Origin of the sequence: Klebsiella oxytoca NBRC 105695 (assembly GCF_001598695.1) — a bacterium.
Lineage (GTDB): Bacteria > Pseudomonadota > Gammaproteobacteria > Enterobacterales > Enterobacteriaceae > Klebsiella > Klebsiella oxytoca.
Window position 1 is genome coordinate 1 of sequence record NZ_BCZK01000007.1, and the last position, 55881, is coordinate 55881.

At 56.4% G+C, this 55881-nt stretch carries 54 protein-coding genes, 1 tRNA gene, 1 pseudogene and 1 riboswitch (1 of these 57 only partly in view); of the genes and pseudogenes, 21 read left to right on the top strand and 35 right to left on the bottom strand.

What is annotated here, in order from left to right:
- Window positions 1–66: 66 nt before the first annotated feature.
- Entirely contained in the window at window positions 67–1050 is a 984-nt protein-coding gene (gene ebgR / locus KO1_RS13405) for a transcriptional regulator EbgR (protein WP_024274743.1), read from the bottom strand.
- A gap of 219 nt (window positions 1051–1269) precedes the next feature.
- Here ebgR and KO1_RS13410 point away from each other — a divergent pair, with 219 nt between their 5' ends.
- The gene (locus KO1_RS13410; RefSeq protein WP_004105930.1) at window positions 1270–1602 is read left to right on the top strand and encodes a tRNA-binding protein; all 333 of its coding nucleotides are present in this window, start codon (window positions 1270–1272) and stop codon (window positions 1600–1602) included.
- 36 nt (window positions 1603–1638) lie between these two features.
- Here the strand turns inward: KO1_RS13410 and ygjG are convergent, their stop codons facing one another.
- Together ygjG and KO1_RS13420 are read right to left on the bottom strand one after the other, a co-directional pair.
- Window positions 1639–3018, bottom strand: coding sequence for a putrescine aminotransferase (gene ygjG, locus KO1_RS13415; RefSeq protein ID WP_004105929.1), 1380 nt, complete (start codon window positions 3016–3018; stop codon window positions 1639–1641).
- Window positions 3019–3258: 240 nt separating this feature from the next.
- Entirely contained in the window at window positions 3259–3813 is a 555-nt protein-coding gene (locus tag KO1_RS13420; RefSeq protein WP_024274742.1) for a PadR family transcriptional regulator, read from the bottom strand.
- Between the two features lie 240 nt (window positions 3814–4053).
- Here KO1_RS13420 and KO1_RS13425 point away from each other — a divergent pair, with 240 nt between their 5' ends.
- Window positions 4054–4827, top strand: a complete 774-nt coding sequence (locus tag KO1_RS13425) for a siderophore-interacting protein (protein WP_024274741.1) — start codon at window positions 4054–4056, stop codon at window positions 4825–4827.
- Window positions 4828–4979: 152 nt separating this feature from the next.
- Here the strand turns inward: KO1_RS13425 and KO1_RS13430 are convergent, their stop codons facing one another.
- The 4 genes from KO1_RS13430 to dhaK all read right to left on the bottom strand — a co-directional run bounded on the left by KO1_RS13430 (window position 4980) and on the right by dhaK (window position 9842).
- Window positions 4980–6629, bottom strand: a complete 1650-nt coding sequence (locus tag KO1_RS13430) for a glycerone kinase (RefSeq protein ID WP_024274740.1) — start codon at window positions 6627–6629, stop codon at window positions 4980–4982.
- Window positions 6630–6696: 67 nt separating this feature from the next.
- Window positions 6697–8118 (bottom strand): dihydroxyacetone kinase phosphoryl donor subunit DhaM, encoded by a 1422-nt coding sequence (gene dhaM, locus KO1_RS13435; RefSeq protein ID WP_024274739.1) that lies wholly within the window; start codon window positions 8116–8118, stop codon window positions 6697–6699.
- 10 nt (window positions 8119–8128) lie between these two features.
- The gene (gene dhaL / locus KO1_RS13440; protein ID WP_004115682.1) at window positions 8129–8761 is read right to left on the bottom strand and encodes a dihydroxyacetone kinase subunit DhaL; all 633 of its coding nucleotides are present in this window, start codon (window positions 8759–8761) and stop codon (window positions 8129–8131) included.
- A gap of 10 nt (window positions 8762–8771) precedes the next feature.
- Complete coding sequence (gene dhaK, locus KO1_RS13445) at window positions 8772–9842, bottom strand: dihydroxyacetone kinase subunit DhaK (protein ID WP_004115680.1); 1071 nt, start codon at window positions 9840–9842, stop codon at window positions 8772–8774.
- Between the two features lie 595 nt (window positions 9843–10437).
- Here dhaK and KO1_RS13450 point away from each other — a divergent pair.
- A complete protein-coding gene (locus tag KO1_RS13450; RefSeq protein ID WP_024274738.1) occupies window positions 10438–11535 on the top strand; it encodes a glycerol dehydrogenase in 1098 nt (365 codons plus the stop codon).
- 104 nt (window positions 11536–11639) lie between these two features.
- Window positions 11640–13553 carry a dihydroxyacetone kinase operon transcriptional regulator DhaR gene (gene dhaR / locus KO1_RS13455; RefSeq protein WP_004115675.1) on the top strand — a complete coding sequence of 638 codons (1914 nt, stop codon included), beginning with the start codon at window positions 11640–11642 and terminating at the stop codon, window positions 13551–13553.
- A 58-nt stretch (window positions 13554–13611) separates the two neighbouring features.
- On the opposite strand, the gene dhaT is transcribed toward dhaR, so the two are convergent.
- Complete coding sequence (gene dhaT / locus KO1_RS13460) at window positions 13612–14775, bottom strand: 1,3-propanediol dehydrogenase (RefSeq protein ID WP_064406941.1); 1164 nt, start codon at window positions 14773–14775, stop codon at window positions 13612–13614.
- A gap of 24 nt (window positions 14776–14799) precedes the next feature.
- A complete protein-coding gene (locus KO1_RS13465; RefSeq protein ID WP_004105919.1) occupies window positions 14800–15225 on the bottom strand; it encodes a GlcG/HbpS family heme-binding protein in 426 nt (141 codons plus the stop codon).
- 543 nt (window positions 15226–15768) lie between these two features.
- Here KO1_RS13465 and KO1_RS13470 point away from each other — a divergent pair.
- On the top strand, window positions 15769–16092 hold the full coding sequence (locus KO1_RS13470) for a DUF1889 family protein (RefSeq protein WP_071530277.1): 324 nt from the start codon (window positions 15769–15771) through the stop codon (window positions 16090–16092).
- A gap of 96 nt (window positions 16093–16188) precedes the next feature.
- Here the strand turns inward: KO1_RS13470 and KO1_RS13475 are convergent.
- Window positions 16189–16264, bottom strand: a tRNA-Ile gene (locus KO1_RS13475).
- Window positions 16265–16388: 124 nt separating this feature from the next.
- Here KO1_RS13475 and mug point away from each other — a divergent pair.
- A complete protein-coding gene (gene mug, locus KO1_RS13480; RefSeq protein WP_004105914.1) occupies window positions 16389–16895 on the top strand; it encodes a G/U mismatch-specific DNA glycosylase in 507 nt (168 codons plus the stop codon).
- On the opposite strand, the gene KO1_RS13485 is transcribed toward mug, so the two are convergent.
- From KO1_RS13485 to rpsU, 5 genes are all read right to left on the bottom strand, one after another.
- Window positions 16892–18019 carry an Acg family FMN-binding oxidoreductase gene (locus tag KO1_RS13485; RefSeq protein WP_047720666.1) on the bottom strand — a complete coding sequence of 376 codons (1128 nt, stop codon included), beginning with the start codon at window positions 18017–18019 and terminating at the stop codon, window positions 16892–16894. The genes mug and KO1_RS13485 overlap by 4 nt on opposite strands.
- Window positions 18016–18660, bottom strand: coding sequence for a TetR/AcrR family transcriptional regulator (locus KO1_RS13490; protein WP_064406942.1), 645 nt, complete (start codon window positions 18658–18660; stop codon window positions 18016–18018). The genes KO1_RS13485 and KO1_RS13490 overlap by 4 nt, the downstream gene beginning before the upstream one ends.
- Window positions 18661–18900: 240 nt before the next feature.
- Window positions 18901–20745 carry an RNA polymerase sigma factor RpoD gene (rpoD, locus tag KO1_RS13495; RefSeq protein ID WP_004105908.1) on the bottom strand — a complete coding sequence of 615 codons (1845 nt, stop codon included), beginning with the start codon at window positions 20743–20745 and terminating at the stop codon, window positions 18901–18903.
- Window positions 20746–20894: 149 nt separating this feature from the next.
- Window positions 20895–22637 carry a DNA primase gene (gene dnaG, locus KO1_RS13500; RefSeq protein ID WP_016808010.1) on the bottom strand — a complete coding sequence of 581 codons (1743 nt, stop codon included), beginning with the start codon at window positions 22635–22637 and terminating at the stop codon, window positions 20895–20897.
- 233 nt (window positions 22638–22870) lie between these two features.
- The gene (rpsU, locus tag KO1_RS13505; protein ID WP_001144069.1) at window positions 22871–23086 is read right to left on the bottom strand and encodes a 30S ribosomal protein S21; all 216 of its coding nucleotides are present in this window, start codon (window positions 23084–23086) and stop codon (window positions 22871–22873) included.
- Between the two features lie 237 nt (window positions 23087–23323).
- Between rpsU and tsaD the strand changes: the two genes are divergently transcribed.
- Window positions 23324–24337: a tRNA (adenosine(37)-N6)-threonylcarbamoyltransferase complex transferase subunit TsaD gene (tsaD, locus tag KO1_RS13510; RefSeq protein ID WP_032729227.1), complete on the top strand. Its 1014-nt coding sequence runs from the start codon at window positions 23324–23326 to the stop codon at window positions 24335–24337.
- A 47-nt stretch (window positions 24338–24384) separates the two neighbouring features.
- Here tsaD and KO1_RS13515 read toward each other — a convergent pair whose 3' ends face one another.
- The 8 genes from KO1_RS13515 to KO1_RS13550 form a co-directional block, all read right to left on the bottom strand.
- A complete protein-coding gene (locus KO1_RS13515; protein WP_032729228.1) occupies window positions 24385–25992 on the bottom strand; it encodes a purine-cytosine permease family protein in 1608 nt (535 codons plus the stop codon).
- Between the two features lie 151 nt (window positions 25993–26143).
- Window positions 26144–26761, bottom strand: coding sequence for an urease accessory protein UreG (gene ureG, locus KO1_RS13520; RefSeq protein ID WP_032729229.1), 618 nt, complete (start codon window positions 26759–26761; stop codon window positions 26144–26146).
- Window positions 26762–26769: 8 nt separating this feature from the next.
- The gene (locus KO1_RS13525) at window positions 26770–27444 is read right to left on the bottom strand and encodes an urease accessory protein UreF (RefSeq protein WP_032729230.1); all 675 of its coding nucleotides are present in this window, start codon (window positions 27442–27444) and stop codon (window positions 26770–26772) included.
- Complete coding sequence (ureE, locus tag KO1_RS13530; protein WP_004105893.1) at window positions 27445–27915, bottom strand: urease accessory protein UreE; 471 nt, start codon at window positions 27913–27915, stop codon at window positions 27445–27447.
- 9 nt (window positions 27916–27924) lie between these two features.
- Window positions 27925–29628, bottom strand: coding sequence for an urease subunit alpha (ureC, locus tag KO1_RS13535; RefSeq protein WP_016808009.1), 1704 nt, complete (start codon window positions 29626–29628; stop codon window positions 27925–27927).
- A complete protein-coding gene (locus tag KO1_RS13540; protein ID WP_004105889.1) occupies window positions 29621–29941 on the bottom strand; it encodes an urease subunit beta in 321 nt (106 codons plus the stop codon). The genes ureC and KO1_RS13540 overlap by 8 nt, the downstream gene beginning before the upstream one ends.
- A 9-nt stretch (window positions 29942–29950) precedes the next feature.
- Window positions 29951–30253, bottom strand: a complete 303-nt coding sequence (locus KO1_RS13545) for an urease subunit gamma (protein ID WP_004105887.1) — start codon at window positions 30251–30253, stop codon at window positions 29951–29953.
- Between the two features lie 9 nt (window positions 30254–30262).
- Window positions 30263–31087 (bottom strand): urease accessory protein UreD, encoded by an 825-nt coding sequence (locus KO1_RS13550; protein ID WP_004115638.1) that lies wholly within the window; start codon window positions 31085–31087, stop codon window positions 30263–30265.
- Between KO1_RS13550 and KO1_RS28725 the strand changes: the two are divergent.
- Window positions 31077–31160 (top strand): annotated as a pseudogene (locus KO1_RS28725) (short-chain dehydrogenase); the annotation flags it as partial. The gene KO1_RS13550 and the pseudogene KO1_RS28725 sit on opposite strands and share 11 nt — an antisense overlap.
- Window positions 31161–31367: 207 nt before the next feature.
- Here the strand turns inward: KO1_RS28725 and plsY are convergent.
- On the bottom strand, window positions 31368–31988 hold the full coding sequence (gene plsY, locus KO1_RS13555; protein ID WP_004105883.1) for a glycerol-3-phosphate 1-O-acyltransferase PlsY: 621 nt from the start codon (window positions 31986–31988) through the stop codon (window positions 31368–31370).
- Window positions 31989–32209: 221 nt separating this feature from the next.
- On the opposite strand from plsY, the gene folB reads away from it, so the two are divergent.
- Both folB and bacA read left to right on the top strand, forming a co-directional pair.
- Window positions 32210–32593, top strand: coding sequence for a bifunctional dihydroneopterin aldolase/7,8-dihydroneopterin epimerase (folB, locus tag KO1_RS13560; RefSeq protein ID WP_004105881.1), 384 nt, complete (start codon window positions 32210–32212; stop codon window positions 32591–32593).
- 201 nt (window positions 32594–32794) lie between these two features.
- A complete protein-coding gene (gene bacA / locus KO1_RS13565) occupies window positions 32795–33616 on the top strand; it encodes an undecaprenyl-diphosphate phosphatase (protein ID WP_004105879.1) in 822 nt (273 codons plus the stop codon).
- A gap of 10 nt (window positions 33617–33626) precedes the next feature.
- Here bacA and KO1_RS13570 read toward each other — a convergent pair whose 3' ends face one another.
- Together KO1_RS13570 and KO1_RS13575 are read right to left on the bottom strand one after the other, a co-directional pair.
- On the bottom strand, window positions 33627–34868 hold the full coding sequence (locus KO1_RS13570; protein ID WP_004105877.1) for a multifunctional CCA addition/repair protein: 1242 nt from the start codon (window positions 34866–34868) through the stop codon (window positions 33627–33629).
- Between the two features lie 60 nt (window positions 34869–34928).
- Window positions 34929–35549, bottom strand: coding sequence for a TIGR04211 family SH3 domain-containing protein (locus KO1_RS13575; RefSeq protein ID WP_004105876.1), 621 nt, complete (start codon window positions 35547–35549; stop codon window positions 34929–34931).
- A 214-nt stretch (window positions 35550–35763) separates the two neighbouring features.
- On the opposite strand from KO1_RS13575, the gene KO1_RS13580 reads away from it, so the two are divergent.
- The 4 genes from KO1_RS13580 (at window position 35764) to glgS (ending at window position 41895) form a co-directional block, all read left to right on the top strand.
- Window positions 35764–37062, top strand: a complete 1299-nt coding sequence (locus KO1_RS13580) for a CYTH domain-containing protein (protein ID WP_049593629.1) — start codon at window positions 35764–35766, stop codon at window positions 37060–37062.
- A gap of 23 nt (window positions 37063–37085) precedes the next feature.
- Window positions 37086–39920, top strand: coding sequence for a bifunctional [glutamate--ammonia ligase]-adenylyl-L-tyrosine phosphorylase/[glutamate--ammonia-ligase] adenylyltransferase (gene glnE, locus KO1_RS13585; protein ID WP_064406943.1), 2835 nt, complete (start codon window positions 37086–37088; stop codon window positions 39918–39920).
- 58 nt (window positions 39921–39978) lie between these two features.
- Window positions 39979–41412, top strand: coding sequence for a bifunctional D-glycero-beta-D-manno-heptose-7-phosphate kinase/D-glycero-beta-D-manno-heptose 1-phosphate adenylyltransferase HldE (hldE, locus tag KO1_RS13590; RefSeq protein ID WP_004115631.1), 1434 nt, complete (start codon window positions 39979–39981; stop codon window positions 41410–41412).
- A gap of 273 nt (window positions 41413–41685) precedes the next feature.
- The gene (gene glgS, locus KO1_RS13595; protein WP_004115630.1) at window positions 41686–41895 is read left to right on the top strand and encodes a cell surface composition regulator GlgS; all 210 of its coding nucleotides are present in this window, start codon (window positions 41686–41688) and stop codon (window positions 41893–41895) included.
- A 53-nt stretch (window positions 41896–41948) separates the two neighbouring features.
- Here the strand turns inward: glgS and ubiK are convergent, their stop codons facing one another.
- On the bottom strand, window positions 41949–42230 hold the full coding sequence (ubiK, locus tag KO1_RS13600) for a ubiquinone biosynthesis accessory factor UbiK (protein ID WP_017145410.1): 282 nt from the start codon (window positions 42228–42230) through the stop codon (window positions 41949–41951).
- 120 nt (window positions 42231–42350) lie between these two features.
- Window positions 42351–42502, top strand: a riboswitch (FMN riboswitch).
- A 105-nt stretch (window positions 42503–42607) separates the two neighbouring features.
- Between ubiK and ribB the strand changes: the two genes are divergently transcribed.
- The gene (gene ribB, locus KO1_RS13605) at window positions 42608–43261 is read left to right on the top strand and encodes a 3,4-dihydroxy-2-butanone-4-phosphate synthase (RefSeq protein WP_004105870.1); all 654 of its coding nucleotides are present in this window, start codon (window positions 42608–42610) and stop codon (window positions 43259–43261) included.
- Window positions 43262–43322: 61 nt separating this feature from the next.
- On the opposite strand, the gene zupT is transcribed toward ribB, so the two are convergent.
- Window positions 43323–44093: a zinc transporter ZupT gene (gene zupT / locus KO1_RS13610; RefSeq protein WP_024274733.1), complete on the bottom strand. Its 771-nt coding sequence runs from the start codon at window positions 44091–44093 to the stop codon at window positions 43323–43325.
- 195 nt (window positions 44094–44288) lie between these two features.
- Between zupT and ygiD the strand changes: the two genes are divergently transcribed.
- Window positions 44289–45080 (top strand): 4,5-DOPA-extradiol-dioxygenase, encoded by a 792-nt coding sequence (gene ygiD / locus KO1_RS13615; RefSeq protein WP_004105868.1) that lies wholly within the window; start codon window positions 44289–44291, stop codon window positions 45078–45080.
- 45 nt (window positions 45081–45125) lie between these two features.
- Here ygiD and KO1_RS13620 read toward each other — a convergent pair whose 3' ends face one another.
- The 3 genes from KO1_RS13620 to tolC all read right to left on the bottom strand — a co-directional run bounded on the left by KO1_RS13620 (window position 45126) and on the right by tolC (window position 48578).
- The gene (locus KO1_RS13620; protein WP_017145412.1) at window positions 45126–46286 is read right to left on the bottom strand and encodes a glutathionylspermidine synthase family protein; all 1161 of its coding nucleotides are present in this window, start codon (window positions 46284–46286) and stop codon (window positions 45126–45128) included.
- Between the two features lie 5 nt (window positions 46287–46291).
- Window positions 46292–46960, bottom strand: coding sequence for a DUF1190 family protein (locus KO1_RS13625; RefSeq protein ID WP_004105863.1), 669 nt, complete (start codon window positions 46958–46960; stop codon window positions 46292–46294).
- Between the two features lie 169 nt (window positions 46961–47129).
- Window positions 47130–48578, bottom strand: coding sequence for an outer membrane channel protein TolC (tolC, locus tag KO1_RS13630; protein ID WP_004105860.1), 1449 nt, complete (start codon window positions 48576–48578; stop codon window positions 47130–47132).
- A 195-nt stretch (window positions 48579–48773) separates the two neighbouring features.
- On the opposite strand from tolC, the gene nudF reads away from it, so the two are divergent.
- From nudF to parE, 5 genes are read left to right on the top strand one after another with little or no spacing between them, the layout of a single operon-like run.
- On the top strand, window positions 48774–49406 hold the full coding sequence (gene nudF, locus KO1_RS13635) for an ADP-ribose diphosphatase (protein ID WP_004105859.1): 633 nt from the start codon (window positions 48774–48776) through the stop codon (window positions 49404–49406).
- A complete protein-coding gene (locus KO1_RS13640; RefSeq protein ID WP_004105856.1) occupies window positions 49403–49825 on the top strand; it encodes a DUF1249 family protein in 423 nt (140 codons plus the stop codon). Before nudF ends, KO1_RS13640 begins: the two co-directional genes overlap by 4 nt.
- Window positions 49826–49849: 24 nt before the next feature.
- The gene (gene cpdA / locus KO1_RS13645) at window positions 49850–50677 is read left to right on the top strand and encodes a 3',5'-cyclic-AMP phosphodiesterase (RefSeq protein WP_004105854.1); all 828 of its coding nucleotides are present in this window, start codon (window positions 49850–49852) and stop codon (window positions 50675–50677) included.
- Window positions 50677–51252 (top strand): esterase YqiA, encoded by a 576-nt coding sequence (gene yqiA, locus KO1_RS13650; RefSeq protein WP_004105852.1) that lies wholly within the window; start codon window positions 50677–50679, stop codon window positions 51250–51252. The genes cpdA and yqiA overlap by 1 nt, the downstream gene beginning before the upstream one ends.
- A 30-nt stretch (window positions 51253–51282) precedes the next feature.
- Complete coding sequence (parE, locus tag KO1_RS13655) at window positions 51283–53178, top strand: DNA topoisomerase IV subunit B (protein ID WP_004105850.1); 1896 nt, start codon at window positions 51283–51285, stop codon at window positions 53176–53178.
- Between the two features lie 42 nt (window positions 53179–53220).
- Here parE and KO1_RS13660 read toward each other — a convergent pair whose 3' ends face one another.
- The 4 genes from KO1_RS13660 to qseB all read right to left on the bottom strand — a co-directional run.
- On the bottom strand, window positions 53221–53535 hold the full coding sequence (locus tag KO1_RS13660; RefSeq protein WP_004105848.1) for a putative quinol monooxygenase: 315 nt from the start codon (window positions 53533–53535) through the stop codon (window positions 53221–53223).
- A 90-nt stretch (window positions 53536–53625) separates the two neighbouring features.
- On the bottom strand, window positions 53626–54207 hold the full coding sequence (locus KO1_RS13665; RefSeq protein ID WP_004105846.1) for an NAD(P)H-dependent oxidoreductase: 582 nt from the start codon (window positions 54205–54207) through the stop codon (window positions 53626–53628).
- Between the two features lie 106 nt (window positions 54208–54313).
- The gene (gene qseC, locus KO1_RS13670) at window positions 54314–55663 is read right to left on the bottom strand and encodes a quorum sensing histidine kinase QseC (protein ID WP_017145413.1); all 1350 of its coding nucleotides are present in this window, start codon (window positions 55661–55663) and stop codon (window positions 54314–54316) included.
- On the bottom strand, window positions 55660–55881 hold the end of the coding sequence (qseB, locus tag KO1_RS13675; protein ID WP_004105839.1) for a quorum sensing response regulator transcription factor QseB. The gene runs 438 nt beyond the window's last position; the window shows 222 of its 660 coding nt (coding positions 439–660); its start codon lies off the right edge, out of view; its stop codon occupies window positions 55660–55662. The genes qseC and qseB overlap by 4 nt, the downstream gene beginning before the upstream one ends.

Here is a 55881-nt window from a genome sequence, read left to right on the forward strand (position 1 = left end):
GGGCAAGGCGCGATAAGCGCCGCCCCCGGGAGACAGGCGCAGAGGATTTAGCGTCAGAACGGGGGATTAGCGGGTGGTGCCGCGCAGCTTCAGCACGCTGGGGACAAAGACGTTTAGCGGCAGCGCACGGCCATCGCGGGCTTTTTCAACCAGCAGATTAACGCCCTGGCTGCCCATCATTTCTGAATGAATGCGCACCGTGGAGAGCGGCGGAAAAGTAAAACGCGCGGTGGGGATATCGTTAACGCTAATGAGCGAGATATCTTCCGGGATCGCGAGGCCGCGTTCATGAATGGCCCGCAGCACGCCGATGGCGATAGAGTCTGACGCGACGAACAGCGCAGCGGGGAAATCCGCCCTGGCCAGCATCGTTTTTGCCAGCTCATAGCCGGAGGAGCTGGAAAACCCGCCGCGCCAGATATCTTCTTCCGAAACCACCCCCTTCAGGCGGCCATATTCGACGAAGGCCACTTCGCGAATGTCGGCTTTACCCGGCTCATCCTGGCCACCAATAAAGCCGATGCGCCGCGCGCCCTGGGCGATAAAAAAGTCGATAACTTCTTTGGCGATACGCACCAGATCGATATCGACGGCGTCGTAGCCGCTGCCTGGCTCATGGAAATCAATAAAGCAGACGTTGTCGGTTAACGCCGTGGCTGCATCGCGAATCGCCCGTGAAGGCTGGCCGACAATCAGAACGCCGGTCACTTTTTTCAGCTCGGGTAGCGCGTTGTTAAAGTAGCAGTTGGTCAGCTCGATACCGAGCTTTTCGCACTGCGTTTCGATACCGTGGCGGATCGCCAGATAGTAAGGATCGTTGATTTCCAGATCCTGCTGGTAGCTGTAGATAGCCAGAATATGATGGTGGCCGACGGTATGAACCTGAGTCTTACGCGAGCTGGTGCTTTTATATTCCAGCTTTTCCGCCACCTCAAGAATGCGGTGCTTTGTCTCTTCTTTCACGTTCAGAGTGGGGTCGTCGTTTAATACCCGGGAAACCGTCGCCAGTGAAACGCCTGCTTCGGTCGCGATATCTTTTAGTGTGGCCATTGTTTTCCTTATCTGACGTTGCACCATCGACGCAAACCATTGTAAAGCAAGCGCGGGCCGCTGCATCTCTTTTCAGTAAATTTCCCCCGTATTATTCATCAGCATCGGGAAGTTTATAGCGAACTAAAAAGTGATGGATCTAACATTCCTTACTCTATTATGCGGAAACCTCGCCGACTTTTGTTATCTTTTACTAAATTTTTACTTGAGGGGTGCAAGATGGAAACGGTGCTTTATGATGATTTTGCCAGACTGGAAATGCGTACGGGAAAAATTGTAGCTGTAAAACGACATGAGAATGCCGATAAGCTTTATATCGCGCGGATTGACGTTGGCGAGCGCACCTTGCAGACGGTGACCAGCCTGGTGCCCTATTACCGAGAAGAAGAGTTGCTGGGAAAAACGGTCGTGGTCCTGTGCAATCTGGCGAAAGCCAAAATGCGCGGTGAAACGTCGGAGTGCATGCTGTTATGCGCCGAAACCGACGATGGCGGCGAAAGCGTACTGCTTACGCCGGAAAGAGCGATGCCTGCGGGCGTGCGCGTCGTATAGCAAACGCCCTCTCCCGGAGCGGGAGAGGGCAAGCCATTACGCCTCTTCCACCGAAACCCGCAGCGCCGCCAGCGCCAGGCGGGCCGCTTTTAGCACCTGTTCACACTGCTCAGGGGTCAGCGTCAGCGGCGGCTCAACGCGAATCGTTCTTGCGTTGTTGAGCGTTCCGGCCACCAGCACGCGCTGGCGAAACATTTCGCTGGCAAAGTCATAGCCGATTTCGTTATCAATAAACTCAATCGCCATCAGCATACCTTTGCCGCGCACGTCATTCACCAGATCCGGATATTCGCGGGCCAGCTGACGGAAGCCGTCCAGCAGCATATCGCCTTTCTGCTCCGCCTGCGCGGGCAGGTTTTGCGTCAGCAGTACGTTAATGGTCGCCAGCGCCGCCGCGCAGGCCAGCGGGTTGCCGCCAAACGTGGTGGTATGCAGGAACGGGTTATCGAACAGTACCGAGAACACCTCTTCGGTGGCGACCGTGGCGCCAATGGGCATGACGCCGCCACCCAGCGCTTTGGCAAGGCACAGGATATCCGGCTGAACGTTTTCGTGCTCGCAGGCGAACATCTTGCCGGTGCGCCCCATGCCGGTTTGGACTTCATCGAGGATCAGCAGCGCGCCAAACTCGTCGCACAGCTTGCGTACCGCGGGCAGATAGCCCGGCGGCGGCAGAATCACCCCGCCTTCGCCCTGAATAGGCTCAAGGATCACCGCCGCGACGTCATCGCCGGTCTTTTGGCACTCGCTCAGCAGCGTGCGCATCGCATTGATATCGCCAAAAGGTACATGACGGAATCCCGGCAGCAGGGGCATAAAGGGCTTACGGAAAGTGGATTTCGCAGTGGCTGAAAGCGCGCCCAGCGACTTACCGTGAAACGCGCCGCTGGTGGCGACGAAGGTAAACTTGCCGCGCGGAGACTGGTAGGCCTTCGCCAGCTTTAACGCCGCTTCGACCGACTCGGTACCGCTGTTGCTAAAGAAGCTGTATTTCAGTTTGCCCGGCGTTAAGGCCGCCAGGGTTTTAGCCAGCATGGCCCGCAGCGGGTCCAGCAGTTCCTGACTATGAAGGGGTTGTTTAGCGAGCTGATTTTCGACGGCGGAAACGACAACTGGATTACGGTGCCCTACATTAAAAATCCCAAACCCACCCAGGCAGTCAATAAACTCCTGTCCCTGAGTGTCGACAAGCGTATTTAATCCTCCCGCTTGCCACTCTACGGCTCCGTAATCCCCGCCAGCAGTGACCGATTTTCGATACGCTAAAAACCCCGGATTCACATGCTCTTTAAAGTATTCCCTGACCTCCTGGTTAAGTGATTTCATCTCTTCATGATCGAGCGTTCGCTTCTCAATAAGATTCAGTGCGTGTGCGCTGCAGGCCAGAGCCGATGCGCTTGAAGGTAACCTGTTCAAAATATGCTCCTGGGCGGGGCGTATCACATGATACTGAATTAAGTATTGCAGGGATTACGCCACTTCGGCGCGGGCCAGGAAAAACGGGATAAACGCAACGTGAAATCGCAATTGAGCAAAATTTAATCTTATCGCGAAATTATTGGCATGTTTTACTCCTGAAGGCGTAAAACGATGCGCTGAAGGGCTACCGCCGCGTGCTTCGCGGCGGTGCAGGCTGCCCGATAATGAGGCAAAGGATTAGTCGAGCTGGGAGATCTCCATCGCCGCGCGGTCAATCACGCCGACAATCTGCTTTAGCTGCGCTTCGGTTATTTCCTGCTGGTTAACTTTTAAATCCAGTACCGCCTTAAAATTCTCCAGCGCGCGCTTCATCTGCGGGTTTTTACGTAGCTCACAACCCACCATTCGCGCCTGCAGTCTGGCCTGAATCTGCTCCAGCGGCTGCTGGTTTTCCGCGTGCAGCTGGCTGCCTTCGGCGGTGATGGCGATTTTTTTGCGACCGTTTTCGTCAGCCACGCTGATTAATCCCTGATCCTGGAGTAAATCGAGCGTCGGGTAGATGACGCCGGGGCTGGGACTGTAGTTGCCCTGGGTCATGGTTTCGATCTCTTTAATCAGTTCGTAACCGTGGCTGGCATTACGGGTGAGGATGTCCAGAATGACCAGGCGCAGCTCGCCATGGCCAAAGAAGCGCTGCCGGCGTCCGCCGCCTCTGCGACCGTGTTCACCATGTTCACCATGTTCGCCGTGGCGTCCGCGTGGCCCACGGCCTTCTTCGTGATGGTCTCTCATAATTTTTTCCTTTGAGTTTTTTTGATATATCTAATTTATATCTAAAAACACTCAAGTCGCAACCTTGTGGCAGATTTATTTTTTATATAATTGATAATTAGAGATTTAATTCTATTTTTTGACTTTTGTGGCGTTTTACTATGGCTATATCAAAAAGTGCTTGCATTCTTTTTTAATGGCAATCATTATCATTTGCAATATTTTTAGATATATCTATTCCGTTCACCAAGGCGATGAAAGATGACAACGAGCAGGAATCTTAAATACCCGCAGCGCGTGCGTAATGAGCTGCGTTTCCGTGAGTTAACCGTATTGCGCGTCGAGCGTATCGGCAGCGCATTCCAGCGTATCGTGCTGGGCGGAGAGGCGCTGGAAGGCTTTGTCTCCCAGGGTTTCGACGACCATACCAAGCTTTTTTTCCCCACTGCGGGTGCTGCGTTTACGCCGCCGGAGGTGACGGATGAAGGCATTAACTGGGGCGAAGGCGTACGTCCGGCGACCCGCGATTATACGCCGCTTTACGACGCCGACCGTCATGAGCTGGCGTACGACTTCTTTATTCACGATGGCGGTATAGCCAGCAGCTGGGCGCTGGCGGCGAAACCGGGCGATAAGCTGGTCATCGGCGGCCCGCGCGGTTCGCTGGTGGTGCCGGAAGATTACGCCTGGCAGCTGTATGTGACTGATGAGTCAGGTATGCCCGCGCTGCGCCGCCGACTGCTGGGATTGCGGCAGCTTCCGACGCGCCCGCAGGTCACGGCGATCGTCACCATTGGCGATGAGTCTTATCAAGATTACCTGGCCGATCTCGATGGTTTTCATATCGAGTGGGTGGTGGGACATCACTCCTCTGCCGTGGCCGAGCGTCTGGCGCAGGTTGTGGTTCCAACCGAAGATTATTTTATCTGGGTGACCGGGGAAGGCGCGGTGGTGAAATCACTGCTGGCGCGTTTTGAAGGTCCGGAGATTGACCCGCAGCTGGTGCGTTCGCAGGCCTACTGGCACAGCAAGTAAGCGCGGGAGAAAACCCGGGTTGCGGCTGGCGCCTGACCCGGGCGCAGACGGCGGTGAACCATGGGGCGACCGGCCCGCAGACGGCGGTGAACCTGTAGCCCGGCAAGGCGCGTTAAGCGCCGCCCCCGGGAGCAGGGGCGGTGCCAGAGAGACTATTTCTGCGCCAGCGCTTTAAACACCATGGCCACCGCGTGGGCTCCTGGGTCCATATTGCCGCGCAGACTATCGCTGTTCAGGTACGATGCGCGTCCTGCACCTGCTTTGCTGGCGTGAAGCGTACGATCCGCGCCCACCTGCGCCGCCGCGAAAGCGGCCTGCAGATTTTCCGGTTCGGCCAGCAGCGCCGCCAGCGCCGGTTGCAGGGCGTCAATCATGGTTCGGTCGCCTTCGTCGGCACCGCCGTAAAACTTCATCTGCGCCAGACCGGCGTTTAGCGCTTCGGCGACGCTTGTCCCCTGTTCCAGCTTCTGCCCGGCGGCGGTAAAGAAAATCGACATCAGCACGCCGCTGGAACCGCCCATCACAACCGTCAGACGCTCGCCAATCAGGGCGAACAGCGTGGCGACGTTAGCCAGCGGCAGCTGACGGCGCTGAAGTAAGTCGGCGATATCGCGTGCGCCAGCGGCAAAAGTGGAGCCAGTATCGCCGTCGCCAACCTTCGCATCCAGCGCATTGAGGTCCGCTTCCAGATCGGATAGCGTACCGGTCACCCGCTCTACGTAGCCTGCAACCTCGCTATTCTCCGAGGGCGTAAACTCCACCCGCGTACTGCGCAGCGACGAGGGCATCACGCTGATTGCGCGCGGCTGCACTGGCGTCTGCCAGCCGGCGGTTTCGACCGCGGAGAGCAGCGCTTTCTCAATGCTCTCTTCCAGCACGATGGCGGTGAGGGAAAAGCCTTTCATATCCAGCGCGGTAACCAGCGACGCCGGGCCTATCAGCCAGTCGATTCGCTGATGCAGCGGGGTATTGGCCAGCTCGCGGGTCAAAATTGCCATTTCGGCAATCGATACGCCGCCGAGATTATTGATCATCACCGCCAGGCGGCCGGTTTCCGGCAGGGCGGCGCTGAGCTTCTCTACCATCAGCGTAACGATTTCCGCACTGTTCTGCGTGGCGATAACCGAAGCGCCCGGTTCGCCGTGGATCCCCATCCCCAGTTCGGCCTGATCCGGATGATGGCGCGGAGTCGTTTCCGCATCCTGCGGCAGGTGACAGCTGGAAAGGGCCAGACCGAGGCTGAAGGTGTGTCTGGCGGCATACTGCGCTTCGCGCAGCACGGTCGCCAGATTGTGGCCGCGTTCGGCGAAGTAGCCGGCCACTTTATGCACCAGAATCGTCCCGGCAATACCGCGCGGGTGTTTGTTATCCGGCAGCGAAATATCATCGCCAACGATCAGCATTTCGACGTTATAGCCCATGCGGCGCGCTTTCTCCGCGGCGAGGCCGAAGTTCAGACGATCGCCGGTGTAGTTCTTGACGATCAGCAGGCAACCGGCATCGCCGGTCACGGCCTGGATGGCGGTCAGCACCGCATCGACGCTCGGCGAGGCAAAAAGATCGCCGCAGACGGCGGCGGTCAGCATGCCTTTACCGACAAAGCCCGCGTGGGCCGGTTCGTGACCGGAACCGCCGCCGGAGATCACCGCCACGTTGTTTTTGTCGAGATCGCGACGCACCACCACGCGAATGGCGGGATCGCTTTCCAGCCGCGCCAGGTTATTCCACGGGCTGGCGATAATGGTTCCTTCAATCACTTCATTGACGAGGTTGGCGCGCTGATTAAAAAAGAATTGAGACATAACGGATCCTGAAAGTTAAGCGAGTTCCCGGAGGGGACAGCCTCCGGGGCGAGAAGGTTAGAGCAGGCTAGGCGCGAATCACGCGCTTGCCGGGAATATCAAGGATGACGGTCTCCCCCTTTTGTAGCGTGGTCAGGACATCGCTCTGCTGGCAAAGCATCGCGATACCCGCCTGACGGGCGATAATGGCGCCGTGAGAGAGTTCACTGCCGGCCTGCAGACAGATCCCCTTCACCCGATCCGCATCGAGCTGCAGGACGGTAGAAGGAAAAATATCGTCGGCCACGAGGATCGAGGGGCCGTCAAACTGCGGTAGTACTTCGTTGCTCCCGTTAAGGTGACGCAGCGTGCGGTGCAAAATATCTTCAATATCAATATAGCGCGCCTGTAGGTAAGGATCGTCGAGATGACGATATTGTTGGCTTAAATCGCTCAGCACCTGATGCCACGCCCACTCCGCGCTGCATTGCTCGTCGCGCACCCTATCGCAGGCGGCGGCGTATAAATCAGGGTCATCGAGCAGGGTATGATGCCCGGAGAAGATGGCCGCGATGTCGGCGGAAAACTTCGCCTCCGCCAGGGTCGTCAGCGCGCTAAGCTCTTCCAGCGTCCGATCGATGGCCCGTTTTAGCCGCAGCTGCTGCTGACCGATGGCGACGCCTTTTTCCCGTGAGACCTTCTCCTGCGGCTGGGAATAGAGTACGACCTTACCCTGTACGCGATCGGCGCAGGCGGGCTGAGTCGCAGGCGCCGCCTCCGTTTGCTCGCCGAAATTCTCCGCCGCCAGCGCCTGGAACGCTGCCAGCGCGGCATCGGCATCCGGCCCGCGGGCAAGCAGCCTTAAGGTATCGTTACGGCGCACCTGAAGCAGGGCGATTTGGTTGAGGCTGTCGGGCGTGACGCACTTACCTCCTTTCTCCAGCACCAGGTCGGCGTTGAATCCCGCCAGCGCGGCGACCAGCTTTGACGCCGGGCGAACATGCAGGCCGTTGTGGTTTTGAATCACCACGGAAACCGAGCGCGCATCGCGGTCGTCGATCGGCGCGGCGGTCAACGCCGCGTGTTGCGGTTGCGATGGCAATCCCAGCTGTACGCGTTTTGCCTCCAGCGCGTTCATGGCATCTTCGATGACCTTGTCGATGCCGGCCCCGGCGGCGGCGCTCACCGTCGCCGCCAGCGTTCCTTCCACCAGCGGTGCCGCGCACAGGCGAACCTTCGCCGCAATGGCCGGATCGAGGAGATCCAGCGCGGTTTCGGCGCTCAGCAGGGCGCTGCCAATATCCATCATCACCAGGATATGATCGGCGTCGGCTACGGACTCGATGGCTTCCATAACCTTAATGGGATCGGTGCCGATCGGGCTGGTGGGATCGTCAATTCCGGCGGCGATCGCCAGCTTACAGCCATCGTTCATTAACATCTGCCGGGCCAGTTCTCCGACACCTTCGCCCAGACGAGCGCTATGCGAAACAATCACCAGGTTTACCATCGCGTTTTCCTTACTCTTTGGCCGCTGCGGCCAGCATCTGAACCATCAACATTACCGAGGTCGCGCCCGGATCCTGGTGCCCGATGCTGCGTTCGCCCAGGTAGCTGGCCCGCCCTTTGCGAGCCTGCATGGCGATGGTGGCCTGGACGGCGGCTTGCGCCTGTTCGCAGGCAGCATCAAGGGCGCTTTGGATTGACAGGTGCTGTTCGCTGGACTGACGCAGCGATTCCACTACCGGCAGCCAGACGTCGCACATGGTTTTATCGCCCGGCTCGGCTTTGCCGCGATTCACCACGCCTTCCGCGCCTTCGCGGATGGCTTGATAAAGCTCGTCCAGGGTCAGACTCTGATGGGCCTGGGTCACCTGAGCGGCGCGGATAAAGAAGGTGCCGAACAGCGGGCCGCTGGCCCCACCGACGTTGGACAGCAGCGTCATGCCGGTATTTTTAAGAATGAAACCAATGTCTTTATCGGCAATCGAAGGCAGCTTTTCCACCACCTTGCTAAACCCACGATGCATATTCAGGCCGTGGTCGGCATCGCCGATCTCCCGGTCCAGACCGGTCAAAAAATCGCTCTCTTTGGTAAAGATATCGCCGCAGCGATAGAGCCAGTCTACGATTTGCGTTCTGCTTAATGACATGTCGTGCTCCTTATTTTCCCCAGTTCAGCGCCGGGGTGTGAACCGGGGCGTCCCATAATGCCAGCGTCTCGTCATCGGCTTTTAACAGGGTGATGGAAAAACCGACCATATCCAGAGAGGTACAGTAGCTGCCGATAAGATTGCGCTCGATCGCGATGCCGGTTTCCTCGCAGCGCTGCGTCAGACGGTTATAGACGCCGTAGAGTTCGGACAGCGGCGTGGCGCCGAGGTTGTTGACCAGCGCGATAACCCGATCGCCTTTTTGCAGCGCCTGCTTGGTCTGCGTTACCTCCTGCCACGCGCCTTTCACGTTGTCCCAGTGGCGCAGCGTGCGGCTATAGGCGCCGTTTTCCAGCAGAGTATCGAACATTTCGTCAACGGTGCGATCGAGGGAGGTGAAGCGGCGGCGGTCGATGCCCGGTTCGCCGTGAATGCCGACGCCGAACTCCATCTCATCGTCCTGCAGTTCGAATGAGGGCTGGCCGGCGGCCGGAACGGTGCAGGCGCCCAGGGCGATGCCGATAGAGTGGCCGAGGTTGTTAAGCTTGCGCCCCAGTTCAGCGCATGCTGCCAGCGAGTCGCCGCGCTCGGCGGCCGCGCCCACCAGTTTTTCAATCAGCACGGTATTGGCCACGCCGCGCCGTCCGGCGGTATAGAGGCTGTCTTTTACCGCCACATCGTCATCGACTACCACGGTGGTGACCTTGATGCCGCTTTCGTGCAGCAGCTCGGTGGCGGTTTCAAAGTTAAGAATATCGCCAGTGTAGTTTTTAATAATCAGCAGCACGCCTTCGCCGCCGTCGATGTTCATGGCGCACTCAAACATTTTATCCGGCGTCGGGGAGGTGAAAATTTCCCCCGGACAGGCCCCGGAAAGCATGCCCAGGCCAATATATCCGCAGTGCATCGGCTCATGACCGCTGCCGCCGCCGGAAAGCAGCGCTACTTTCCCGGCCACCGGTGCATCGGCGCGGGTGACGTAGACCGGATCATGATGCAGCGTTAGTTCAGGGTGCGCTTTTGCCAGGCCCGCCAGTTGTTCACTCAGGACATCTTCGACACGGTTAATCAGTTTTTTCATTGTTTATTCTCCATCGGAGTTTCGATGCGGCCTCTCTGCTGACGGAAGCGGTCATCGTGTAGGGGTATCGCCTGTCGATATGCGATATCGGGCGATGTATTGATTCTGGCTGAGTTAACGGGAAAAAAAATCGCCATAAAATGAGTTTCATTACGAAACGCGCACGGTAGATTTTGTTCCGTTATGAAACGCTTTTGCCGGGAGAAATCGAAAAATGCGAGCCAGGGCGACTATTTCATCTCACTTCACATACTTGCCAGACGCGGGGGGAGAAAAAATTTTACCTCTCCAGGCGCCAGTAGCGGCGAAAAACGCCATACTTCATCCACTTTTTCCGCTTGTTTTGCGCTCAACGAGCGGATCGAGATCGCAATCCCGTCGTTTCATATGAATTCATGTTTCAATATGAAACGATAAAATGTGCACCCTGTTTCATATCGGGACAAAAAGGGGAAACATTTTTTTGCCTGCGGCTCGCCCTACAGTGATGACATCGCTCAGGTAGCGCTTTTGTTCCCGCTTTTAATACCAGGCCGGACGAGGAAATACCGGGGCACATCGTGTCAAAACATGCACTTATTTGAGGGTGAACGGAATGCTAAAAGTTATTCAATCTCCAGCCAAATATCTCCAGGGACCGGATGCATCCACGTTGTTTGGCGAATACGCTAAAAACCTGGCGGACAGCTTTTTCGTGATTGCCGATGACTTCGTGATGAAGCTGGCGGGTGAGAAAGTGTTGAACGGTTTGCATAGCCACAATATCAGCTGCCATGCGGAGCGCTTCAACGGCGAGTGCAGCCACGTTGAGATCAATCGCCTGATCGCCATTCTGAAGCAGCACGGCTGCCGCGGCGTGGTGGGCATCGGCGGCGGCAAGACGCTCGATACGGCGAAAGCGATAGGCTATTACCAGAAGCTGCCGGTGGTGGTGATCCCGACGATTGCCTCCACCGATGCGCCAACCAGCGCGTTGTCGGTTATTTATACCGAAGCCGGTGAATTTGAAGAGTATCTCATTTACCCGAAAAATCCGGACATGGTGGTGATGGATACGGCGATTATCGCTAAAGCCCCGGTACGCCTGCTGGTGGCCGGGATGGGCGATGCGCTTTCAACCTGGTTTGAAGCCAGGGCCTGCTATGACGCCAGAGCCACCAGCATGGCCGGCGGCCAGTCGACGGCGGCGGCGCTGAGCCTGGCGCGCCTGTGCTATGATACGCTGCTGGCGGAAGGCGAAAAGGCCCGCCTTGCCGCTCAGGCCGGAGTGGTGACCGATGCGCTCGAACGCATCGTTGAAGCGAATACCTACCTTAGCGGAATTGGCTTTGAAAGCAGCGGCCTGGCCGCCGCGCACGCCATTCACAATGGTTTCACCATCCTCGAAGAGTGCCACCACCTGTACCATGGCGAGAAAGTCGCGTTTGGTACCCTGGCGCAGCTGGTGCTGCAAAATAGCCCGATGGAAGAGATCGAAACGGTGCTGAACTTCTGCCATACCGTCGGCCTGCCGGTCACGCTGGCGCAAATGGGCGTTAAAGAGGGCATCGACGAGAAAATTCAGGCGGTAGCAAAAGCGACCTGTGCGGAAGGCGAAACCATCCATAACATGCCGTTCCCGGTCAGCGCGCAGAGCGTGCATGCGGCGATTCTGACCGCCGACCTGCTTGGACAGCAGTGGCTGGCGCGTTAATTTAGCGTCGTCCTGTCCCGCCTCGTTAATGAGAAGGGGCGTTTTATCCCCCTCTGGCGGTTACCGCCGGAGGGGTTGTCGTTTAAGTAACAGCGGAAATGGATATGACTGCGCAGACTCAGAGCTTTCCCCTGGTGATAACCCAGTCGTGGCATCGTTGCAGTAAGTTTATGCAGCGGGAAACCTGGCAGACGCCGCATCAGGCGCAGGGGCTGACCTTCGAATCGATTTGTCGGCGTAAGACCGCGCTGCTGACGATTGGCCAGGCGGCGCTGGAAGATGCCTGGGAGTATATGGATAACCGCCCCTGCGCATTGTTTATCCTTGATGAGTCCGCCTGTATTCTCAGCCGCTGCGGCGATCCGCAGACCCTTGACCAGCTGGCGGCGCTGGGGTTTCGTGACGGTAGCTACTGCGCGGAAAGCATCATCGGCAGCTGCGCGCTCTCGCTGGCCTCCATGCTCGGGCAGCCGGTCAAAACGACGGGCGAGCAGCATTTTAAACATGCGCTGCACGGATGGTCGTTTAGCTCTACGCCGGTGTTTGATAACCATGGGCGCCTGTTCGGTTCCATTTCTTTGTGCTGCCTGACGGAAGAACAGGCTTCGCCGGACCTCTCCCTGACCCTGGCTATCGCCAGGGAAGTGGGCAACTCGCTGCTCACCGATAGCCTGCTGGCCGAGTCGAATCGCCACCTTAACCAGATGTACGGTCTGCTGGAGAGCATGGATGACGGGGTGATGGCGTGGAACGAGCAGGGCATTTTGCAGTTTCTGAACGTGCAGGCCGCGACGCTGCTGCACCTCGATGCCCAGGCCAGCCAGGGGAAAAACATCAATGAACTGGTGACGCTGCCGGCTCTGTTGCGCCGGGCGATCAAGCACGCGCGCGGGCTGAACCATGTGGAAGTCACCTTCGAGAGCCAGCATCAGTTCGTTGATGCCGTCATCACGCTCAAGCCGATCGTCGAAGAGCAGGGCAACAGTTTCATCTTGCTGCTGCATCCGGTCGAGCAGATGCGTCAGCTGATGACCAGCCAGCTTGGCAAAGTGAGCCATACCTTTGAGCAGATGTCGGCTGACGATCCTGAAACCCGGCGGTTAATTCACTTTGGCCGTCAGGCGGCGCGCGGCGCTTTTCCAGTGCTGCTGTGCGGTGAGGAAGGGGTGGGTAAAGAGCTGCTCAGCCAGGCGATTCACAATGAGAGCGAGCGGGGTGGCGGACCGTATATCGCGGTTAACTGCCAGCTGTATGCCGACAGCGTCCTTGGGCAGGATTTTATGGGCAGCGCGCCGACGGACGAGGAAAACGGGCGTCTTAGCCGTCTCGAGCTGGCCAACGGCGGGACGCTGTTTCTGGAAAAAATCGAATATCTGGCGCCGGAGCTGCAGTCCGCGCTGTTGCAGGTGATCAAGCAGGGGGTATTAACCCGTCTGGATGCCCGGCGTTTGATTCCGGTGGACGTTAAAGTCATCGCCACCACTACCGTCGATCTTGCCAACCTGGTGGAACAAAACCGCTTTAGTCGCCAGCTTTACTACGCGCTGCACTCTTTTGAAATCGTTATTCCGCCGCTGCGGGCGCGGCGTAACAGTATTCCTTCGCTGGTCCAAAATCGTCTTAAGAGTCTGGAGAAGCGTTTTTCCTCGCGGTTGAAGATGGATGACGATGCGCTGGCGCAGCTGGTGGCCTACTCCTGGCCGGGTAATGATTTTGAGCTGAACAGCGTGATTGAAAATATCGCCATTAGCAGCGAGAACGGCCATATCCGTTTGAGTAACCTGCCGGAATATCTCTTTGCCGAGCGGCCAGGCGCCGATGCGGGTTCCTCGCTGCTGCCCGCCAGCCTGACCTTCAGCGCCATTGAAAAAGAGGCCATCATCCATGCCGCCCGCGTGACCAGCGGGCGGGTACAAGAGATGGCGCAGCTGCTGAATATTGGCCGCACCACGCTGTGGCGAAAAATGAAACAGTACGATATCGATGCCGGCCAGTTTAAGCATAAAAATCAGGAGTAACCGGGCACCCAGCCTGACGCCGCGATGGTACTTGTTCGCGGTGTTAGCGATCGCTCTATCAGAAAGCCTGGCGGAAGATAGCGACAATCTCTTTCTCGTTACCCTTGCGCGGATTTGAGAAGGCGTTGCCGTCTTTCAAGGCCATCTCCGCCATATAGGGGAAGTCAGCCTCTTTAACTCCCAGCTCGCTCAGATGCTGCGGAATGCCGATATCGGAAGAGAGGCGGGCGATGGCGCGAATGGCCGACTCGGCGGCGTCCATGGTTGAAAGTCCGTGGATGTTTTCTCCCATAAATTCGGCGATGTTGGCAAACTTTTCCGGATTGGCGATCAGGTTATAGCGCGCAACGTGCGGCAACAGCACCGCGTTCGCCACGCCGTGCGGCATATCGTACAGGCCGCCAAGCTGATGGGCCATGGCGTGAACGTAACCGAGGTTGGCGTTATTGAAAGCCATCCCCGCCAGCAGGGAAGCGTAGGCCATGTTTTCGCGGGCTTGCAGGTTGCTGCCCAGCGCGACGGCCTGGCGCAAGTTCCGGGCGATCAGGCGGATGGCCTGGATCGCGGCGGCATCGGTGACCGGGTTGGCATCTTTTGAAATATAGGCCTCCACGGCGTGGGTTAACGCATCCATGCCGGTTGCGGCGGTCAGCGGGGCCGGTTTGCCAAGCATGAGCAGCGGGTCATTGATGGAGACCGAGGGCAGGTTACGCCAGCTGACGATAACGAACTTCACTTTTGTTTTGGTGTTGGTCAGTACGCAGTGGCGGGTCACTTCGCTGGCGGTACCGGCGGTGGTATTCACCGCGACGATCGGCGGCAGTGGGTTAGTCAGGGTTTCTATGCCGGCATAGCGGTAAAGATCCCCTTCGTGGGTAGCCGCGATACCAATCCCTTTACCGCAGTCATGAGGGCTACCGCCGCCGACGGTGACGATAATATCGCACTGTTCTTGACGAAAGACCGCCAGGCCATCGCGCACGTTGGTGTCTTTTGGATTTGGCTCGACGCCATCAAAAACCACCACCTCAATACCGGCTTCCTGCAGATAGCCGAGAGTTTTATCCACCGCGCCGTCTTTGATGGCCCGCAGACCTTTATCGGTGACCAGCAGCGCTTTTTTACCGCCCAGCAGCTTACAGCGTTCGCCGACGACAGAAACAGCATTGGGACCAAAAAAGTTCACGTTTGGCACCAGATAATCAAACATACGATAGCTCATAATATATCTTCCTGGTTAGATTTATTATTTAGAGAAACCCTTCAGAGCCGTTTCGGCTAATAACATGTCCTGTTCGACGGTACCGCCGCTCACGCCAACGGCGCCGATGACTTCCTCGTTAAAAATAACTGGCAGGCCGCCGCCAAAAGGAATGATTCGCTGCTGGTTGGTGAGTTGTAATCCATATAGCGGTGCGCCCGGTTGGACTAACGCTGTAATTTGATGAGTGCCTTTTTGCAGGCCGCATGCCGTATAGGCTTTATTGAGCGCAATATCGCAGCTGGTTATAAATGCCTCATCCATACGCTGCATCAGGAGCATATTTCCGCCGCGGTCAACAACGGCAAAGACCACCGGCACGTTCATTTCAAGGGCTTTCGCCTCAACGGCAGTAGCCATTTCTTTCGCAGCCGCCAGCGTGATAGTGGCGATGTGTTTGATCTTATCCATAATCTCTCCTGTTAATATCCAGGGCTGGATCGCGATAATTATCGCAGGCACATATTTCAACTGCTGTTTGCGGGCCTATTCTCTCGCCGCAGGTTATTAAGTCAATAGCGAGAAAAATACTATCTAATTGAGTTTTTTATTACCGCAGGCTGTTTTTTGATAACGATTGTTTAGCTGTATCACAGTTTGTTATTAATTTTCTTTTGCATGTTTCATTATGGAACTTCTGTTTTTTATTCTGTGCCAGACTGGAACGAAATTAATTTGCTTAACTTACGGCTTTACATCGCTTTTTGCTGATTAACGGCGAGAAGAAGGCGAGTTTATCGGTAAGCCGTCGCGCAGGGTGAAGTTTTTCTGCCTTTTTACTCATTGGGCATCGCACCGTGATGCGAGCGTGCGGCGTGGAGGGGAGCAAAACGCCGCATTAGTCGAGCAGAAAAGCGCCACGCAAGCGTTTAGCTGGGGCCTGAATCAAAGAAAGGCAACGATCTCTTTGATATCCCGACGGAGTTGGGTCCATATTATAAACATGTTCATTACGTGGTTAATTTTAAGGATAAGAGCATGCCAACAGCAATCGATAAAGCCCTGGATTTTATTGGTGGTATGAACACATCGTTACCGGTGCCGAATACTATGGATGAAAGTACCGCTAAGGGGATCCTGAAGTATTTGCATGAACTAGGTGTACCGGCCAGCGCTGCGCAGGTCACGGCCCGTGGTGAGAAGGAGGGGTGGAGTGCCGGGTTCACGCAAAAAGTAGCCGGATGGGCGGACAAAATTGCCTCTGGCAACCGCATTATTATCAAAAACCCAGAATACTTTACTGCTTATATGCGCGAACAGCTGCAGGCGCTGGCGTAAGCCGCCTGTCGCCATATTCACCATAAGACGTGGCGCTATACAGGAGCCGCAAAACGCAAAAAGGGCTGACGATTTCTCGCCAGCCCTTGCTGTATCTGGTGGCCCCTGCTGGACTTGAACCAGCGACCAAGCGATTATGAGTCGCCTGCTCTAACCACTGAGCTAAGGGGCCGTGGCGAAGGATTATAAAGTAACTGTTGCCCGCAATCCAGCCTAAAACGCACGCCTGCTGTTTTTATAAACAACGCATTTTCAATCCTTTATAATTACCTTTTAGGTATTGAGCTGGGGAAAACATGATCAACGATATTCTGGCGCCGGACCTGCGGGTGGTCTTTTGCGGTATCAATCCGGGGAAGTCTTCCGCCCATACCGGTTTTCATTTCGCCCATCCGGGAAATCGCTTCTGGAAGGTGATTCATCAGGCCGGGTTTACCGACCGTCTTCTGAAACCCGAAGAGGAGCTGCAGCTGCTGGATACCCGCTGCGGGATTACCATGCTAGTCGAGCGCCCGACGGTACAGGCCAGCGAGGTCGCGCTGCTGGAGCTCCGCGATGGCGGAAGAGAGCTGGTGAGGAAAATGGAAGAGTATCAGCCGCGCGCGCTGGCGATCCTCGGTAAACAGGCTTTCGAGAAAGCGTTTCAGGTACGCGGCGTAAAATGGGGCAAACAGCAGGTGACCATAGGCGCGACGGAAGTATGGGTGTTGCCAAATCCCAGCGGGCTCAACCGGGCGACGCTGGATAAGCTGGTGGAGGCCTACCGGGAGCTTGACGAGGCGCTGGCAACGCGAGGGCTTTAATTCGCCCCGGGCGGTTCCAGGCGGGTAAATTCGCCGATAGGACGGCGAATTCGATTATTTTCGCCATAGTCGTCAACGTAGCCTGCGCGGAGGATCATTTGCGGCGGCTGGCTTAAGCCTAAGGTTTCCGCCAGCTGTTTACGGAACGCTTTATCCTCCAGCATCTGGCTCACCGGCTGAACAGAGATGCCGTAGCGGACGGCATCCAGCCAGAAGGCCTGCAGATTCATGCCGCTGCGCATCATCAGCGGAAAGGTTTCCTCTCCGCCGATGATAAAAAATCCAGCGCTTTGCGCTACGCTGCTGGCCGTTTTACTGATGCTTTCCGCGGCGAAGGCTTCTCCCTGGGCTTTTTGCCGATCGAAAAATGAGTAATAGAGCAGTTTTTTTATCCCGGTGATGCCTAACTGTTCTGCGGGCAGGCCGTCTTTCAACCGGCGGGCCTCTTCGTTGGAAAAGCGCAGCCAGTGAGCGAACTCCGCTCTTTTGGCCGCATCGAGCGCCTGAGCCTTTGCTGCCTGGATGGCAAAACTCTCAAGCTTATTAAACCCGGCGCTGCCGCGTGGATAATAATTTAAATACGGCTGGTGCTGTTTGAGCAGGGCAGCGAGATCGCGGGGCGCAAGGGCAATATCCTGAAACGGACGTTTGTCGGTGTGCCGGCGCTCAATTAACTTCAGCACGGCGGGCTGTTTGAGAGAAGAGGCGCGGTGGAGGGGGCTTAACGTCATGCGGGCAACATCACCATTGCGGGCCATCGCCGGTAAAATGTCTATTTCCGCCAGCATGCCAAATGCGGCGGCTGCCTGGCGGAAGTTCTCCAGGAACGCGCCCAGAGAAATACAGGCTTCTCGCCCCGTCGGGTCGATATGCGGGAGGGCTTTACTGCGGTCGAACGCCAGGGTGAATCGCCGTGCGTCCGGGTTATAGCGAATATGCCAGGGCTGGACATTATGCGCATTTGGCGCCAGCGAGGCGTAATACACTATATGGCGCTGTTCGGTTGGCAGCGCAAATGGTAGTGAAAGATCTTTGGTCAGGCGCAGGGGCTTCGCTTTATGATAGGCACAGGCGCAAACCACTATCATACCTATTAGTAAGGACAGAAATATTTTCTTTATCATCGACTTTCGCCTTTTTCTATCATTAATAATAAAGCGTCAAAAGCGAAGTTAAGAAAGGATTTTCGGTCCTTCTCAAGATGCCGCAAAATATAGGCTTCTTTACTTGCTGATTTCTCTATCAGCCCGGTCAGGCAGAGCCAGAACAGCATCATGACGTCTGCCATTGGAGCATTTAACTGAAGCTCTTTGTTTGCTGCCGCGCGGGAAATTTCTCCGGCGATAATATAATTAATCTCCTCGCCGAGCATATAGATATTAGTCAGTACTTTATTATTTTTCATCTCTTTTTCTGAGCAACCTATTTTCCCGGTAATGCCGGGGAAATAGACGATGCCGGAGTCGTGGATAGCAACCAACGACTGGCAAAGCTCATGATAAAACTCGCGGAAGGGGGCCTGCCGGCTGACTATTTTAACCACCTCCTGGTGAAAGCGCTCCATTCCATCGAGAATAAGGTGATCGACAATATCCTGTTTACGGTCAAAGTAGGTGTAAAGCGTAGTTTTACTGAATCCGGCTTCGTGCGCAATCTCATCCATGGTCGTTCCTTCTATACCACGGTTAAGAAATAACGTATTGGCGGTGGCCAGAATAACCGTTCTATTAAAATCAGCCAGCTGAATCTTTCGTTTGCTATTCATTGAATATCCCTATTATTTAGATTCGCGTTGTCCATTAAGTGCGATTCATGAACCAATAGTACAAATATAAAACTATGAGTCCAGCTGTTTGGCTTTATGGTATTAAATAATAAGAATATGACCCGGATATATATTGATAATTTCTGGGTGCAGGTATTAATATTTATTAAAGGAATGATTTGCGATTAGCCATAAAAAAAGCCAGTCAGTTGACTGGCTTTTTGCGCTAAGCGGCGATGATTAATCGTCGAGGAAGCTACGCAGCACTTCAGAACGGCTCGGATGGCGCAGTTTACGCAGCGCCTTCGCTTCGATCTGACGGATACGTTCGCGGGTTACGTCGAACTGTTTACCCACTTCTTCCAGCGTGTGATCGGTATTCATGTCAATACCAAAGCGCATACGCAGGACTTTTGCTTCACGGGCGGTCAGGCCAGCCAGAACGTCATGGGTGGCGGCGCGCAGGCTCTCAGTGGTGGCAGAGTCCAGCGGCAGCTCGAGGGTGTTATCCTCGATGAAATCTCCCAGATGCGAATCTTCATCGTCGCCAATCGGCGTTTCCATGGAGATCGGCTCTTTGGCGATTTTCAGCACCTTACGGATTTTATCTTCCGGCATCAGCATACGCTCGGCCAGCTCTTCCGGCGTCGGTTCGCGGCCCATCTCCTGCAGCATCTGGCGGGAAATACGGTTGAGCTTGTTGATAGTCTCAATCATATGCACCGGGATACGGATGGTGCGCGCCTGGTCTGCGATAGAGCGGGTGATCGCCTGACGGATCCACCAGGTTGCGTAGGTGGAGAACTTGTAGCCGCGGCGGTATTCAAACTTATCTACCGCTTTCATCAGACCGATGTTACCTTCCTGGATCAGATCGAGGAACTGCAGACCGCGGTTGGTGTATTTCTTGGCGATCGAGATAACCAGACGCAGGTTCGCTTCAACCATCTCTTTCTTCGCGCGGCGCGCTTTCGCTTCACCGATGGACATGCGACGGTTGATATCTTTTACCTGCTCAATGGTCAGGCCGGTCTCTTGTTCAATCTGCTGCAGTTTCATCAGGCCGCGCTGAACGTCTTCTTTCACGTCAAGCAGCTTTTCTGACCACGGCTTATTCATCGCGATGGCCGCATTGAACCAGGTTTCGCTGGTTTCGTTGCCGGTAAACAGAGTGATGAAGTTTTTCTTCGGCATTTTGCACTGCTCAACGCACAGCTTCATGATGATACGTTCTTGAGTACGAACGCGATCCATCATGATGCGCATGCTGTTAACCAGGTAATCGAACTGCTTCGGCACCAGGCGGAACTGTTTGAACACTTCAGACAGCTTGAGAATCTCTTCCTGCGCTGCGGCGTGGCTACGACCTTTCGCTTTGATGGTATCGCGGGTCAGTTCGTACTGCGTGCGCAGCTCGGCGAATTTCTCGCGCGCCAGCTCAGGATCGATGCTGTTGTCATCATCGCTGCTGTCGTCGTCTTCTTCTTCATCTTCGTCTTCGTCGTCATCCATCTCTTCCTGAGAGAGTTCAGAACCGACGTGCGTCGCCGTTGGCGCCATGTCTTCTTCGGCGTTCGGGTCAACAAAACCGGTGATCAGATCGGACAGACGCGCCTCTTCCGCCTCAACGCGATCGTACTGCTCCAGCAGATAGGTGATGGCTTCCGGGTATTCAGCAACCGAGCACTGCACCTGGTTAATACCGTCTTCGATACGTTTAGCGATGTCGATTTCGCCTTCGCGCGTCAGCAGCTCGACGGTACCCATTTCACGCATGTACATGCGCACCGGGTCGGTTGTGCGTCCGATTTCAGACTCAACGCTGGAGAGAACCTGCGCCGCAGCTTCTTCCGCATCTTCGTCAGTATTGTTGTTAGTTTCAGCAAGCAAAAGATCATCGGCATCCGGTGCTTCTTCCATCACCTGAATGCCCATGTCGTTGATCATTTGGATGATGTCTTCGATCTGATCGGAGTCGACGATATCTTCCGGCAGATGGTCATTGACCTCGGCATAGGTCAGATAGCCTTGCTCCTTACCTCGTTGGACAAGAAGCTTCAGCTGTGACTGCGGGTTTTGCTCCATAAGACGGTATCCACACTTAATTCGTTTGATTGGTGTAAGCAGATGAACTGCCAACATTTAAAGCGAGGGCGTACTTATATTTTTGCCGCTGCGCCTCGCGCGGCTGTCGGGGTCTTCCCGAACGATATTCGGCACTTAAGCCGTTAAATTCATTTTTTTTCCAGGGCTTGTCTGATTTCCCAGAACTCCCGGCGTTCTTCACTGCTTAAACCGTGAGTGCGGTCGCGAGCTATCAACTCTTCTTGCCGCTGTTCAAGCATTGCATCAAAAATTCGGTTTAGCGTGTCGGTGAACATTTTTTCAACATTCTCATCCCTTATATCGTTCCAGGCTGAGAGTTTTTCAAGTGTTGAGTATTCACTAGTCCCGCGATAGTTCTCTAATAGCTGCCCCGTGGTCAGGCCCGGCTGCGCAACACAGAGGTTCACCAGCTCGGAGAAGAGGCTGAGTCCCGGTAATTTGCTCTGCGCCAGCCCCTGCAAAGGCGGCACCAGCGGCGCCAGATTGGGGTTCTGCACCAGCAGTCCTATAAGTATACGCATAGGCGTCTGTTTTATCTGCTGAGCCGGGCGTACGACGCCACTTTCTGCCTGTTTCGGCATTAAACGATCAAGCTGGGTATCATCAAAAATGCCCAGCTTCAGGCCCAGCATCTGGCGCAGCTGAATACGATGCGCATCGCCAGGCACCTGGCTAATGAGCGGCAGCGCTAGTGCGGCCAGCTGCGTACTGCCATCCGGCGAACTCAGATCGACCTGCGGTAAGAGACTGTTAAATAAAAACATGGAGAGCGGCTGAGCCTGCTCCATCCGTGCTTCAAAAGCCTCTTTACCCTCTTTACGTACCAGCGTATCCGGATCTTCACCATCGGGCAGGAACATAAAGCGTAGCTGACGACCATCGGTCATGTACGGCATTGCCGTTTCCAGCGCACGCCATGCGGCATCTCGACCGGCGCGGTCGCCGTCGTAACAGCAAATTACGTTGTTCGTCGCACGGAATAATATATGCATGTGGTCGGCCGTGGTCGATGTACCCAGCGATGCAACGGCATAGTTAATACCGTACTGCGCCAGAGCGACGACATCCATATACCCTTCGACAACCAGCAACCGCGGTGGTTCTGCCTGGTGCTGCTGCGCTTCATAAAGGCCGTAAAGCTGGCGGCCCTTATGGAAAATATCGGTCTCCGGGGAGTTGAGGTATTTCGGCGTATCGTTACCCAGTACGCGACCACCAAATCCAATCACCCGGCCTCGTTTGTCGCGAATCGGAAACATCACGCGATTGCGGAAACGGTCGTAAGTTCTTCCCTGGTCATTATTGACCAGCATTCCGGCATCGAGCAGCAGTTTCCTGTTGTCGACATTACCGCCGAAACGTTTTAATGCGTTATCCCAGCCTGGCGGCGCAAAACCAATAGCAAACTGCTGGACAACTTCGGCACTCAGGCCGCGTTGCTCCAGGTACTGGCGCGCAGGTTCGGCATTAGGTTGGTTGAAGGATTGTTGATAAAAGTCATTTAACCCTTCCATTAGCTGATAGAGATTTTGCCGCTGATGGCGCTCTATCTGACTCAGGCCCGTTCCGGCTTCATACGGCACTTCAAGATTATGCATAGCAGCCAGCTCTTCGACGGTTTCCACGAACTCGAGCTTGTCGTAGTTCATCAGGAAGTCGATAGCGTTGCCGTGCGCACCGCAGCCAAAGCAGTGGTAAAACTGTTTTTCACCGTTGACGGTGAAAGAGGGGGTTTTTTCGTTATGGAACGGACAGCACGCGTGATAATTCTTGCCCTGCTTTTTCAGCTTCACCCGCGCGTCGATCAGATCGACGATATCGGTGCGCGCCAGCAGGTCATTGATAAATACTCGTGGAATTCGTCCAGCCATATGCCCCGTTGTATACACTTCCTCTTCAAACTGCCTCTGCGTTGGCTTCGCTCGTTCACCCCTGTCGCTTACTTCAGTAAGCTCCGGGGACTTACTCCCTTGCCGCCTTGATGCATCTTGAATGATTGGGTGTATATGCTAATGCATAAACGAAAATAAGCCGCGCATTCCTTTCGGAAGCACGGCCTTACAACTACAACTCGGTCTGAATTGAGAGCCTGGCTCCCAACAGATTAGTACAGACGAGTGCGGCGTGCGTTTTCGCGAGCCAGTTTCTTCGCGTGACGTTTCACTGCGGAAGCTTTAGCGCGTTTACGTTCGGTAGTCGGTTTTTCATAGAACTCACGACGACGAACTTCCGCCAGAACACCTGCTTTTTCGCATGAACGTTTGAAGCGACGCAGCGCTACGTCGAACGGCTCGTTTTCACGTACTTTAATTACCGGCATGTAACTCTCACCTTTGATAAATTCGGTTTGCCGCTGGCATCAACGCCAGCTTATTTCAAAATGGTGCGGAATTTTACTGCAATTGCTGCTGCTTTGTAAAGCACCGACGCGATTTTTGAAAGGGACTTTTATAAGGACAGGGAGTATACACGAAGTGAGCGCCAGGGGTGAGGAAAGTTTTACATCAACCCGCATTGGTCCTACACTGCGCGGTATTGAAACGAGGTAAAACTAGCCATGCGTGTACTGGGAATTGAAACATCCTGCGATGAAACCGGCATCGCCATTTATGATGACGAAAAAGGTCTGTTAGCCAACCAGCTGTATAGTCAGGTGAAATTGCACGCTGACTACGGCGGCGTGGTGCCCGAGCTGGCCTCGCGCGACCACGTACGTAAAACCGTCCCCCTGATTCAGGCGGCGCTCAAGGAAGCCGGGCTGACGGCAAAAGATATTGATGCCGTTGCGTATACGGCGGGCCCAGGCCTGGTTGGCGCGCTGCTGGTCGGCGCGACGGTAGGCCGCTCGCTGGCCTTCGCCTGGAACGTGCCGGCGATCCCGGTGCACCATATGGAAGGGCATCTGTTGGCGCCGATGCTGGAAGATAATCCGCCGCAGTATCCGTTTGTCGCGCTACTGGTTTCCGGCGGCCATACCCAGCTGATTAGCGTCACCGGTATTGGCCAGTATGAGCTGTTAGGCGAGTCGATTGACGACGCGGCAGGGGAAGCCTTCGATAAGACGGCTAAACTGCTCGGCCTGGATTACCCTGGCGGCCCGATGCTGTCGAAGATGGCCTCCCAGGGCACCGAAGGGCGTTTTGTCTTTCCGCGCCCGATGACCGACCGTCCCGGGCTGGATTTTAGCTTCTCAGGCCTGAAAACCTTTGCTGCCAACACCATCCGTAGCAACGGCGATGACGACCAGACGCGCGCCGATATCGCCCGCGCTTTCGAAGACGCGGTCGTGGATACGCTGATGATCAAGTGCCGCCGGGCGCTGGAGCAAACCGGTTTTAAACGGCTGGTGATGGCTGGCGGCGTCAGCGCTAACCGTACGCTGCGCGCGAAGCTGGCGGAAATGATGAAAAAGCGCGGCGGGGAAGTCTTCTATGCCCGTCCTGAATTCTGTACCGATAACGGTGCGATGATTGCCTATGCGGGTATGGTTCGTCTGCGTTCCGGGGCAAAAGCGGAGCTGGGCGTCACCGTTCGTCCGCGCTGGCCGCTGGCTGAACTTCCGGCGGCATAATTTCTGCTGTTTTACAGGCCGACGTCCTGTCGGCCTGCCTTCTCGACTTATTCCATACTCTTACACAGCGAGCAAATCGCCCCCTGATGTTTATGCGAATGCATCACGTCAGGACGTTCGTACTCTTCCCGGCAGCTCAGGCAGCGGTAAACGGTGATCGACGCATTACCCTGCGCATCGTAGCGCGGCTCGGCGATACCGTCATCGCGCTGTTTAATGTAATAGCGCCCGCGGGTGGCGATTCCCATGACCGGCGTCATCACGAACGCTACCGCCAGCGCGATCAGCGGCGAGAACGGTGCCAGGGTGTCGCCTAACAGGCCGAAGAAGGCGCTAATCGAAAGGCCTGCCGCGAGGGCAAAAGAGACTACGCCTACCGGGTTGACGTTGTAGATCATCCCGCGGCGATACTCCGGCTGCGCCGGCGCCAGCTTCATCACCCCTTTATTGACGGTGATATCGGTGGCGACCACCACCACCCAGGCGATGGCAAAGTTAGAGTAGAAGCCGAGGATCCACGCCAGAGCGCTAAACATGTCGCCCTCCATCAGGGCGAGAGCAATCGTCAGGTTGACGATGACGAAAATAATTCTCCCCGGATAACGTTTGGTGGTGCGCGTCCAGGCGCTGGTCCACGCCAGCGAGCCGGAATAGGCGTTAGTGACGTTTATTTTTATCTGCGAGATAACCACCAGCACCACCGCGAGGGTGAGCGCCAGCCAGCCGGGGACCAGGTTATCGAAGACGCTGACGAACTGCTGTACCGGTTCGGTGTTGTGCACCGCCGGGAAGCGGGTCAGCAGATAGAACCCGAGAAAAGCGCCGATAATCTGTTTAATCGCACCTAACACGACCCAGCCCGGACCGGCGGAGAACACCGCCAGCCACCAGCTTTTGCTGTTTTCTGCGGTCTTCGGCGGCATAAAGCGCAGGTAGTCGATCTGCTCGCCAATCTGCATGATCAGCGACAGGCATACCCCCGCGCCGAGCATAATGGCGGTTAAATCTACCGTTGCGGCGTGGTTTTTACCGGCGAAGTTCATAAACCCATCCACCAGATCCGGGTCTTTGGCGATAAGCCAGGCCACCGGAACCACCATCAGGACCAGCCACAGCGGCGTCGTCCAGACCTGAAGGCGAGTCAGCGCTTTCATGCCGTAGACCACCAGCGGCAATACCATCAGGGTGGCGATGAGGTAGCCCATCCACAGCGGGATCCCTAAGCCCACCAGCAGCCCCTGCGCCATAATCGAGCCTTCGAGGGCGAAAAAGATAAAGGTAAATCCGGCAAAGATAATGCTGGTGATCACCGAGCCAAAGTAGCCGAAACCGGCGCTGCGGGTGATTAAGTCGAGGTCGATGTTATAGCGCGCGGCGGTAATCGCCAGCGGAATACCGGTAAGAAAAATAACCAGTGCCGCCAGCAGGATCGCGTAAATCGCATTGGTGGTACCCCAGGCCATGCCGATGCTGGCGCCGATAGAAAAGTCGGCCAGGTAGGCGATACCGCCTAATGCCGTCACCGCGACAACCCCCGGTCCCCAGCGGCGAAAGCTCAGCGGGGCATAGCGAAGCGTATAGTCTTCCAGCGTTTCTTTGGAGCCGGAGGCACTGGTTTGCGCAGGTAAATCAGTTTTTATATCCAGTGATGACATAGTCATTCCTTAATGGTTGGGCATGACTGGAATTAGCAAACCTTATGCCACATCGCAGGGCAGGCGCTGTCAGGGCTTCATGAAGGGGATGGCTAAAGAGAGGGCAGGGTATGCACCATCCCGACATCTTTGCGTCGGGATGGTGCAGAGGTTATTTGCCAAGCATGCCTTTGTCTTCGATAAAGGCGATGATATTTTGCAGGCCGTCGCCGCTTTTCAGGTTGGTGAAGCTCCACGGACGTTCGCCGCGCATGCGCAGGGTATCGCGCTCCATCACTTCCAGAGACGCGCCCACGTACGGTGCAAGATCGGTTTTGTTGATCACCAGGAAGTCGGATTTGGTGATCCCCGGCCCGCCTTTGCGCGGGATCTTTTCCCCTTCCGCCACGTCGATGACGTAGATGGTGAGATCCGCCAGCTCCGGGCTGAAGGTCGCGCTCAAGTTATCGCCGCCGCTTTCTACAAAGATCAGATCGAGATTGCCGAATTTCTCGCTTAGCGCTTCCACTGCGGCCAGGTTCATCGATGCGTCTTCGCGAATGGCGGTATGCGGGCAGCCGCCGGTTTCGACGCCGACAATTCGCTCTGGCTCCAGGGCGCCGGCTTCGGTGAGAATGCGCTGATCTTCTTTGGTGTAGATATCGTTGGTCACCACCGCCAGCTGCCAGGTGTCGCGCATGGCTTTGCAGAGGGCTTCCAGCAGCGCGGTTTTTCCGGAGCCGACCGGGCCGCCGACGCCGACGCGCAGCGGTTGCTTAATTATGTTCATATCTTCTCCTAAGAACGGAATAATCGGGAATACTGGGTTTCGTGCCGCGAGGAAGCGATAGCCGCAAGCGGCGTCGCCGAACCGATTGCGCAATCCGGGGCCGCAAGGGCGCTGTCCATGTCCGCCGCATAGCGGTCGCACAGGCGCAGAATCAACTGCTGGGCCGCCTGCTGGCCGAAGGGCACCAGCTTGACGCCCGCCATCACCGCGCTTTCAATCCAGCTATAGCCAAGGCTCAGGGCCAGGTCAGTAATGGCTATTTGCCAGCGTACGCCAAGCCACGCCATACCGGTTAACTGGCTTTGCTGACACAGCTTGCGCCACTCGGGCGGGCAGTCCGGCTGCCAGTCGGCCAGCAGCCGGGTGAAGGCTGCGCCGCGGTTGCGCTCTTCATCGCGCAGCTCGCGGGTTTCCCGGCAGGCGAGCAGATAAGCGGTCCAGCGCCGGGCACAGTCCAGATCGCCCGCTTCGCAGGCCCGGTAGAGCCGGGCAAACAGCGGCAGGTCGACGGTAAAAAAGCTCTGCTCCATCTGCCGCAGCTGCCAGCGCTCAAAGGCGGCGGTATCCGTTACCCAGCCCGCTTCCACCGCCCACTCCAGCCCCTGGGACCAGCTGTAGCCGCCAACCGGGAGGCTGCTGCTGGCAAGCTGCATCAGCCGCAGACGTTTTTCCGGCGTCGGCATTTAGTGGCTGTGCTCGTGATTGTGATGATGATGATGGCCGTGCGACTCGCTGGCGTAGGCGCCGGCTTCCGGTTCAAACGGCAGATGCGCGAAATCCACGGCCAGGCCAAACTGGCGCAGCATATCGTCCAGGACGTGGTCGTGATGGTAGCGCAGCTCGCCGGGCATAATCTGCAGCGGGACATGGCGATTGCCGAGGTGATAGCAGGCTTTCGCCAGCATAAAAGGATCCTCGCAGCGCACGACCGAAACGGCTTCATCGGCGGCAATCACTTCAATGAATTCGCTGCCGTTTTCGTTACTGAGAATATCGCCGCCGCGCAGCAGCAGACCGCGCGGCAGCAGCAGGCCCGCCTGACGGCCATCGTTGAGGGTGACTTTAATACGGCTTTTTACCCGCACGTCAATCGGCAGGGTAACGCTGGCCGTGGCCTGCGCCGGGGTCTCTACCCGCTGGGTCAAATAAAGCATTTGCGCTCCTTAAAACAGGAAATAACGTTGCGCCATGGGTAACACGTCCGCCGGTTCGCTGGTTATCAGTTCGCCGTCGATGCGCACCTCGTAGGTTTGTGAATCCACGGTAATATTGGGCAACAGGCCGTTGTGGTGCATATCGGCTTTTTGTACCGTGCGGCAGCCTTTAACCACCGCCGTCGCGCTGTGCAGGTTCAGCCGTTCAGCGACGCCGTTTTCCGCCGCCGCCTGCGACAGGAAGGTCAAACGGCAGCGGTGACGAGCGCTGCCCAGCGCGCCGAACATCGGGCGATAGTGCACCGGCTGCGGCGTCGGGATAGATGCGTTGATGTCGCCCATCGGCGCCATGGCGATCATGCCGCCTTTGACGATCGTCGCCGGTTTTACGCCGAAGAATGCCGGGGACCACAGCACCAGATCCGCCAGTTTCCCCACTTCAATCGAACCGACTTCATGGGCGATACCGTGGGTTAACGCCGGATTAATGGTGTATTTGGCGATATAGCGCTTCACGCGGAAGTTATCGTTATCGCCGCTCTCTTCCGCCAGCGGGCCGCGCTGAACTTTCATCCGGTGCGCCACCTGCCAGGTACGTAACACCACTTCGCCGACGCGACCCATGGCCTGCGAATCGGACGAGGTAAGGGAGAAGGCGCCCAGGTCGTGCAGGACGTCTTCCGCGGCGATGGTTTCCCGCCGAATGCGCGATTCGGCAAACGCCACGTCCTCGGCGATATCCGGGTCGAGATGATGGCAAACCATCAGCATGTCCAGATGCTCGTCAATGGTGTTGACGGTGTAGGGCAGCGTCGGATTAGTCGACGAGGGCAGAATATTGGGGTGTGCGCAGGCGGTAATAATATCTGGCGCATGGCCGCCGCCCGCGCCTTCGGTATGGAAAGTATGGATAGTGCGCCCGCCGATGGCCGCCAGGGTATCCTCAACGAATCCCGACTCGTTAAGGGTATCGCTGTGCAGCGCAACCTGAACGTCCATTTCGTCGGCTACGGTCAGCGCGCAGTTGATTGCCGCTGGCGTCGCGCCCCAGTCTTCGTGAATTTTCAGGCCGATAACCCCGGCCGCGACCTGCTCACGCAGCGCATCCGGATTCGAGCCATTACCTTTACCCAGCAGGCCGACATTGACCGGCAGGCTGTCCGCAGCCTGCAGCATCCGCGAGATGTACCACGGACCCGGGGTGCAGGTCGTGGCGTGGGTACCCGCCGCCGGGCCGGTACCGCCGCCGATCATGGTGGTGACGCCGGAGACCAGCGCTTCTTCCGCCTGCTGCGGGCAGATCCAGTGAATATGCGTATCGACGCCGCCGGCGGTGACGATCTTGCCTTCTGCGGCAATAATTTCCGTGGCCGCGCCGATCGGGATCGTGACGTTGGGTTGAATATCCGGGTTGCCGGCTTTGCCGATGGCGAAGATCCTTCCATCTTTGACGCCGATATCGGCTTTAACGATCCCCCAGTAATCGACGATCAGGGCATTAGTCAGCACCAGATCCGCGCACCCGGCAGAAAGCATCTGCCCCTGTCCCATACCGTCGCGGATCACTTTACCGCCGCCGAATTTGACCTCTTCGCCGTAGGTGGTCAAATCATCTTCGACCTCGATCCACAGCTCGGTGTCCGCCAGACGAACTTTATCGCCGGTGGTGGGGCCGAACATGTCGGCATAGGCTTGACGTGAAATCTCACTCATCATTTGCCTCCAGCTCACCCATTATTTCGCCGCGAAAACCGTGCACGACGCGGGCTCCGGCCAGCGCTACCAGCTCCACCTCGCGCTTTTGGCCCGGCTCGAAGCGCACTGCGGTTCCGGCCGCGATATTGAGACGGTAGCCCGTTGCCTGCTGGCGATCGAACTTCAGCGCCGGGTTGACCTCGGCGAAGTGATAATGGGAGCCGACCTGAATCGGCCGGTCGCCGTGATTTTCAACGATAATGCAGCAGGTAGCCCGGCCAACGTTAAGCGCTATCTGGCCCGGTTTAACCTGATATTCTCCTGGGATCATCGCGCTACCTCAGATTATCGGGTTATGGACGGTAACCAGCTTCGAACCGTCCGGAAAGGTGGCTTCGACCTGGATATCGGGGATCATTTCCGGTACGCCTTCCATGACCTGCTCGCGGCTCAGGACGTGGCGCCCTTCTTCCATTAGCTCTGCGACGCTTCTGCCGTCGCGCGCGCCCTCCATAATAAAAGCGCTAATCAGGGCCACGGATTCGGGATAGTTGAGCTTCAGGCCGCGGGCCAGGCGACGCTCCGCCACCAGCGCAGCGGTAAACAGCAACAGTTTGTCTTTTTCTCTGGGTGTCAGTTCCATAGCGTTCTCTTAAGTCAGCCAGATTCGGGGGAGTACCGGAGATTTGCCGGTCAGGTGCGGGCGCATAAACTGCCAGATATCGCGCATCGCCCGCTGGCAACGCAGATTATCGTCACTTAAAAAGCGTACCGTCAGCAGGCCGTCGGTGAGCGTGGCGCCGGCATAGTTTGCCAGCGGCGTAAGTTTTTCGCGTACGCCTTCCAGCAGCGTCTCGTTCGCCGGGTAGAACAGCATTGTTCCCACCCATGGCTGCTGCGCGATGCAGGCCAGCTCTCCATCGGCCAGGTTCAGGCGCTCAATCAGCAGCGGAGAGCCGTCGACCCACACCTCCAGTCGGTTGGCGAGCGCGCCGTGGCTAAAGGTTTCGCCGATGACCGGACGGCCAAGACATAGCAGGTCCCAGGCCAGCAGCGTGCTGGAGGAGGAGAGGTGAAACGCAGTATGCAAAGCGGCGTGAGCGCCGGGAAAGAAAATGGCATCCTGCGGCAACCACTCGAGCGTTGCGTTATCGCCCAGCGTCAGGGTTTGCAGAAGCCGCGCCTGCGCGCCGCTGCTGCGATAAAACTTGCTGGCGCCGGGCATGGTGATCAGCGTATGGCAATCGGACTCAATCGTGGCGCTGATGGTGAGTTCATCGCCGCCGACGATACCGCCGGGCGGATGAAGCAGATAGAGGTGGCAGGTCTCTTCTTCGGGATAAAACGGACGCTGAACGGTGAGTGGACCGACATGACGACGGGAGGCGAGCGTTGTTTTCCCGCCGAGAAGCTGAAAGCGGAGGTCCAGCGTGGCCTGCCAGCCTTTTTTATTCTGTGGTAACACCGTGCCGTGCAATGTCGCGCCCCTGCAAAATCAAGATAAAACAGCAGCGAAGAGTATTGATCGGGGGCCAACCATCCCGGTCATATGAAAAGCTTATGCCCGTCATACTTCGAGCCGCAGCCGCGTTGGCTACGGGCTACTCGGCCCATCCATGGGCCTCGCCCTGGCGGGCCGTCGCAAGCGACGTTCAAATCTGCTCCCGGCAGATTTGTCGTTCGCCCGAATCACTGACTGGAGTAAGTTCATCGGGACTCACTCACCGCCTTGCCGCGAAGTTGCGTCGAAGCAAAGGTTATTTCTGCTCCGGCGTTTTTTTCTTCTTTTTGAACCGGGTCCAGATGCGGGTTTCCTGACGCCGCCACAGACGCTGAATGTTGTCGTGATGGCGCAGCAGAATCAGGCATGAGAGCATCGAAACCGGGAAAGTATACTGCGGTTTGAACCACCAGACATAGAATGGCGCGATCAGCGCGCTGACGATCGCCCCCAGCGAGGAGTAGCCGCTGAGCAGAATCGTGAGCAGCCAGGTTCCGGCCATCACGCCGGTGAGATCCCAGCCGATAGGGGCGATGGCACCGAAAGCGGTCGCCACGCCTTTACCGCCGCGAAAGTTAAAAAATACCGGCCAGATATGGCCTACGCAGGCGGCAATGGCCACCAGACCGAGCCAGAACGGCGTCAGGCCTAGCGCCCACGCTCCCCAGACCGGCAGCATGCCTTTCAGTACGTCAAAAATAAGCACCGCTACGGCTGCGCCCTTGCCGCCAATTCGCAGGACGTTAGTCGCCCCTGGATTGCCGGAGCCGCTGTCGCGAGGGTCGGGAAGGCCAGCGAGGCGGCAAACGAGAATGGCGCTGGAGATTGAGCCGCAGAGGTAGGCGAGGATAACCAGTCCAGGCGCGATTGCACTCATCAGCTGTTCCATTTTGAAAGTGTCGTTTTATCCCCGGTGCGCTGCGCGTTATCCGCGCATTGGCTCGCAGAGACCCATAGCGATGCTATGCTCCTGGGGCCTTGCCGCGTCGCTCTCTTCCTGCAACGCAAATTATTTAGGGGATGTCTTTGCATCTGTGGATAATACGCATAATTGGCCGGAAGTGGTATCCGGTTTAGCCAAAAAGCAGGCAGGTCGTGATGGATATTGTATTTATAGAGCAACTTTCGGTAATCACCACTATTGGTGTTTATGACTGGGAACAAACCATTGAACAGAAGCTGGTGTTCGATATCGAAATGGCGTGGGATAACCGCAAAGCGGCGGCCAGCGATGATGTCAGCGATTGTCTCAGCTATGCTGATATCAGCGAGGCGGTCATCAACCACGTTGAAGGCGGGCGCTTTGCGCTGGTCGAGCGCGTGGCGGAAGAGATTGCTGACCTGCTGCTGGAAAAGTTTCAATCTCCATGGGTGCGTATTAAAGTCAGCAAGCCTGGCGCGGTAGCCCGGGCGGCCAACGTTGGCGTCGTGATTGAACGTGGCCTTAATCTGAAACAAAACTTTTCAGGTCATACTCGTTAAACAAATTGTGTTTATACCGGTCATAGAATCCGACCATCAGGCTATTTTATTTGCCGTTTTGTCCCCGGGAAGCGCCCGAAAGCCGCGCGTACAACCTGTACGCTCCCGTTTCTGCGCGCTGTCCGTGGCCAATATTGAAGCCTGATAGCCTGGTTATTCGTTTCTGGTTTTTTCATATTACTTTTTAAAGGGTTTAATTGGATGAGCGATATACACTCGCTGCTGGTGGCGGCAATATTGGGTGTGGTTGAAGGTTTGACCGAGTTTTTACCGGTTTCCAGTACTGGTCATATGATTATTGTCGGTCATCTGCTGGGTTTTGAAGGCGATACCGCAAATACGTTTGAAGTAGTGATTCAGCTTGGTTCCATTCTTGCCGTTGTTGTGATGTTCTGGCGTCGTCTGTTCGGCCTTATCGGTATTCATTTCGGCAAAAAGCCCGAGCATGAAGGCCAGGGCAGCGGTCGCCTGTCGCTTATCCATATTCTCTTGGGGATGATCCCGGCGGTAGTGCTGGGGCTGATTTTCCACGATACCATCAAGTCTCTGTTTAACCCGATAAACGTGATGTACGCGCTGATTGTCGGCGGCGTGCTGCTGATCGCAGCGGAAGTGCTGAAGCCAAAACAGCCCCGCGCGGTGGGCATTGATGATATGACCTATCGTCAGGCGTTCGTGATCGGCTGTTTCCAGTGTCTGGCGCTGTGGCCGGGCTTCTCGCGTTCCGGGGCGACAATTTCCGGCGGGATGCTGATGGGCGTAAGCCGCTATGCGGCCTCTGAGTTCTCATTCCTGCTGGCGGTGCCGATGATGATGGGCGCGACCGTACTGGATATGTACAAAAGTATTGGTTTCCTCAACGCCAGCGATATTCCGATGTTTGCCGTCGGTTTTATCACGGCGTTTATCGTCGCGCTGATTGCGATTAAAACCTTCCTGCAGCTGATTAAACGTATTTCGTTTATCCCGTTTGCCATCTATCGCTTTATCGTCGCGGCAGCGGTGTACGTGGTCTTCTTCTAAGCGCCAGCCCTCAGTCCTGCGGCTGGGGGCAACGCTTTTCTTTCCAGCGGGCGACGGCCTGAATCCGCCGACGCGTCAGCTCTTCACGAATCTCAATTCCCTGAAACCCTTCCGCAACGACCTCTTTTGTTGAGACCGCTCGGGCAACGTCCCATGCTTCCAGCAGCAGGCGACCCTGAGGGTAATCGCAGGCCTCAAAACCGGTGCGCCCGCGCACGTCGGCTTCACTGGTCAAGGCGATTTGCCTGACCCGCTGCGGCTTGCGCCAGGCATCAATATTATCGAACAGCTTGACCAGCGTTTTTGGCTGCAGCATGGGCAGGGTGTGAATCAGATCGTGAAATTCGGCGACCAGCTTTGCCAGATCGCGCAGCTCGTTGGGTACCCGCAGACGGGCGCAGAGCTGTTCGACCAGCTTTACGCCAGCCGGGCCGTGACCATGATGACGCGGCCAGAGCTCTTTTGGCGTCAGTCCTTTCCCGAGGTCGTGGCACAGGGTAGCGAAACGTACGTCGATTTCGGGTGACAGCATCGCCGCCATGGTGACGGTCATCAGGGTGTGCAGGCCGGTGTCGATTTCCGGGTGCCATTTAGCCGGAGCCGGTACGCCGTAAAGGGCGTCGACTTCCGGGAACAGCACCTTGAGCGCGCGGCAGTCGCGTAAGGTCTGGAAGAAGACCTGCGGGTTGCGGGTGGTAAGGGCGCTTTCCGTCTCTTTCCATACCCGCTCCGGCGTGAGATGCGCAAGCTCACCGGCATCGGCCATTGCGCGCATCAGCGCCATGGTTTCATCGGCGATACGAAACCCCAGATGCGCGTAGCGGGCGGCAAAACGCGCCACGCGCAGAACGCGTAGCGGATCCTCGCTAAAGGCGGGCGAGACGTGGCGCAGCAGGCGCTGGCGTAAATCAGACTGGCCGCCGTAGGGATCGATAATCTGACCGTCGGCGTCCTGGGCCAGCGCATTGATCGTCAGATCGCGGCGCAGCAGGTCTTGCTCAAGGGTAACGTCAGCGGCGGCATAGCAGGTAAAACCGGTGTAACCGGAACCGGACTTGCGCTCGGTGCGCGCCAGGGCATATTCTTCGCGGCTTTGCGGATGAAGGAACACGGGAAAATCACGGCCTACCTGCTGGTAGCCCGCGTCAAGGAGTTGCTGAGGCGTGGCGCCAACCACGACCCAATCTTTGTCTTTAACCGGTAGCCTTAATAACGCATCTCGTACTGCACCACCGACCAGATAAACCTTCACGCCTTACTCTCCCGTCTTCATTTTCTTACGATGATACGTAAGTCTGGCAGAGAAGACGAATTAGTTCATCCAACGGTCTTTGCGTTTGCGGCTCGGTACCAGGTGCGGCAATACCAGTCCCAGAATCAGGCCGACGCCCAGCACGCCGCCGCCGTACATAAACCACTGCATGATAATGGTGCGCTGTTTGTCATCAAGCTGCAGATTTGCGGCATTCACCTTCTTCTGCGCGACAACCAGCTCATTTTTCAGCTTTTGATTCTCTTCTTTCAGGCCGTTGATGACGGCATCGCTACCGGCGACTTTCTTCTGCATGTCCGCCGTGCGCTGGTTCCAGGTGGTATCAATGTTATTCAGTTTATCGGTCAGGGTTTTGACCTGGTTTTCCAGATCCGGCACGCGAGTGCGCAGGCTGGGCTCGTTGCTCAGCTCTTTCAAGGGGATCCAGGCGGTACGGCCGCTGCTGTCGCGCACCTGAGCATAGTTAGTGCTGTCGTTAGTTTGCAGCACTGCGACTTCTTCGCCGGCGTTGATGGTGCCCACAAGGCGATAGTTATCGCCCGGACCGCTGCGCACCCAGGTATTCAGTTCATCTGAAACGTAACGTTTTTCTTCCGCGTGAACCGCCGTGGCGGCGCTCAGCGCCAGCAAAGTCAATGTAATAAGGCGTAATTTTGGCATCAGGTCATCGTTTGGTCATAAAAAGTTGAACGATAGTAGTGGCATCGCCGAAGCGACGCAAAGTTTTCCGCCACAATCGGAATCATCCATCAGGTGGCCCGGCAAAATGCGCATTGCATGGCGATTCGCCGCAAAATACTATTTACTGACAAGAAATATCGTTGTTAGTTCGCCGCAATTTCCCGGCACAGCATATAAGCGGAAGAATTCAGTCATGGCTCAAGAAATCGAATTAAAGTTTATCGTTGATCAGAATGGCGTTGACGCGCTGCGTCAGCACCTCAATACGCTGGAGGCAAAGCACACGCCCGCGGGTCAATTACTGAATATTTACTATGAAACGGCGGATAACTGGCTGCGCCGCCACGACATGGGGCTGCGCGTTCGCGGCGACCAGGGGCGCTATGAGATGACGCTGAAAATCGCCGGGCGCGTCGTCGGCGGTCTGCATCAGCGTCCGGAATATAACATTCCGCTGGAAAGCCCTGAGCTGGCGCTGGAAAAGCTTCCGGCTGAAGTCTGGCCGCAGGGTGAACTGCCGGCGGAGCTTGCTGAGAACGTACAGCCGCTTTTCAGCACCGATTTTGAGCGTGAGCGATGGGTGGTCAAAGAAGGCGACAGCGAAATTGAAATCGCACTCGATCGCGGCGAAGTCAAAGCCGGCGAGCATCAGGAACCCATTTGCGAGCTGGAGCTGGAGCTTCTGTCCGGTAATACGCAGGATATTCTGACCCTTGCCCGCGGCCTGCTGGATACCGGCGTACTGCGTCAGGGAAGCCTGAGCAAAGCGGCGCGAGGTTATCATCTGGCGCAGGGCAACGAAGAACGCCCGCTGACCGCGTTAACGATCCTTCGCGTCGCGCCGAAAGCAAGCGTCGAACAGGGGCTGGAGGCGGCGCTGGAAAGCGCGCTGGCGCACTGGCTATATCATGATGAAGTCCTCAATCGCGGCAATGCGAAAGCGAAAGCGGAGATTTTGCACGCTATCGCCCGCGTGCGGCACGCGCTGGTACTGTTTGGCGGTATTGTCCCGCGCAAGGCCACCACGCTGCTGCGTGAACGTTTGAGCGAAGCCGAGGCGGCGCTGGCGGAAGCCGAAACGACCCAGGCGGCGCTTTTCAGCGTGGCGACCGTCAGAGCGAAGCTGGCGCTCACCGATCTGCTGGTTAACCGCGGCTGGCGTCCTTTCCTGAACGCAGCCGGAGAGCAGAAAATTGCCGGATCGTTTAAACGCTTTGCGGATATTCAGCTCTCCAGGGCGGCGGCGGAGCTGAAAAACGCTTTTCGTCAGCCGTCCGCTGACGGTTATGCCGATCAGCTTCCGCGTCTGACCCGCGAAATTGACACCGTTCAGCTGTTATCCGGCGCCTATGCCGATGCTGCCGCGCCGTGGCTGGAAAACTGGCAAGAAACCCGCCGGGCGATTGCGCATAATGACAGCAGCGTTATCGAATATTTTCGTCGCCAGGCGCTGGCCGCAGAGCCGTTCTGGCTGCATAGTGGAAAACGATAATTTCAGGCCAGGGAGCCCCTAAGATGCCGCTTTCTTCGCAATTACAGCAGCACTGGCAGACGGTCGCTGGCCGGCTGCCAGCGGATTTTCCCGTATCGACGTTGAGCGATCGGGCGCAATCAGTTATGGCATTCAGCGATTTCGTCGAACAGAGTCTGATCGCGCAGCCGCAGTGGCTGGCGGAGCTTGAAAGTGCGCCCCCCGAGGCGCAGGAGTGGCATCACTACGCCGAATGGCTGCAGGTGCGCCTGGCCGAGGTCAATGATGAAGCCGCGCTGATGCGCGAGCTGCGCCAGTTTCGCCGTCGGATCATGGTGCGTATCGCCTGGGCCCAGGCGCTATCGCTGGTCAGCGAAGAGAGCAGCCTGCAGCAGCTAAGCGCGCTGGCGGAGACCTTAATCGTCGCCGCGCGCGACTGGCTATACGCTGCCTGCTGTCGCGAATGGGGCACTCCATGTAATGCTGAAGGTACGCCGCAGCCGCTGCTGATCCTCGGGATGGGAAAGCTCGGCGGCGGCGAGCTGAACTTCTCCTCCGACATCGATCTGATTTTCGCCTGGCCGGAACATGGCGCCACGCGCGGCGGTCGTCGCGAACTGGATAACGCCCAGTTTTTTACCCGCCTCGGGCAGCGCCTGATTAAGGTACTGGATCAGCCCACCCAGGATGGCTTTGTCTACCGCGTGGATATGCGCCTGCGCCCGTTTGGCGATAGCGGTCCGCTGGTGTTGAGCTTTGCCGCGCTGGAAGATTATTACCAGGAGCAGGGACGCGACTGGGAGCGCTACGCGATGGTGAAAGCGCGAATTATGGGCGATAACGATGGCGTCTATGCCAGCGAGCTGCGCGCCATGCTGCGGCCGTTTGTCTTCCGCCGCTATATCGATTTCAGCGTGATTCAGTCTTTGCGCAACATGAAGGGCATGATTGCCCGGGAAGTGCGTCGCCGGGGATTAAAAGACAATATCAAGCTCGGCGCGGGCGGCATCCGAGAAGTGGAGTTTATCGTCCAGGTCTTCCAGCTGATTCGCGGCGGCCGTGAGCCAATGCTGCAGCAGCGGGCGCTGCTGCCGACGCTGGCCGCCATCGAAGAGCTACATCTGCTGCCGGAAGGGGATGCGCAGAGGCTGCGCGAAGCCTATCTGTTTTTGCGTCGTCTGGAAAACCTGCTGCAAAGCATCAACGACGAGCAGACGCAAACCTTGCCGCAGGATGAACTTAATCGCGCCCGGCTGGCCTGGGGGATGGGCGTTGCCGACTGGGATACACTCAGCTCGCGGCTGGCGGAACAGATGGCTAACGTGCGGCGCGTGTTTAATGAACTGATCGGCGACGATGAAACGCAGTCGCCGGATGAGCAGCTTGAAGAGTACTGGCGCGAGCTGTGGCAGGACGCGCTGCAGGAAGATGATACCAGCCCGGCGCTGGCGCATCTTGTAGACAGCGATCGCCGCAGCGTGCTGGCGCTGATCGCCGATTTTCGCAAAGAGCTGGACCGGCGCACGATTGGTCCGCGCGGTCGTCAGGTGCTTGACCAGCTCATGCCGCATCTGCTTAGCGAAATTTGTTCGCGCGCCGATGCTCCGGTACCGCTGGCGCGTATTACGCCGCTGCTCACCGGAATTGTCACCCGCACCACTTACCTGGAGCTGCTGAGCGAATTCCCCGGCGCGTTAAAGCACCTGATTAGCCTGTGCGCGGCGTCGCCGATGGTCGCCAGTCAGCTGGCCCGCCATCCGCTGCTGCTGGACGAACTGCTGGACCCGAATACGCTTTATCAGCCAACGGCCACCGATGCCTATCGCGATGAACTGCGCCAGTATCTGCTGCGCGTACCGGAAGATGATGAAGAGCAGCAGCTGGAGGCGCTACGCCAGTTTAAGCAGGCGCAGCTGCTGCACATCGCTGCGGCCGATATCGCCGGAACCCTGCCAGTGATGAAAGTGAGCGATCACTTAACATGGCTGGCGGAGGCGATGATTGACGCAGTCGTCCAGCAGGCATGGCTGCAGATGGTGGCCCGTTACGGGCAGCCGACGCACCTGCACGATCGCCAGGGGCGCGGTTTTGCGGTGGTCGGCTACGGCAAGCTGGGGGGCTGGGAGCTGGGCTACAGTTCCGATCTCGATTTGGTGTTCCTCCACGATTGCCCGATGGAGGTGATGACCGACGGCGAACGCGAAATCGACGGCCGTCAGTTTTATCTGCGCCTGGCGCAGCGCATCATGCATCTTTTCAGTACCCGCACCTCGTCAGGCATTCTGTACGAAGTGGATGCTCGCTTACGCCCCTCTGGCGCAGCGGGGATGCTGGTCACTACCGCCGATTCCTTTGCTGATTATCAGCAGAATGAGGCATGGACATGGGAACACCAGGCGCTGGTTCGCGCCCGCGTAGTGTATGGCGATCCTGAGCTACAGGCGCGCTTTGACGCCATTCGTCGGGATATTCTTACTACCCCGCGAGAAGGCGAAAAACTGCAGACCGAAGTGCGGGAAATGCGCGAAAAAATGCGCGCTCACCTGGGGAATAAGCATCACGATCGCTTTGATATTAAAGCCGATGTCGGTGGGATCACCGATATTGAATTTATTACTCAGTATCTGGTCCTACGCTATGCCAGTGATAAACCGAAGCTCACGCGCTGGTCCGATAACGTTCGTATCCTGGAACTGCTGGCGCAGAACGACATTATGGACGAGGCAGAGGCGAGGGCGTTAACTCACGCTTACACTACGCTGCGCGATGCGCTACATCACCTGGCGCTGCAGGAACAGCCGGGGCACGTGGCGCCAGATGCGTTTAGCCAGGAGCGTGAACAGGTCAGCGCCAGCTGGCAGAAGTGGTTGATGGCTTAACTAAAAAACCGGGTGTGCTATTATCGCGCGCAAAGTTTGCGTCTCGCAGGAGAGAGTAATGAAAGTAACGCTGCCAGAGTTTGAACGTGCAGGAGTGTTGGTGGTTGGCGATGTGATGCTGGACCGCTACTGGTATGGTCCCACCAGCCGTATTTCGCCGGAAGCGCCGGTACCGGTGGTGAAGGTGGAAAATATCGAAGAACGTCCTGGCGGCGCGGCAAACGTGGCGATGAACATTGCGTCGCTCGGCGCGACCTCCCGCCTCGTTGGTCTGACCGGGATTGACGATGCCGCCCGTGCGTTAAGTAAGGCGCTGGCTGACGTCAACGTGAAGTGCGACTTCGTATCCGTCCCGACGCATCCGACGATTACCAAACTGCGCGTGCTGTCGCGCAACCAGCAGCTGATTCGTCTCGATTTTGAAGAAGGGTTCTCCGGCGTCGATCCGCAGCCGATGCACGAACGTATTCAGCAGGCGCTGGGCTCTATTGGCGCCCTGGTGCTCTCTGATTACGCCAAAGGCGCGCTGACCAGCGTCCAGACCATGATCAAGCTGGCGCGCGATGCGGGCGTTCCGGTGCTTATCGATCCGAAAGGCACGGATTTTGAACGCTATCGCGGCGCTACCCTGCTGACGCCTAACCTCTCAGAATTTGAGGCGGTAGCGGGTAAATGTAAGGATGAAGAAGAGATCGTTGAACGCGGCATGAAAATCATCGCCGATTTCGACCTCTCTGCGCTGCTGGTGACCCGTTCCGAGCAGGGGATGACGCTGCTGCAGCCGGGGCGACCGCCGCTGCATATGCCCACGCAGGCCCAGGAAGTCTATGACGTTACCGGCGCGGGCGACACGGTCATCGGCGTGCTGGCGGCGACGCTGGCTTCCGGCAATACTCTGGAAGAAGCTTGCTACTTTGCCAACGCGGCGGCTGGCGTCGTGGTGGGTAAACTCGGTACCTCTACCGTTTCGCCTATCGAACTGGAGAACGCGGTACGCGGGCGCTCCGAGACCGGTTTTGGCGTGATGAGCGAAGAAGAACTCAAGCTGGCGGTAGCCGCGGCGCGCAAGCGCGGCGAGAAAGTTGTGATGACCAACGGCGTGTTCGATATTTTACACGCGGGCCACGTTTCCTACCTGGCGAACGCTCGCAAACTGGGTGACAGGCTGATTGTCGCGGTGAACAGCGATGCTTCAACCCGGCGTCTGAAAGGCGAGTCTCGTCCGGTCAACCCGCTGGATCAGCGAATGATCGTGCTGGGCGCGCTGGAGGCCGTCGACTGGGTGGTTTCTTTTGAAGAAGATACTCCGCAGCGGCTGATTGCCGGAATTCTGCCGGATCTGCTGGTGAAAGGTGGGGACTATAAGCCGGAGCAGATTGCCGGCAGCGAAGAGGTGTGGGCAAACGGCGGCGAGGTGCTGGTGCTCAACTTCGAAGATGGCTGCTCAACGACCAATATCATCAGGAAGATCCAGAAAGATAACAATCAGTAATGTTTTCTCTCTTCACTGGAGCGGCTGCTAATCCGGATCTGGTAAGCGAAAATAAGCGTAACCAGCGATAACGCTGCAAATTCGTACAACAGAGGCCCGCGATCGTCTAATCGTGGGCCTCTTTCTATTTAATGACGGCATAAATGATTTGGCTCAATAAATAGCCATTTCAGGCGCATTTTTCGTACAAAAAAAGTTAAGGTAAGGATAAATACTGAAGTCAGTAAAAAGCATATGACCAATCAGAACACCAACGGCTGAAGGAGTATGCGTATGAAGAATAAAGACATGTATTTAATGAAGAATTTTGATTTTCTGGCCCAGAGTTTCGCCAGAATGAACGCACAAGGTCAGCCCGTCGATCTTCAGGCCATTGTCGGCAATATGGATGAAGAGCATCGTGAATGGTTTTGTCAACGCTATGAACTTTACTGCCAGCAGGCGAATAAAGCCATGACCCCTGAAGCGGAGCTGGAGCACTAATCTACTTACCCTCAACCGATACGACAACGGGCCTGACGGCCCGTTGCTTATTTTTAGAGCTTCTCTTCGGCGTCCGGCGTCGCCGGCGCGTTTAGAGGACGATTTTCCAGCTCGCTCAGACGTTGCTCCAGAAGCGCCAGCTTTTCACGCGTGCGCAGCAGCACCTGCGTCTGCACGTCGAACTCTTCGCGGCTTACCAGGTCCAGGCGAGTTAACTGCGACTGGAGCACCTGACGAATTTTTTTCTCCACGTCTTCCCCCAGATCGCGGAGCCCCTTCGGCATCGATTCATGAACCTGGCGGGCGATTTGTTCAATTTTTTTCGGGTCAATCATGGTGGTTTCCTGCTCTGGTCGGTTATTCGCTCATTGTAGTGCGATCGGCGGTACCTATAAACCATAAATGTTTGAAGCTTATGCATTGCCGACGATAGTCAATAGCGTTATAGTTACTTCGCTTATTCTCAGGGCGGGGCGAAATTCCCCACCGGCGGTAAATCAACCATAGCGTTGAAAGCCCGCGAGCGCTTTCTGTAAATGCAGAAAGGTCAGCAGATCCGGTGTAATTCCGGGGCCGACGGTTAGAGTCCGGATGGGAGAGAGTAACGGCTCAGTCGGGTTTTCGCCCGCTTGCGTTGACTTTTGCCGCTAAACCGGCGCTCCTAAGACTGCCCTGATTCTGGTAACCATACAATTAATGAGGTTTATTTACCATGAATCAGACGCTACTTTCCTCTTTTGGTACCGCTTTTGAACGTGTGGAACGTGCTTTAGATGCACTGCGCGAAGGCCGCGGTGTGATGGTACTTGACGATGAAGACCGTGAAAACGAAGGCGATATGATTTTCGCCGCAGAAACCATGACCGTTGAGCAGATGGCGTTGACCATTCGCCACGGTAGCGGCATTGTCTGCCTGTGCCTGACGGAAGATCGTCGTAAACAGCTCGACCTGCCAATGATGGTAGAGAACAACACCAGCGCCTACGGTACCGGTTTTACCGTCACCATCGAAGCTGCTGAAGGCGTGACTACCGGCGTTTCCGCCGCTGACCGCGTAACGACCGTACGTGCGGCAATTGCCGATGGCGCGAAGCCGTCAGACCTGAACCGTCCTGGCCACGTTTTCCCGCTGCGCGCTCAGCCGGGCGGCGTTCTGACCCGCGGCGGCCACACCGAAGCTACAATCGATCTGGTCACCCTGGCTGGCCTCAAACCGGCGGGCGTACTGTGCGAACTGACTAACGACGACGGCTCTATGGCGCGTGCGCCGCAGTGCATTGAGTTTGCTAAACAGCACAATATGGAAGTAGTCACCATTGAAGATTTAGTGGCTTACCGTCGCGAACACGAGCGTAAAGCCAGCTAATTGCCGCTGGTTGCTGAATAAAGCCCGCCTTATGGTGGGCTTTATTGTTTTTAGCTTTTGTTTAGCCAATCCCTACCGTTTGCAAAACCACCAGGCTTAATCCCATTACCGACATTCCGCACAACACGCCATAGCTCGGGTTGCTTTGCGGATCGAGTTCTTTCGCCAGCGGCATGAGCTCATCAACCGATAGCGCAATCATAATACCGGCAACCGCGGCCATGACCGCGCCCATCATCACCGGAGAGATCACGCTGCCCAGTACCAGCCAGGCCAGCACGCCGCCGAAGATTTCCGCCATCCCGGAAAGCCCTGCCCAGAATACCGCTTTACTCCTGGAACCCGTGGCGGCATAGACCGGCCCTGCTACTGCCAGCCCTTCCGGGATGTTATGCAGCGCGACGGCTAACGCGACCCCCATGCCCAGCTCAAGGTTATTGCTGGCCGTCACAAAAGTGGCAATACCTTCAGGAAAGTTATGTAGGCTAATGCCTAACGTCAGCAATATCGCCGTACGTCGCAGATTTCGCGGGCGGGAGATGCCGGGGTTCATCAGATCTTGCGCATGGGCGTGAGGCAGCATGCGGTCAAGCGCAAAGTAGCCGAGAAGGCCGATGATAAACATGCCGTAGCCGAGCAGCGGCGACATGCCTTCAGTCGCCAGCGCAGCGGGCAGCATCTCCATTAAGGAAATGAGTAGCATGATCCCGGCGGCGAAACCCAGAGAGAAACCCAATAAGCGGTTCGAGGGTTTCTGGCCGAGCACGCCGAATATTGCCCCAATAAAGGTGGCGCTCCCTGCCAGCAGAGTCAAAATGATGGGTGAGGACAACATTCACCTCCTTATGAAAATGATTCTTATTGAGAATATCGCTATTCATAGACGATCGCGAGTGCACGGATTCACTCTTTACCGCCCCTTACATTCAAATTTTCTGACGATCATCATCATGCTTATCTGAGTTTATCCTGAATCAAAAGCGCGTAATGTAAATACATCAACTCTCTCTCAATCAAGGATATCACTATGTCCCGTATCCGCATGCCCGCGCTATTTTTAGGCCATGGCAGCCCGATGAACGTGCTGGAAGATAACATCTATACTCGCGCCTGGCGGCATCTGGGCGAGACTTTACCGCGGCCGAAAGCCATCGTGGTTATCTCCGCTCACTGGTTCACTCGCGGTACGGGAGTGACGGCGATGGAAGCGCCGAAAACGATTCATGATTTTGGCGGTTTTCCACAGGCGCTATACGATATGCATTATCCGGCTCCGGGTTCACCTGAACTGGCCCAGCGCCTGGTTGAGCTGCTGGCGCCGGTGCCGGTGACGCTGGATAAAGAAGCCTGGGGCTTTGACCATGGTTCATGGGGCGTGTTGATTAAAATGTATCCCGACGCCGATATTCCGATGGTGCAGCTAAGTATTGATAGCACGAAACCCGCCGCATGGCATTTCGAAATGGGGCGTAAGCTGGCTCAGCTGCGCGATGAAGGCATTATGCTGGTGGCAAGCGGCAACGTGGTGCATAACCTGCGCACCGCACGCTGGCACGGCGAGAATACGGCCTATCCCTGGGCGGAGTCGTTTAATAACTACGTGAAGGCGAACCTGGCATGGAAAGGCCCCGTGGCGGAACATCCGCTGGTGAATTACCTGACGCATGAAGGCGGATCGTTATCTAACCCAACGGCCGATCACTTCCTGCCGCTGCTGTACGTACTGGGGGCCTGGGACGGCGAGGAGCCGATTACGATCCCGGTAGAAGGAATGGAAATGGGATCCCTGAGCATGCTGTCAGTGGTGATTGGCGCTTGAGAACAGATAAACCCCGGCCGTACGCGATACTGCCGGGGTTAGAGGTTACTCAACGAAAATGTGCGGATAAAAACGCGATAGATCCTGGGTGATCATCGCCCGGTCTTCGCGAATGCCAATACCCGCCGGCTGGTCGTTAATCAGCCAGCTGCCGATGAGCGTGTAGCTGTCGCCAAACTTCGGCAACGGATAGAACTCCTGCACGATGGTGCCTTCTTCACCGTACGGACCTTCTACCGCCTCCAGCACTTTGCCGTTTTCAACAATAGAAATGTTAGCGCCTTCGCGGGAGAAAATGGGCTTGATAACGTACTTGTCCATTTCCGGGTGCGCATCTTCACTGAAATAAGCGGTCAGCAGGTTCGGATGGTTGGGGAACATCTCCCACAGCAGCGGCAGCAGCGCTTTGTTGGAGATGATGCTCTTCCAGGCCGGCTCCAGCCAGCGCACGCCTGCATCTTCCAGCTTGGTGGAGAACACCTCGCGCAGCATGTATTCCCACGGATAGAGCTTGAACAGATTACCAATCACCTGATCCTGGAGGTCGGTAAACTGGCCTTTTTCACCCAGTCCAATGTCTTCGATATAGAGAAACTCAGTAGCCACGCCCGCTTCTGCGGCGCAGTCCTGTAAATACTGCACGGTGCCACGGTCTTCAACGGTATCGCGGCAGCAGGCCATGTGGAGCAACTGGAAGCCGAACTGCTCGCGAAGCTCGCTGAAGCGATCGATCAGCTTCTCCTGCAGGCTGTTAAACTGATCGCTGCCCGCGGGCAGTTGACCGGCGTTCAGCTGATCTTCCATCCAGATCCACTGGAAGAATGCCGCTTCGTACAGCGAGGTCGGCGTATCGGCATTGTTCTCCAGCAGTTTCGGCTCACCGACGCCGTCCCACGCCAGATCGAGACGCGAATACAGCGAGGGCTGATGGGTTTTCCACGACTGACGCACGAATCCCCAGGTATGTTTGGGGATGCGGAATTTGGTCATTAAATCATCGCTGGCGATGACTTTTTCAACCGCCTGCAGACACATCTGGTGCAGTTCTGCCGTGACGTCTTCGAGCTTCTCAACCTGCGCCAGCGTCAGTTTGTAATAAGCTTCTTCGCTCCAGTACGGCTCGCCGTACATGGTGTGAAAGTTAAAACCATATTCTGTCGCTTTTTCACGCCAGTCCGGGCGCTCGGTAATGCTGATTCTTTCCATGTCGCTTAGCCGCCCATCGAGCGTGATGAAGAGGAGCTCGCCGAGCTGCGCTGCATTGTTGACTGCTTGGCGACCGAGTCGCCAAATCCGCCGCGCGTCACGGTGCTGGTGGTGGCCGGTTTTGGCGCCATTGCGGTTTTCGGCACGTTCATGGTACGGCCCGGCTGCGCTGCGCCGTAGCTCTTACCGCCAGCGTCGGTATATTTACCATAGGCCGGGCTGGCCGGGTTTTTTGAGCTGAACAGCGGCTGCTGAGCGCCCATTCCGCCGCCCATCATCCGGCCCATCATGTAGCCAGCCATCAGCGGCATCCAGAAGCTGCCGCTGCTTTGCGCCTGAGCCTGGTTTTCCGGAGCCATACCGGCCTGAGCCGGCGCCTGCTGGCACTGACCTTCACCGAACTCGGCGACGCAGTCTTCGCGGGAGGCGTATTTAGGGGCTGTACGTTCCGCTTCTTTAAGCGCGTTATTGTAGGCAGTGGTGCACTCTGCGGCTTTGCTCGGGTTGGCGGCAGAGCAGTCATCGGCGTTTTGATAAAGAGAAACCGTTTCATCGCTTTGTTCACAACCGGCGAGCATAAACACGGCCGTAACGGCAAGCGCAACGGGAGTTAAATGGCGCGCGCTCCAGCTTTTGCGAAAGGAGGCGTGATTAATATTTTTTGTCCGTTTCATGATTGTCTTCCTGGACCCAGTGGTATGCGTTTTGTTAACGCTCAGGATAGAGGATGAGTGGTGGAAAATGAAGCGAATAGGGGCGGAAAGCGGGAGATCTTTACGTTGCCTTACGTTTAACGCTTCGCTTACCCGTGTGGGTAAGCGAAGCGCGGACGACGCAAGCGGACTACTGGCGGAACGGGTTGCTGCCGCTGGTGCTGCGTGCTGATGCTGGTTTTGCCGCGGCGGTGTTGCTGTAGCCGTCGGCGCTGGCATCCTGCTGAGGATTTTCCGGCGCGACGCTATCCGGTGAAGTCGGAATAGACTTGCCCAGCGTATTGTTCAGCGCAACCAGATCCTGCTCGTTCAGCGTACCGAGTGCGGATTTGATGTTCAGCTCGTTAATCAGGTAGTTATAACGCGCGTTGGACAGTTGCTGTTTTGCGTTATACAGCGTAGTGGTCGCGTCCAGGACATCGACGATGGTACGCGTACCTACCGAATAACCCGCTTCCATAGCATCCAGGGAACTTTGCGCGGAAACCACGGCCTGTTTGTAGGCATTAATGCTGCTGATAGACGCGTTCACGTTGTTAAAAGATGAACGAACGGTCTGCACCACGCTACGGTGGGCGCTTTCCAGCTGTTCGCTGGCGCCGACAAAGTTGTACTGCGCCTGTTTAACCTGAGAGTTCACCATTCCGCCCTGATACAACGGCAGGGAGAAGCTAAGGCCGATTTTGTTCTGCCCTACGTCAGCGTCCTGTGAAATGCTCTTAGAGCCGCTGTAGCGGTTATTAGATACTCCGCTGGATGCGTTCAAATTCAGGGTCGGCAGATGCCCATCCTGCGCCTGGCGAATCTGCTCGCGCGCCAGATCCTGGCTCAGACGCGCCTGCAGCAGCGACAGGTTACGGCTTTCCGCTTCTTTCAGCAGCGCGTTAACGGCTGACGGTTTGTTGGTTTTAAAACCATCCACGTTGAGCGACGCCAGTTCTGGATAGTAGTTGCCGGTCACCTGGCGCAGTTCTTCGACGGCGTTATCGAGATCGTTGCGCGCGGTCACTTCGTTCGCCAGCACAGCATCGTACTGCGAGCGGGCGTTTTGTACGTCAGTGATGGCAACCAGGCCAACGTTAAAGCGCTGGGTGGTCTGATCTAACTGACGATAAATCGCCTGTTTCTGCGCTTCGGTATAGGAGAGCGTATCGATCGCGGCCAGCACTTTAAAATAGGCGGTTGCGGTATTGAGGATCAGCGTTTGCTGGTCCGTCTGGTAGGTGACGTCCTGAATACCGGCTTGTTTTTCCTGCAGCGTCAGCGCGCGCCACTTCGACATATCGAACAGGACCTGCGTGAGCTGTAGCGAGCCGCTGGTAACGTTAGAGTTCTGGTCTTTATAATCACGGAAACCGCTGGTATAGGTATAGTCCGCACCCAGACCGAGCTGCGGCAGTAATGGGCTACGCGCTTCGTTGATCTTCTCGAATGCGGCATCACGATCGGCTGCTGATTTACGCAGATCAGGGTTACTGATACGCGCCTGCTGATAAACCTGCAGCAGGTTTTCTGCCTGGCTCATGGCGCTGAAGCCAGTCAGGCCCAGGCCGATAAGGATGGGAAAGAGTTTCTTCATTTGCATTCCTTGTTGTGAAGCATTTAGCGCTACTCAAATTCTAAAAATAATCGCTGATTGTATAGAGTCTGTTACCGTAAAAAGTTGGCGTTATGTGCCATGGGGCGGTAATTTGCACCAATCTAACATACGCGCCATAAAACGGTAGCCACACCGTCTATAAATTCATAACTTCATATTCTACAGGATATCGAAATGAGTAATGTCAATCAGCAGGAGATTACCTTCTCTAAAAACGATGTAGAAATTATTGCACGCGAAACGCTCTATCGTGGTTTTTTTTCGCTCGATTTATATCGTTTCCGCCACCGCCTGTTTAACGGTGAGATGAGCGGCGAGGTGACCCGCGAAATTTTTGAGCGCGGTCACGCAGCAGTCTTGCTACCCTTTGACCCGGTGCGTGATGAAGTGGTGCTCGTCGAGCAGATCCGTATTGCGGCGTATGATACCAGTGAGAGCCCGTGGCTGCTCGAAATGGTCGCCGGCATGATTGAAGAAGGCGAGTCGCCTGAAGATGTCGCCCGCCGTGAGGCGGTAGAAGAAGCCGGGCTTAATGTCGGCCGTATTAAGCCGGTCCTGAGTTACCTGGCCAGCCCCGGCGGCACCAGCGAAAGGCTGTCTATTATGGTGGGTGAAGTCGATGCAACGACGGCAAAGGGGATTCACGGACTGGCCGATGAAAATGAGGATATTCGTGTCCATGTGGTAAGCCGGGAACAGGCTTATCGGTGGGTAGAAGAGGGGAAAATCGACAACGCAGCCTCTGTCATTGCGCTGCAATGGCTGCAACTGCATTATCACAATTTACGAAACGAGTGGACAAAATGAAGCGTTATACACCTGACTTCCCTGAAATGATGCGCCTGTGTGAAACCAATTTTGCTCAGCTGCGCCGCCTGTTGCCGCGAACGGATGCAGCGGGAGAAAAGGTGAGTTACCAGGTGGGCAATGCGCAATACCGATTAACGATCGTCGAATCGACCCGCTACACTACCTTAGTGGCGATTGAACAGACTCTGCCAGCGGTAAGCTACTGGAGTCTGCCGTCAATGACGGTACGGCTCTATCACGATGCAATGGTCGCTGAAGTGTGTTCAAGCCAGCAGATCTTTCGCTTCAAAGCGCGGTATGATTATCCTAATAAAAAGTTGCATCAACGCGACGAAAAGCATCAAATTAATCAGTTTCTGGCCGATTGGCTGCGATACTGTTTAGCACATGGAGCGATGGCGATTCCGGTTTGTTAGCGTCGTGAAACCTAAGGACACCATTTGGAAAGCCTGTTAAACCTACCTTTGGCTGGTGAGGCCAGAGTCAGGATATTACAAATTACTGATACTCACCTGTTTGCTGAAAAACACGAAACGCTGTTAGGTATCAATACCTGGGAAAGCTATCAGGCTGTACTGGATGCTATCCACGCCTCTCAGCGAGAATGCGACCTGATTGTTGCCACAGGCGATCTGGCGCAAGATCACTCCGCCGCGGCCTATCAGCATTTTGCTGAAGGCATCGCGAGTTTTGCTGCACCCTGCGTCTGGCTACCGGGCAATCATGATTTTCAACCGGCGATGTACAGCACGCTGCAGGAATCAGGCATCTCCCCCGCTAAACGCGTATTGCTGGGCGACCACTGGCAAATATTGCTGATGGACAGCCAGGTGTTCGGTGTGCCGCACGGCGAGCTGAGCGATTTCCAGTTGGAGTGGCTTGAGCAGAAGCTGACGGAGGTTCCTGAGCGTTACACGCTGCTGCTGTTACACCATCATCCTCTGCCGTCAGGCTGTAGCTGGCTGGATCAGCATAGCCTGCGCAATGCCGGGGCGCTTGATTGCGCGCTGGCTGCTTTTCCTCGCGTTAAGCATCTGCTGTGCGGTCATATTCACCAGGAGCTGGACCTTGACTGGAACGGGCGGCGAATGATGGCCACGCCATCCACCTGCGTGCAGTTTAAGCCGCACTGCGCTAACTTCACGCTCGATACCGTCTCCCCAGGCTGGCGCTGGCTGGAACTGCATCCTGACGGCACCTTGACCACTGAAGTTTGCCGCCTTGAAGGCGTGAAATTTCACCCGGATATCGCTTCAGAAGGATACTGATGTCTACGCTTCTCTACCTGCATGGTTTTAACAGCTCACCGCGGTCGGCAAAAGCGACTGCGCTGAATGAGTGGCTGGCGCGGACTTATCCCCACATCTCTATGGTGATACCTGAGCTCCCGGTTTATCCTGCGCAAGCGGCGGAATATCTGGAGGCCCTCGTGCTGGAACACGGCGGCGAACCGCTGGGCGTTGTCGGCTCCTCGCTGGGGGGATATTATGCGACCTGGCTATCGCAGTGTTTTATGCTGCCCGCGGTGGTAGTGAACCCTGCGGTGCGCCCGTTCGAGCTGCTGAACAATTTCCTGGGCCCCAATGAGAATCCATACACGGGGCAGCAATATGTGCTAGAGTCACGCCATATTTACGATCTCAAAGTCATGCAAATTGACCCGCTGGAAGCGCCGGATTTAATCTGGTTATTACAGCAAACGGGCGATGAAGTGCTTGATTACCGCCAGGCCGTTGATTTTTTCGCCTCCTGCCGACAAACGGTAGAGGAGGGCGGTAATCACGCATTTGTTGGCTTTGAAGATCATTTCACTCAGATTATCGATTTTCTGGGCCTGCGCTAAGCGGTTCGGAACGACCTACGAATACACACCATGACGCAATCTTCATATAACGCTGATGCCATTGAGGTACTCACCGGGCTAGAGCCGGTTCGCCGCCGTCCGGGAATGTACACGGATACCACACGACCAAACCATCTTGGTCAGGAAGTTATTGATAACAGCGTGGATGAGGCTCTGGCCGGTCACGCGAAACGCGTGGAGGTCATTCTCCATGCCGATCAGTCGCTGGAAGTTATCGACGATGGACGCGGAATGCCGGTGGATATCCACCCTGAAGAGGGGGTGCCGGCAGTTGAACTGATTCTTTGCCGCCTGCACGCGGGAGGGAAGTTCTCCAATAAGAACTACCAGTTCTCCGGCGGCCTGCACGGCGTCGGGATTTCAGTGGTCAACGCCTTATCGAAACGCGTTGAAGTGAACGTGCGCCGCGACGGTCAGGTCTATAGCATCGCCTTTGAAAACGGCGACAAAGTGGAAGATCTCCACGTGACCGGCACCTGCGGTAAGCGCAATACCGGGACCAGCGTTCATTTCTGGCCGGATGAAAGCTTTTTTGATAGCCCACGTTTTTCCGTCTCGCGCCTTTCGCATTTGTTAAAAGCCAAGGCCGTTCTTTGCCCGGGCGTAGAGATTGTTTTCCGCGATCTGGTCAACGACAGCGAGCAGCGCTGGTGCTACGCTGATGGCCTGACCGACTATCTTAGCGAAGCGGTTAACGGCCTGCCTCTGCTGCCGGAAAAACCGTTCGTCGGCACCTTCTCTGGCGATACCGAAGCGGTCGACTGGGCGCTGCTGTGGCTGCCGGAAGGCGGCGAGCTGCTGACCGAAAGCTACGTCAACCTGATTCCTACCATGCAGGGCGGAACCCACGTTAACGGCCTGCGCCAGGGCTTACTGGACGCCATGCGCGAGTTTTGCGAATACCGAAACATCCTGCCGCGCGGCGTGAAGCTGTCGGCGGAAGATATCTGGGAGCGCTGCGCCTACGTACTCTCCGTGAAGATGCAGGATCCGCAGTTTGCCGGGCAAACCAAAGAGCGCCTCTCTTCACGCCAGTGCGCCGCGTTTGTTTCCGGAGTCGTCAAAGATGCCTTCAGCCTGTGGCTAAACCAGAACGTCCAGTCGGCAGAGCTGCTGGCGGAAATGGCGATCTCCAGCGCCCAGCGTCGCCTGCGCGCGGCGAAAAAAGTGGTGCGCAAAAAGCTAACCAGCGGTCCGGCGCTGCCCGGCAAGCTGGCGGACTGCACCGCCCAGGATTTGAACCGAACCGAACTGTTCCTTGTGGAAGGGGATTCGGCGGGCGGTTCTGCCAAGCAGGCGCGCGATCGCGAATATCAGGCGATCATGCCGCTGAAAGGTAAAATCCTTAACACCTGGGAAGTCTCTTCCGATGAAGTACTGGCTTCACAGGAAGTGCATGACATTTCTGTCGCCATCGGTATCGACCCGGATAGCGACGACCTGAGCCAGCTGCGCTACGGCAAGATTTGTATTCTGGCGGATGCCGACTCCGACGGTCTGCATATCGCAACCCTGCTGTGCGCGCTGTTCGTCAGACACTTCCGTAATCTGGTTAAACACGGCCATGTTTACGTGGCGCTGCCGCCGCTATACCGTATCGACCTCGGTAAAGAGGTGTATTACGCGCTGACGGAAGAAGAGAAAACCGGCGTGCTGGAACAGCTTAAGCGGAAGAAGGGTAAGCCAAACGTACAGCGCTTTAAAGGGCTGGGCGAGATGAACCCGATGCAGCTGCGTGAGACGACGCTGGATCCGAATACCCGCCGTCTGGTGCAGCTGATTATCAACGATGAGGACGAACAGCAGACGACTGCCATGATGGACATGCTGTTAGCGAAGAAGCGTTCTGAAGATCGGCGTAACTGGCTACAAGAGAAGGGCGATTTGGCTGAGCTGGACGGGTAATAAAAAAATCGGCCAGGGAACTGGCCGATTTATTTTGTGCGCTTAAATACCGGATTCCAGAATACGGATATTCATCTCCAGCACGTCGCCTTTAACGGCTTCACCGTAGGCTTTCATGTGCGGAGTCTGCAGGTGCGCTTCAAGATGGGCGACGCTTTCCCACTGCTCGACCATGACAATGGAGTCCGGCGAGGTGGTCTGAAAACTGACGCCAGCGGCGTGATCCACCAGCGGCGCATAGCCGTGACAGCCCTCTTCCTGGAGAACGGTCGGGGTAATTTTTGCGAACTGATCCAGCACCGCCTGACGATGGTGTTGCCCCGGACGAGTGCGAATTTCAGCAATCACTGTCAACATGGTTAACTCAACTCCTTCTGTGTATTCTCATCATACTTCAAGCCGCCGCCAGAGTAGCCGCGCTTGTCGTCTTTTCATAACTCAGTACAGTTAACCAAAAATTTCCGCCAGATGCTTGCGATATTCTGCCGTATAACGCGGAACATCGGGCATTTTGATCACATCGTTGGCGATGAAGGTCGGCAGGGCGCTCATCCCAAGGAACTGGTTAGCCTTATGGAACGGCAGGTAAACGCCGTCGACGCCGACGCCGTGGAAAAACTGATCTTTCTCGGTGAAGGCTTCCATCGGCGCATTCCAGGTCAGGGACAGCATATATTTTTTGCCCTGAATCAGGCCGCCGGAACCATATTTCTTACTGGCATCGGAGCGGGTGCGGCCATCGCTGGCGTACAGCGCTCCGTGACCTTCGGTAAAGACGTCGTCGATGTACTTTTTCACCGTCCAGGGCGCGCCCATCCACCAGCCCGGCATCTGCCAGATAACCACGTCAGCCCAGAGAAAATTCTGCACCTCTTCTTTTACATCGTATTCGCTCTCGGCGCGGACGACCTTGACATCATGCCCGGCGTCGCGCAGATAACCATCCGCGACCTCGGTCAGGGTGTCGTTCAGCTGGCCGTTAGAGTGGGCGAATTTTTTCGCACCGTTGATAATCAGAATGTTGCTCATTTTTTATCCTCAACCTTTCAATTTTGTGAGTCATGTTACCCCGTCGGGCAGAGCGGTAAAATGAGCAAAATGTGCAAAGTCTTTTGCTTTTTTAGCAATAATAGCGCTACCAGCGAATGCGCGCTTCGAATCCGCCGTCCCGGGCGTTGCCGAAACTGGCTGTCATTCCGTGCAGCGCGGCGATACGTTTGACGATGGATAGCCCAAGACCGCTGCCGGGTTGTTCCTGTCCCGGCGGGCGATAAAAGCGCTCGCCGATACGCGCCAGGGCTTCGGCGCTAATGCCCGGGCCGTTATCGCGCACGCGAAATTCACCAGCTTCAAGCGTGATATCGACCTGGCTTCCGGCGGCGCTATAGCGTACGGCGTTATCTAAAAGATTGCGCACCAGCAGGCTTAACAGCAGCGGCTGGCCGGTGCGTGCGACGTTATCCGCATTCAGATGCAGACGCAGCTCAACGCCGGCCTGCTGAGCGGGGTGGTACATCTCCATCACCGCCGACTGCAGCAGGTCGTCCAGGGCGACGCGCTGGATATCGTCCAGCTGCGCCAGCGAATCCAGGCGCGACAAAGTCAGAAGCTGATCGACCAGGCGGGTTGCGCGATCGATACCCTGGTGAAGCTGCGCCAGCGCTTTATCCAGCCCCTGCGGATCGTCCTTCGAAAGCTGGGCTACTTCAGTTTGCACCTTCAGCGCCGCCAGTGGACTGCGCAGTTCGTGGGCCGCATCGGATGTGAAGCGACGCTCGCGGATCATGGCATCATGCGTGCGGATAAACAGCTGATTTAGCGCGTCGACCAGCGGGCGAACTTCATTGGGCACGTTTTTATTATTCAGCGTTTCGGCGGAATCCGGCGCCCGGGCGCGCAGCGTGTTGGCCAGCTTTTTCAGCGGCGCCAGTTCCCGGCTTAACAGCACGATGAGTAGCAAAAACATAAGCGGCAGCGCAATCAGCCAGGGCGTGAGCTGGCTGGTGACGATATCCAGCGCCATCTCGCGACGGTAATCCCACTCCTGGCCGACAACGATACGATGGCGGCCGTCGCGGGTGGTGAGCCACAGAAAACGCCACTCGTCGTCATCGCCGCGCAGATAGCCGTCGCTGAATCCCTCCCGATTGCGGCCCCACGGGATATCCTGGCCATTCTCGCCATCGTTAAGCACCATCTTGCCATCGGTGGTAAAGATAGCGAAAGCCAGCGCGTCGTCGTCGAGATGACCGTGCTTGACCTTCTTCTTCTCTCGCACCTGCGAAGAGAGAGTGTGAAGCTCGTCAAAATTCATTGCGCTAAGGCGGCGGGCGAATAGCAGCTGCTGGGTATCGAAGAGCTTATCCAGCTTATCGGTCGTTTGTTGCCAGGCCACAAAGCTGGCGATGCCCCATGCGGCGCTGGTCAGCAGCAGGAAAAGGAGCGTCAGGCGAACGCGCAGGCTCAGTTTGCCCAGTCGTTTCATGCGTCCCCCAGGGTGTAGCCGATACCGTGAACGGTGCGAATGAAACCGCTGCCGAGTTTACGGCGTAGATGGTGGACGTGCACCTCTATCGCATTGCTGGAAACGTCGTCATCCCAGCTGTAGAGTTTTTCTTCGATCAGCTTACGCGGCAGCACGCGTCCGGCGTTACGCATCATCAGCTCCAGCAGAGCAAACTCCTTTGGCTTGAGCGCCAGGCT

Bases quoted from the DNA above. Each gene is read 5' to 3' on its own strand.
- ebgR (WP_024274743.1), bottom strand. From the start codon at position 1,050: ATGGCCACACTAAAAGATATCGCGACCGAAGCAGGCGTTTCACTGGCG.
- KO1_RS13410 (WP_004105930.1), top strand. From the start codon at position 1,270: ATGGAAACGGTGCTTTATGATGATTTTGCCAGACTGGAAATGCGTACG.
- KO1_RS13420 (WP_024274742.1), bottom strand. From the start codon at position 3,813: ATGAGAGACCATCACGAAGAAGGCCGTGGGCCACGCGGACGCCACGGC.
- KO1_RS13425 (WP_024274741.1), top strand. From the start codon at position 4,054: ATGACAACGAGCAGGAATCTTAAATACCCGCAGCGCGTGCGTAATGAG.
- KO1_RS13430 (WP_024274740.1), bottom strand. From the start codon at position 6,629: ATGTCTCAATTCTTTTTTAATCAGCGCGCCAACCTCGTCAATGAAGTG.
- dhaM (WP_024274739.1), bottom strand. From the start codon at position 8,118: ATGGTAAACCTGGTGATTGTTTCGCATAGCGCTCGTCTGGGCGAAGGT.
- dhaL (WP_004115682.1), bottom strand. From the start codon at position 8,761: ATGTCATTAAGCAGAACGCAAATCGTAGACTGGCTCTATCGCTGCGGC.
- dhaK (WP_004115680.1), bottom strand. From the start codon at position 9,842: ATGAAAAAACTGATTAACCGTGTCGAAGATGTCCTGAGTGAACAACTG.
- KO1_RS13450 (WP_024274738.1), top strand. From the start codon at position 10,438: ATGCTAAAAGTTATTCAATCTCCAGCCAAATATCTCCAGGGACCGGAT.
- dhaR (WP_004115675.1), top strand. From the start codon at position 11,640: ATGACTGCGCAGACTCAGAGCTTTCCCCTGGTGATAACCCAGTCGTGG.
- dhaT (WP_064406941.1), bottom strand. From the start codon at position 14,775: ATGAGCTATCGTATGTTTGATTATCTGGTGCCAAACGTGAACTTTTTT.
- KO1_RS13465 (WP_004105919.1), bottom strand. From the start codon at position 15,225: ATGGATAAGATCAAACACATCGCCACTATCACGCTGGCGGCTGCGAAA.
- mug (WP_004105914.1), top strand. From the start codon at position 16,389: ATGATCAACGATATTCTGGCGCCGGACCTGCGGGTGGTCTTTTGCGGT.
- KO1_RS13485 (WP_047720666.1), bottom strand. From the start codon at position 18,019: ATGATAAAGAAAATATTTCTGTCCTTACTAATAGGTATGATAGTGGTT.
- KO1_RS13490 (WP_064406942.1), bottom strand. From the start codon at position 18,660: ATGAATAGCAAACGAAAGATTCAGCTGGCTGATTTTAATAGAACGGTT.
- rpoD (WP_004105908.1), bottom strand. From the start codon at position 20,745: ATGGAGCAAAACCCGCAGTCACAGCTGAAGCTTCTTGTCCAACGAGGT.
- dnaG (WP_016808010.1), bottom strand. From the start codon at position 22,637: ATGGCTGGACGAATTCCACGAGTATTTATCAATGACCTGCTGGCGCGC.
- rpsU (WP_001144069.1), bottom strand. From the start codon at position 23,086: ATGCCGGTAATTAAAGTACGTGAAAACGAGCCGTTCGACGTAGCGCTG.
- tsaD (WP_032729227.1), top strand. From the start codon at position 23,324: ATGCGTGTACTGGGAATTGAAACATCCTGCGATGAAACCGGCATCGCC.
- KO1_RS13515 (WP_032729228.1), bottom strand. From the start codon at position 25,992: ATGTCATCACTGGATATAAAAACTGATTTACCTGCGCAAACCAGTGCC.
- ureG (WP_032729229.1), bottom strand. From the start codon at position 26,761: ATGAACATAATTAAGCAACCGCTGCGCGTCGGCGTCGGCGGCCCGGTC.
- KO1_RS13525 (WP_032729230.1), bottom strand. From the start codon at position 27,444: ATGCCGACGCCGGAAAAACGTCTGCGGCTGATGCAGCTTGCCAGCAGC.
- ureE (WP_004105893.1), bottom strand. From the start codon at position 27,915: ATGCTTTATTTGACCCAGCGGGTAGAGACCCCGGCGCAGGCCACGGCC.
- ureC (WP_016808009.1), bottom strand. From the start codon at position 29,628: ATGAGTGAGATTTCACGTCAAGCCTATGCCGACATGTTCGGCCCCACC.
- KO1_RS13540 (WP_004105889.1), bottom strand. From the start codon at position 29,941: ATGATCCCAGGAGAATATCAGGTTAAACCGGGCCAGATAGCGCTTAAC.
- KO1_RS13545 (WP_004105887.1), bottom strand. From the start codon at position 30,253: ATGGAACTGACACCCAGAGAAAAAGACAAACTGTTGCTGTTTACCGCT.
- plsY (WP_004105883.1), bottom strand. From the start codon at position 31,988: ATGAGTGCAATCGCGCCTGGACTGGTTATCCTCGCCTACCTCTGCGGC.
- folB (WP_004105881.1), top strand. From the start codon at position 32,210: ATGGATATTGTATTTATAGAGCAACTTTCGGTAATCACCACTATTGGT.
- bacA (WP_004105879.1), top strand. From the start codon at position 32,795: ATGAGCGATATACACTCGCTGCTGGTGGCGGCAATATTGGGTGTGGTT.
- KO1_RS13575 (WP_004105876.1), bottom strand. From the start codon at position 35,549: ATGCCAAAATTACGCCTTATTACATTGACTTTGCTGGCGCTGAGCGCC.
- KO1_RS13580 (WP_049593629.1), top strand. From the start codon at position 35,764: ATGGCTCAAGAAATCGAATTAAAGTTTATCGTTGATCAGAATGGCGTT.
- glnE (WP_064406943.1), top strand. From the start codon at position 37,086: ATGCCGCTTTCTTCGCAATTACAGCAGCACTGGCAGACGGTCGCTGGC.
- hldE (WP_004115631.1), top strand. From the start codon at position 39,979: ATGAAAGTAACGCTGCCAGAGTTTGAACGTGCAGGAGTGTTGGTGGTT.
- glgS (WP_004115630.1), top strand. From the start codon at position 41,686: ATGAAGAATAAAGACATGTATTTAATGAAGAATTTTGATTTTCTGGCC.
- ubiK (WP_017145410.1), bottom strand. From the start codon at position 42,230: ATGATTGACCCGAAAAAAATTGAACAAATCGCCCGCCAGGTTCATGAA.
- ribB (WP_004105870.1), top strand. From the start codon at position 42,608: ATGAATCAGACGCTACTTTCCTCTTTTGGTACCGCTTTTGAACGTGTG.
- ygiD (WP_004105868.1), top strand. From the start codon at position 44,289: ATGTCCCGTATCCGCATGCCCGCGCTATTTTTAGGCCATGGCAGCCCG.
- KO1_RS13620 (WP_017145412.1), bottom strand. From the start codon at position 46,286: ATGGAAAGAATCAGCATTACCGAGCGCCCGGACTGGCGTGAAAAAGCG.
- KO1_RS13625 (WP_004105863.1), bottom strand. From the start codon at position 46,960: ATGAAACGGACAAAAAATATTAATCACGCCTCCTTTCGCAAAAGCTGG.
- tolC (WP_004105860.1), bottom strand. From the start codon at position 48,578: ATGAAGAAACTCTTTCCCATCCTTATCGGCCTGGGCCTGACTGGCTTC.
- nudF (WP_004105859.1), top strand. From the start codon at position 48,774: ATGAGTAATGTCAATCAGCAGGAGATTACCTTCTCTAAAAACGATGTA.
- KO1_RS13640 (WP_004105856.1), top strand. From the start codon at position 49,403: ATGAAGCGTTATACACCTGACTTCCCTGAAATGATGCGCCTGTGTGAA.
- yqiA (WP_004105852.1), top strand. From the start codon at position 50,677: ATGTCTACGCTTCTCTACCTGCATGGTTTTAACAGCTCACCGCGGTCG.
- parE (WP_004105850.1), top strand. From the start codon at position 51,283: ATGACGCAATCTTCATATAACGCTGATGCCATTGAGGTACTCACCGGG.
- KO1_RS13660 (WP_004105848.1), bottom strand. From the start codon at position 53,535: ATGTTGACAGTGATTGCTGAAATTCGCACTCGTCCGGGGCAACACCAT.
- KO1_RS13665 (WP_004105846.1), bottom strand. From the start codon at position 54,207: ATGAGCAACATTCTGATTATCAACGGTGCGAAAAAATTCGCCCACTCT.
- qseC (WP_017145413.1), bottom strand. From the start codon at position 55,663: ATGAAACGACTGGGCAAACTGAGCCTGCGCGTTCGCCTGACGCTCCTT.